Below are 56721 nucleotides of genomic sequence, written 5' to 3'. Positions count from 1 at the left end.
CTATCAGCGAATCGATTTTTAATGACCTTTTTTAGAAAAAACCCGATTGAAAAAGGGAGTTTTACAATGATTTCAATTAAAGGCTTACACAAGCAATTCGATCAATTAGAGGTATTAAAGGGAATCGACCTTGAGGTGGGGAAGGGCAAGGTCGTGGTGGTGATTGGTCCGTCCGGATCGGGGAAAACGACAATGCTCCGCTGCCTGAACGTACTTGAGATGCCCACAAAAGGTATCATTTCCATTGAAGGCAACAGTCTTGATTTTTCAAAAAACGTCCCGAAAAAAAGCATCGCCGCGTTTCGCCGCTTGACTGGAATGGTGTTTCAAAACTATAATCTCTTTCCGCATAAAACGGCTCTTGAAAATGTTATGGAGGGGCCGGTAGTGGTGAAGGGGATGGAGAAATCAAAAGCACGCGAGAAGGCAGCGGCCCTTCTTCAAAAAGTTGGCCTCGGCGATAAAATGGATTACTATCCTTCGCAGTTATCGGGCGGCCAGCAGCAGCGGGTCGGAATTGCCCGGGCTTTGGCGATGGAGCCGGAGGTAATGTTGTTTGATGAGCCGACATCAGCGCTCGACCCTGAGTTAGTAGGCGAGGTGTTAAGGGTCATGAAGGACCTTGCCCAAGAAGGGATGACGATGATTGTCGTTACCCACGAAATGCGTTTTGCCCGCGAGGCAGCAGACGAAGTCATCTTCATGGACGGCGGCGTCGTTGTCGAGCGAAACAAACCTGAAGAAATCTTCACCAACCCGAAAGAAGAACGTACCAGGAAGTTTTTGAATATGATTCAATAAGTGCTTTAGCCGAGGGCTGGGGCACTTTTTGTTGTGCGGTCGGATTGGTCTGTTCTTATTGTCGTATAAACCTAGTTAACTGTCGGATAACTCGCTCTTACTGTCGCATAATCTTGGTTAACTGTCGGATAGCCCGGTCTTACTGTCGTTAAACAGATTCACTGTCGGATAACCCAGTTTTACTGTCGTATAGGCCACTCTTACTGTCGCATAAACCATTTCAACTGTCGCTTAACATTTTTGTGAAAATTTTCATAAAAAATCCCCAAAAAGTGAAACTTTTCCCTTTTTTATCCGTAATATTGACTATACATATGACAGAGGAAAGGGACGGATGCCCTATGCTCAAATGAAAACAAACTTTCCCCATTATGAAGGAAAAGGATGATGCACATGGAACTTTTCGGCTTACCAATAGCCACGATTTATTTGTACGGTCTCATCATTTCTGGAGTATTAACTGTTTTATATGTGTTGTTTGCTGATGTGTTTCATTTTGACACAGGAGACGGCGGCTTGCACTTTCTCAACCCGGTCCTTGTCTTTGCTTTTGTCACGGTCCTGTCTGCAAGCGGTTACCTGTTTGAAAGGCTGTCGGCCCTTCATTACTTACTGATCCTAGGAATATCAGCTGTTATCGCACTTATAGTCGTTACTTTGCTAAATGTTTTTGTTCTTGTACCGTTATCCTCCGCTGAGGAATCGCTTGTCTATAAAGAATCTGATTTAAGAGGCCGGATTGGCACCGTTATTACGCCGATTCCTGCTGATGGCTTTGGCGAGGTTATCATTGAAAATGCCAGCGGCCGGATTGCCAAGCCTGCCACAAGCTTTGAAGGGGAATCCATACCAAACGGTGTGAAAGTGCTCATTGTTCAGGTGAAAAATGGTGTACTTGAAGTAACCATTCACCAGGAACTTGAAAGCTTCTTATAAAAGAGAGAGAAAGAGGAGGTTTACAATATGGAATTTGGATTTGTATGGGTAATTATTGGGATTGTTGCACTTATCTTGATCGCATTAATCGGAGTATTTATTACCAAGTACCGGACGGCCGGGCCGGATGAGGCACTGATTGTAACCGGCAGTTTCCTAGGAAACAAAAATGTCCACGTCGACGAATCGGGTAACAAAATTAAAATCATTCGCGGTGGCGGTACGTTTATTTTACCAGTTTTTCAACAGGCAGAACCGTTAAGCTTGTTATCTAGCAAACTAGAAGTAACGACACCAGAGGTTTATACAGAGCAGGGCGTACCGGTCATGGCTGATGGGGTATCCATCATCAAAATTGGCGGTTCCATCACCGAGATTGCCACAGCCGCTGAACAGTTCCTTGGAAAGCCTAAAGAAGAAAGAGAAAATGAAGCCAAAGAAGTTCTCGAGGGCCATCTTCGTTCCATTCTTGGCTCGATGACAGTCGAAGAAATTTATAAAAACCGTGACAAATTCTCGCAGGAAGTACAGCGTGTCGCATCGCAGGACCTTGCTAAAATGGGTCTAATGATTGTTTCCTTTACGATAAAAGACGTTCGTGATAAAAACGGCTACCTCGATGCCCTTGGTAAGCCGCGGATTGCGCAGGTGAAGCGCGATGCCGATATCGCCACTGCCGAAGCTGATAAAGAAACCCGCATAAAAAAAGCGGAAGCCGATAAGGAAGCGAAGCGTTCTGAACTCGAGCGCGCAACAGAAATCGCCGAAGCTGAAAAAATCAACCAGTTAAAAACTGCGGAATTCCGCCGCGAGCAGGACATCGCCAAGGCCCGCGCCGATATGGCTTACGACCTTGAAAGCGCCAAGGCCAAGCAGGATGTAACCGAGCAGGAAATGCAAGTTAAAATCATTGAAAGACAGAAGCAAATTGAACTCGAGGAAAAAGAAATCCTACGTCGTGAACGTCAATATGATTCTGAAGTGAAAAAGAAAGCCGACGCCGACCGTTATTCGATTGAACAGTCTGCTGCTGCAGAAAAAGCCCGGCAAATTGCTGATGCGGAAGCGAATAAATACCGGATTGAAGCGATGGCGAAAGCGGAGGCGGAGCGCGTGCGTTTAGACGGTCTTGCAAAAGCAGAATCGCAAAAGGCACAGGGTCTTTCTGAAGCCGAAATCATCCGGATGAAAGGTCTTGCCGAAGCGGAGGCGAAGCAAAAAATCGCCGAAGCATTCGAGCAATTCGGCCAGGCTGCGATTCTCGATATGATCATCAAAATGCTTCCAGAATACGCAAAGCAGGTGGCAAGCCCGCTATCCAATATTGAAAAAATTACGGTCGTGGATACAGGCGGCAGTTCCGGCCCAAATAGCGGTGCCAATAAAATCACCGGATATGCTACTAACTTGATGGCCAGCCTGCAGGAGTCATTAAAGGCATCAAGCGGTTTGGATCTGAAAGAGCTGATTGAAAACTACTCCGGCAAATCGAACGTGAAAAGAAGCATTGAGGAATTAACAGACGAAATCAAAAAGAAAGATTAATAGAAAGGGGCTGACCGGCTTAACTTCGGTCGCCCCTTTTTCAATGTGCACCGCATAGCGAAGTCCAGGAGTCGCAGCGGGATTCAACCCAAACACACCGGCTAACTCAGAACTTACCTCCCCTGTTTTTCAATAAAATTGTACATCGCGCCAATCATTCCTGCATCATTTTGATACTTGCAGCGCTCAACCGGTATTTTAATCCGTTTCCACCAAGGGAGCTGGTCAAGTTTATGATTAATTTTACTAATCAATCCTTGTTGGGCGATGACACCACCGCCAATTAAAATCTTTTGCGGGTTTAAGGTTGCGGCTAGATTGAAAATTCCATAACTTATGTGTTGAACCCACTCATCAACTAGTTTTCGTACCGAACTATTTTTCTTGGATTCCAGAAAAACTCTTTCTCCTTCAATATGTTCGTGCTCACTAATACCCTTAAGGTGTTTATAGGCTTTAATTAAGGCATTCGTAGAAGCATTCGTATGCAATATCTCAAAGTTATAATTTCCTGCTCTCGTAATCATAAAGCCAATTTCGCCGCCCCTAAAGCTGTGACCATGTAAAAGGCGCCCGTTTACAAAGATACCGCCGCCAATTCCGGTACCAATGGTCATACAAATAAAGTCGCTGCAATCTTTGGCGTTGCCGCTCACTTTTTCAGCTAAGGCCGCACAATTTCCATCATTTTCAACTTCAACTGGCAGATAAATTCTTTTTTCTAATAGCTTTTTTAGGTTTTGATGATCCAGCGCTGTGACCGCGCCCCCGCTTTCTGAGTAACCTGTATGCGGATTGATAAAGCCCGGTAAGCTAATCGCAACACCGCTCACTTGATGATTTTGGGTATACATATGAATTGTTTCTGCCATTTCTTTTAAAAATAGGTCCAGGTTCGTGCAATTGGTATCGTAGCTGTCCTTTGAAAGAATGGTTCCATCTCCTAACAATAGCCCATGCTTTACTTTTGTCCCGCCAACATCAAAACTGATATATTTTTTAGCTTCAGTCCCATCCATTTCGAAACTAGTATACTCTTTCACCTTTTATCCTCCTATTTGCGATTATCAAGCCCAGAAATTTGACTAATAGTCCCCTCATCCGAAGTAGGCTTCTCGAATTCCTTGTATATTTGTTTTAAAACATTATCTGATAACCGCTTTAAAACTCTGTTTCGTTTTTTACAAGTTTCATAATCAGTATCCACATAGAAAATTTCCAAAGTAAGGCCAAATTCCTTTGCCACCCGTCTCCATCTTTTTCGTCTGTCTCTCGTTCTGTTGGTGGTATCCACGAGCACATCATGTCCGCTTTTCAGCAATGTCCGGACCATGAGTTCAGCGTTTTCCCACACGAGAGGTTCTGCCTCTGCTTTATAAACTTGGCCATGTAAAGCAAGCCTAAGATCATCGAGAGATACGCGCACCCAACCTTGCTTCTGAAGAGTTTTACCGTAGGTTGATTTTCCGCTAAGCGGCATCCCGCACATAATTCCCAGTTTCACTGTTCATCCCCTCCAAAAAAAAATTCCTGCCTGTATTCGAAATGACAGGAACAGACACATCTTCACTTAAGCAGCAAGTTCTCTATTTTATTGAATGCGAATGAGCATACATTTGAAAGGTACAAAAAACTATGTTGAATTAATCGAAATATTCAGCTTGGGTGTGATACAAGCCGTTTCCATCCCATATCAGTTCACATAAGTATAAAAGAAACTTCTAATGTCCACTTAGAAGAATAATGTTCGGTTGTTTATTAACAATCAGGAGAAGGTGAGAAAAAGTTATGGTCAGGAAAGCAATCATTCCTGCTGCAGGGTACGGCACGCGAAATCTTCCTATTACAAAAGTAATACCGAAAGAAATGCTGCCTGTGGGTTTAAAACCAGCTATTCATTATATCGTCGAGGAAGCAGTTCAATCGGGGATTGAACAAGTACTAATCATCACTTCAAATTCAAAAAATGCGATTATGGACTATTTTGATCATTCATTGGAGTTAGAGACCTTGTTAAGAAGCAAAAACAAAGAATATTTGCTTAAACATTTGGAACTACCAAAAGTAGAAATTTTTTATACAAGGCAGTCCTATGCAAGAGGTCTTGGGGACGCGATTCGACTGGGCAAAGAATTTGTGGGAAACGAACCGTTTGGTGTACTTCTTCCGGATGATTTTGTCATTTCCAGCGAAGCCCCTGCTCTTAAACAATTAATTGATCTCTATAAGGAGACAAATAGCAGTGTTATCGGATTAAAACAAGTTCAACAAGAGCAATTAAAAAATTATGGTGTCATTCAATGTTCAAGTAAAACAAATCCAATCGAAATCGAGAATATTGTGGAGAAACCTAAAACAGACCCACCTTCTGATATGGCTGTTATCGGGAGATATATTTTCACTCCAGAGATATTTAAATGTCTGGAGGGAATAAAAGCAGGGGTCGATGGGGAAATTCAGCTGACTGATGCTATTAAAAACTTGCTTGGCACAGAATCCATCTATGGAAAAATCATTTCCGGAGATCGCTACGATATTGGGGTTTTGGATGAATACGTTGAACTAATGAAAATCATGAGCAAAAGATAAAAAAGGGAGAAAAACGGGAGAAAAAGGAGAGCGTTGTCGTTGTTAGAAAATGTATCAATCATTATACCATTCCAAACAGACAATGGGCCAAGGGCGAGGGCTTTTGAATGGATCAAAAAGTACTATGCCAAGGTCATGCCCGAAGCTGAACTATGTTTGGGAATCATCAGTGGAGACATTAATAAAGCGAAAGCCATCAACTTAGCAGCTAAAAAGGCTACAAAAGATATCTTTGTCATAGCAGATGCGGATGTCGTTTATGACCCCTCACTTATTGAGGAAGCCATCAAAGTACTAAAAAAAGCAGCATGGGTTGTTCCTTTTACTGAGATATATAATGTTGAAAAGCAAGGCACTAAAAAATTGCTTCAAACAAAACCAAAATGGCCTATGGATGTAAACTCCGGAGATTGTACAAAAGCAAATTGGCTTTATCAAGGTTTTGCTGGCAAACTCTTTGTCATACCGAGGGCAAACTTTGAAGCAGTCGGTGGTTTTGATGAACGGTTTATTGGCTGGGGAGGGGAGGATGATGCTTTTTCACATTCTGTCCGCACCCTATGCGGGGACATTGTAAATGTTAAAGGAAGAATCTATCATTTATGGCACCCAAGTTCAAGCTATCAAACAAACCCAAATGGAAAGGCGAATGCCAATCTTCTCGGACGCTATCAACTTGCAAGTGGCAACAAGAAGAAAATGGCCGAGATTATTAATGAACGACGGGAAAGGAATAATCCTATTAAAATAGAAAATGTAAATGAATCAACAGCTTCCCCTAAAAGTAAAATCTGTTTTGCCATCCTTGTTCATGAAGACAGAGAGTTAGTTAAGCAGCTAATTGATAATGTTCGCTATTATTGCCCAAGCAGTACCATTGTCTTATACAACGGGGGAGAGGACCCGAAACTATGTGAGGGATTAGGTGTTCCTGTCTGCCCTTCCAGCCATAAATTGAAGCGGGGATGGACGACCATTTATTTTTTGGAAACAATGGAATGGCTCGAGAAACAGGGGATACAGTACGATTATTTTATTAATATTGATTCGGATGCTTTGTTTATCAGAAAAGGCTATGAGGAATTTGTTCAAGAAGAAATGAAAGATACGGATTATATGGCCGTCAAGCTGAGAATTCCAAAAAGCGGCTGGTATATTGGAAAGGAACTAAAGAAAGACATTAATCGTTGGAAAAAATTATTTAATGTCAACCCTTTCTATGGCGTGTTTAATGTGGGCCAAGTGATTTCAAGGCCGCTCGTTCAAGCTTTACTGAAACAGGAACGCCTGGAAAAGCTAAAAAATGCTCTAAACAAAACGATTTCCTTCGGCACAGATGAGGTCCTGTTTGTTAACATGGCAAAGGAGCTTGGCTTCAGAATGAAAAAATATCCAAATGATACGGCCTCAACAATGATCCGCTATCGTCCATACTTTACACTGGACGAAATGATATCTTGCCTGAACAATAACGAAACGGGCGGGCTATGCCACCCGGTAATAAGAGATCATGATGACCCTGTCCGAAAACTAATCCTTCATATGAACAGTGACACTCATACTAAACAATATAAACGCAAGGAGTATCCATGGCACAATAGTAACCCCAATAATTATTCGATTACGATTCCAATCAAAAGTAAATTCGGAAACAACGAGCTTATTGTGAGGTCAGGTTCATCCTTGACCCACTATTGGCAGGACCCGGATGGGGAATGGAAAAAAAGTGAGACATTTGCTACTAACGTTGTCGGAACCCCGATATTTTTTCAAAATAATGCAGGTCAATTTGTAGTAGTCTGTAAATTAAAAAATGGCAGGCTTGGATTTTGGCTCAGGGACAATGAAGCATCCGGCTATCCTTGGTATGGACGGTCTGTTTCCCGGCAGGAGAATATCGATGAGCTGATCATGGGAACACAGCTTCAGAATAACGGCTGTGTCATCGTGTATAAATCCAACAATCAATTTTATTATTGGGAGTTTGATAAAAGTATATGGAAAGACATCTTTCCCAAATAAAAAAATTGGTGCCCCGACATCGGGACACCTTTTTATATTTTAAGAGAGGTATTTTGGGATGAGTAAGAGGCCATGAAGACCAACTACCATTCCGAAGAGGGGATTGCTTCGATAACTTGGGGGTCCGTCGAGAATCCCTTCTTCTTAGATGTCCTTATTTTACCGGGAAAGATTGAAGATGTTATGAAGAACTTATGATGATTTTGTGAAGTTACAAAAATCACAGACCCAAGATGATATATTAATGATATGGGGAGTGATAATAATGAAAATATTATTAGTCGACGATGAACGTAGAATCATAGAAGTTCTCGAAGCTTACCTAGAAAGAGAAGGCTATGAAATTCATAGCGCAGATAATGGAATAGATGCTTTGAAAAAGGCGAAAACCCTTCAGCCTGATTTAATCATATTAGACCTGATGCTTCCCGACATATCAGGTGAAGAGGTTTGCCGGCTTGTCCGCAAGGAATCCGATGTGCCGATTCTGATGCTGACGGCCAAGTCAGCAGAAGACGACCGAATTAACGGCATCGTCATGGGCGCTGACGATTATTTAACGAAACCTTTCAGCCCGCGCGAGGTCGTTGTCCGCGTTCAGGCTATATTAAGGCGCGTCAAAAAGACCGAAAAGGTAGACCGCCTTGAATTTAACAGAAGGAAACTGGCGATAAATTTAGAGAAAAAAGAAGTAACCGTTAACGGACAATATATTACGCTTACCCCCATTGAATACAAGCTGTTAACCAACATGGCGGGCAATCCCGGCCGGGTGTACAGCCGTATGGATTTGCTTGAAAAAATTCAGGATGAAGGCATCTATTATGAAGGATATGAGCGCAGCGTTGATACCCATATCAAAAACCTGCGCAAAAAAATCGAGACCGACTCACGGCAGCCAGAATTCATCATGACTGTTTTTGGTATGGGCTACAAATTTGGAGGGGTCCCCGATGCTGCAAACGCTCCGGTCTAAAATTCTCTTTTACCTGCTTTTGATTTCGATGATCGGTATATTGATCGTCAGCTTTTTTATACAGTACGGTTTTGAAGAGAGTTTTAATAGTTACTTGGACCGGAATCGGGAAAAAAAGATTGATAGGGTGATCACCGAAATTGAAAAGGATTTTCGGCAAAATGGCCATTTTACAAGGGACCCGGTGTTTGCGATGCTGCACGAATATGCGATGGGCGAGCAGCTTTATTTTCAGCTGTATGACCGCTACGGACAAATCCAGATGGACTCCTCCAATATCCGCAGCATGCTAAACAGTCTCGGCCTGACCGAACCGGAGCCAAGCGGTGAGGAATGGCATTCGAAAAATTATACACTCAAGGTCGACAACGCCATTATTGGTAAACTCGTCGCCATTTATCCGGAGGGCTTAATTGATGACGAGAATACATTTATCCAAACTATCCAGTTATACATATATGCCGCCGTATGCTTAACCGTTGTGCTGGCGATTGTCTTCAGTATGCTTTTTTCAAAAAAATTAACCTCTGGTTTGAAAAAGCTCTCGTTTGCGGCCGATGAGTTGCAGCAGCACAACCTCAATATCCGCATCCCATTAAAGGGGCTGCCAACCGAGATCAAGCAGCTGGCCATTTCCTTTAATAATCTGGCGCAATCGCTGGCAAAGGAGGAAATGCTGCGGAAACAGTTTACGGGGGACTTAGCCCATGAGCTCCGAACCCCGCTTGCTACATTAAGAAGTCAGATTGAGGCTTTTCAAGATGGAGTTTGGGAGCCGACACCACAGCGCCTGCAGGCCAGTCACGAGGAGCTGATGCGGTTGGTTAGGCTAGTCAATGAATTGGAAAAATTGCTCGCCGCAGAAAACCCGCAAATGAAGCTCGAAAAAATAGAGCTCGATGCCGGCAGTGTATTGGCGGCATTATGGGAAATGTTTATGCCGATTTTTAAGGAAAAAGGAGTTCAGTTGCATATTGAAGAGCCTGAGCAGGAGGAGATTTTTGAAGCAGACAAGGATCGCCTCATGCAAATTCTCTCTAATGTTCTTAACAATGCTTTGAAGTACACGCCGGAAGGAAAAAATGTGACCATTTCGGTGGCAACGGACCGCGATGGCTACGTCGGCTTTAGGATACAGGATGAAGGTTCCGGCATGGTGGAGGAAGACATCCCGCACATTTTCGAACGTTTCTACCGCGGCGATAAATCCCGGGACCGAAAAACAGGTGGAGCAGGTATCGGACTTTCCGTTGTGAAAGCCTTAATGGACGCTCATAAAGGGATGATCAAGGTGAAAAGCAGGATTGGAAAAGGAACAACTATGACGTTGTGGTTTCCGCGGGAAGATTAGTGTAAAGAAAGGGCCGCATCGGCCCTTTCTTTATGTAAGTAAATCGTTAATATGGTAAACCTTCCCGCTTTCAACAGTTCCACTTAAGACAAGGTCTACTAATGCTCCGGCCACTACATCCGCTTTTAATAAGATATTTTTTTCCTTGAACCCAATGAATTTTTCGAGGTCTTTAAAGGCATCTTGGGATGAAGAGCGAATTGTTTCTTGCATCTGTGTATCCATAACCCCGGGGCTGAAGGCAAAAATTTTATGATTGGTTCCCAGTTCCCTTTGCTCGAGAGCCACTGTTTGCGTAAACATATTTAACCCGGCTTTGGAGCTGCAATATACGCTCCAGCCTTCAATAGGGTGGACAGCAGCCCCCGAAGTCACATTGATGACCTGAATGGTAGTGTTTGTATGCAGGGCTTTATTTAAAAATAGATTGGTAATCAAGATTGGCGCAATTAAATTCACCTTAATGTTTCGAATAGTCGGCGTTTGGTCCAGGCTGCCAACCGTATGGATCGGCTCAATCACACCAGCGTTGTTGAAAAGAAGAATTTCTTCAGGCTCACCTTTAAAGATAAAATGGGCAACTTCCATAAAAACTTCCTGAACTTCTTTATCCAAGGCAAGGTTACAGGAAAAATGTCTATAAATTACGCCTTTTTCAGCAGCAAGTTTTTTTAAATCCTCATTTTCAGTTCGGGACACTGAAATCACGGCCATTTGTTCTTGGAAAAGGCGCTTCGTAATGGCCTCGCCCAATCCTTTCGAAGCACCGGTAACAATCGCATATTTCATGGAAAAATCCCCCTTATTTTTCATTCTTTCATTATTTTATGTTTGTAAAAGCTTTAATTCAAGAAAGAGGTTTCGGGAAAAATAAGTTTTATCAGCGGATCTAAGGGGTCAATCGGCGAATTGAACCGGTTTATCGGCGAATCTAAGCATTCTATCGGCGAATTGAAGGGGGTTATCGGCGAATTAAGAATGTCTATTAGCGAATTGAAGAGTTCTATTAGCGAATTCAGGCCCCCTATTAGCGAATCACAATTTCCCACCCCCATCAGTTAAGCAAGACAAATAAAAAAACGCAGCCCCCCATAAAGAGAAGCTGCAAAAAAACTTAACGTGCAATCGGATAGAACTTTTTCCACTCGTTTAAGAAGGACTGAGTGGAAGAATTGGGATGTTCAAGGACCCGAGGGGTAGGTCCGGATTGCTTCACTTCGCCGCCAACGATAATTGCCAGCCGGTTTGTCAGATAATGAATTTCCATCAAATCGTGACTCACAAACACAGCAGTTGTCCCGGTTGTGGAAATAATCTCCTTGAAATCCTCCATGAGCTTGATTTTCGTGGGAAAATCTAATGCAGAAAATGGCTCATCAAGAAACAGGATTTCCGGCTCGACAATCATCGCTCGCGCCAAATTCACTCTTTGTGCTTCGCCGCCAGATAAATAAAGGGCATTTTTTTTGGCCAAATGGCTAATCCCAAACAACTCCAGCCAATGCGTAACTTTTTCCTTAATGACACTTTTGGGAACCTTTCTTAACGTTAAACCAATGGCAATATTATAAAAAACAGTACCATCTAATAGTAATGACTGCTGCAGGGCAATCGAAAATTTCCGCCGCAACTCAAGAGGAGCGCTGCTAGAGGGAATTGTCTCACCGCGGTAAAGAATTTCACCACCCGAAGGCTTCTCTAAAAAAGCAATCAGCTTCAGCAAAGTGCTTTTCCCCGCACCGTTCGGGCCCATAATCCCCAGAAATTCGCCTCTTTCAATTTGAAATTCAGGAATGTTAAGGATCCTCCGGTTCCCCGCATCATAAGTGATATTTTTCAATTCAATTAACGGTGTCACGAGAAACGCCTCCTTTGCTGCAGAAAAGTTAACGCCGCTGTAATCAACAGGGCAAGGGATAACAGGATAAACGACAAAGCCAATGCGATATCAAAGTTGCCTTTTGAAACCTCCATCACGATGGTGGTCGTTAGGATGCGGGTATCTCCCTGGATATTCCCGCCGACCATCATCGCGGCGCCTACTTCGGCAATGACTCGGCCAAAGCCCGCCATAATTGCAGCCACGATCGCAATTTTTGACTGCTTGACGAGAATCATTAATGTCTGCAGCCTAGTAGCGCCAAGGGCCTTGATCTGTAACAGCATTTTTTCGTTGATTTGCTGGAAAGCCGAACTTGTCAGGCTTGTCACGATCGGTAACGAGACTAGTACCTGGGCCATTACAATGGCGGTCGGCGTATACAACATCCTCATCTCACCCAGCGGACCGGAGCGCCATAAAAACATCGTAATCCAAAGACCGGCGACAACAGGGGGGAGGCCCATTCCCATATTGATAAATAATAATAAAACCCGGCGGCCGCGGAATCGTGACAACCCAAGCAGGATCCCAAGAGGCAAGCCAATCAGGGTGCTAATCAGAATGGCAATCAGACAAACTTTTAGAGTCAGCCATGTAATCGCAAAAACCTCGGGATTACCGGTAAATATCATCTCTATCGCTTTCTTCAGTCCATCGATTAGCAGTTCCATATGTGCCTCCTGGTGCCGGGAAGGCCGTCTAATTAAAGGGCGGCCTTCAGCTAAGTTAAGATTTTATTCTGTATAGCTAATAAATAAAGATTGTCCGTATTCTTTCTTACCAAAGTTTTCAATGACTTCTTGAGTCTTCTTATCTACCATGAATTTAACAAACTTTTCTCCGTCCTTGCTGTTAACCATATTATGTTTTTCAGGGTTAACTTGCATAACATGGTAAATGTTCATTAAATCTTGGCCGCCTTCAACAACGATTTTCAACGTGTCTAAGTTTTTCTCTTGAGCTAACCATGTGGCACGGTCTGTTAATACATAGCCTTTTTTCTCAGCAGCAACCTGAAGGGTTTGTCCCATTCCTTGGCCAGTGGACACGTACCATTCACCTTCTGGCTTGATGGTGTCGGCCTGCCAGATGCTTAGTTCTTTTTTGTGTGTACCAGAGTCGTCACCGCGTGAAATGAAAACACCTTTCGTATCAGCAATCTTTTTGAAAGCTGCTTTAATATCCTGGCCGCTTACACCGGCTGGGTTTTCTTTCGGCCCTACTAAAACAAAATCATTGTACATAACGCGTTTGTAGTTGATGGCATCGCCAGCGTCAACTACCGCTTTTTCAGCTGCAGGGGCGTGAACTAACAGGGCATCTGCTTCACCTTTTGTTCCCATTTCAAGGGCTTGTCCAGTACCAACGGCAATTGTTTTCACTTTTACGTTATTTTCTTTTTCAAACATTGGAATGATAACATCCAGCAGGCCGCTGTCCTGTGTGCTGGTAGTGGTTGCTAAAATCATTTCCGTTGGAGCTGGCTTTTCTGCTGCTTTCTTTTCTTTAGGAGCAGCATTTGTTTTCGTATCCGAATTGCCGCACGCTGATAAAATTAGTAGCATAAAAGCAAATAGAGTAATCAATAAACGATTTTTTCTCATAAAATTAGTTCCTCCGATGTAGTAGTTTGATAGATGATTGTTCCTAAATCTGAAACATCATAACCTTCGAGATTGGTTAAGTTGTTTTTGAAACTGGCTGATTGCAGGAAGCGAATGAGTTCCGCAAGGCTTTGTTTGTTCTCTTCTGTGAAGCGAAAAACAAGGTCGAAATTTTCCTTTGCAACCGGTATAAAATCAAGCCCTAACTGAATGGCAGCGGACTGAATGCCAAACGCGACATCGACAATTCCACGGCTTATGTAGGAGGCGGCAGATAGGTGGTTCCATTCTTCGTTCCCATAGCCAAAAATTTTACTAGGATCGATTCCATAGCTTGATAGTTTAGAATCTAGTAAAAAGCGCGTTCCTGCCCCTTTTTGCCTGTTAATAAAATGCACGTCTTTTCTGGTCAGGTCGTGGAAATCCTGTATCCCTTTTGGATTCCCTTTGGCGACAATGAAGCCCTGCTCACGGGCGGCCAATCTCATCACCAAAAAAGATTCATAAATAAATAATTGATGGATAAATGGCAGATTATATTCTTGTGATGTCGGGTCTAATAGATGGATGGCGGCAATATCAGATTGCCCACGATACAAGAGCATCAACCCTTCCAAACTTCCGATATAGGAAGGCTGGATTTGCAGGTTTAGGGCACTCGCTACCTGTTTGGAAATATGCTCAACCAGAAAGTCGTGGCTACCGGACAAACGTATTGGTGCTGTATGATGGTAAACGGGTGAAGCCTGTTCTGCAGCCGGTTTCTTTGCTGGTGCTTTCATGTTTTCTTTATATCTTTCCAGTTCCGCATGTTCGATTCTCATTTTATTACCGATCTTGAAGGCCTGAAGCTCTCCGCGTTTGATAAGCTCGTAAACGGTGTGCTTGGAAATTTGAAAAATCTGCGCGACCTCATCGGGAGTATAGGCCTTTTCCTCCATAACAATCCCTCCTTTTTCCTTAACGCATAAGTGCAACTACGCCTCATGAACCGTCCTTTGGGGTTCGCCAATCGGCTAGTTTTCTAATATTTTAAAAAAATCATATCATATTGAATGTGACTTTTGTTAAGTTTTGTAAGGTTTTATTAAGTTTTGTTTAGAAATGTCACGAATCGTTCATGGTTATAATCAGAATTCATAATACGTTCACAAACTTCACCTATTGTTCAATAGTGAGCATATGAAGTTTGTTGTACTATTAATAGAAGGAGATTAATTTTTTCAAAAAGGGAAGGGATTTGAATGTCCAAGCTTTTATATATAACCGCCAATCCGAAAGTAGATTCAAAGCTTTCAAAAGGGGCACAGATCGGGGAAGTGTTTCTCGAGGAATTCAAGAAAATACAGCCAGATGTTGAAATTGAGCATATGCACCTTTACAGCATGGATATCCCTGAAATAGACATGGATTTATTATATGGCCGGGCAAAGCTTTCGTTTATGGGGTATACGAAGGACCAGTTGTCTGAAGGCGAGCGGACGAAGCTTGAAAAAATGCATGCGCTAGCCGAGCGATTTATCGCGGCCGATTACTATGTGTTCGTGACGCCAATTTGGAATCTCGGCGCACCGCCGATTTTAAAATCGTTTATGGATTGTATGTTTCTTCACGGAAAAACCTTTACGAACACGGAAAACGGCCCGAAAGGATTGCTGACAGGAAGGAAGGCGCTTCATATTCAAACCCGCGGAGGCATTTATTCAACCGGCCCATTGGTCGAATTTGAAATGGGTGACCGCTATTTAAGAAAGGCCCTTGAATTCCTCGGCTTTGAATTAATGGACACCGTCTATGCTGAAGGGCTGGACCATTATCCAAAACAAATCCCGGAAATCATGGCAGCGGCAAAAGAAAAAGCGGCTGATGCGGCCAGAGAAATGGCGAAAGCAGTTGTTACAATATAAAAAAACACGGCTCGCACCGGATTGCGAGCCGTGTTTTTTAGAATTTCCCCGTAAACTGAAAGAACAGCACAATTAATCCCAGCACCCAAACGTACACCGCAAACGGCTTCAAGGAATGCTTTTTCAAATACCCGATCATCCATCTGACCGCTATATAACCGAAGAACGCAGAAGAGACAATTCCGACGAGTAAGGCAGACAGTGAAATTTCCTCCGCACTGCCGCCAAACAAATCCTTTGTTTGCAGAACAATCGCTCCGGCAATCGCCGGTGTTGATAACAGGAAGGAAAAATAGGCCGCCGTTTCCCGGTCCAGCTTACGCCAAAGCGCCGCCACAATCGTCATTCCCGAACGCGAAATTGCCGGCATAATCGCAACCGCCTGAAATGTGCCGATGATAAAGGCATCCTTATAGCTGATGTCGTCCATTCTCTTATGGCCGTTTTTCGCTGAATCGGCCAGCCACAGGAATAAACCTGTAATTAAAAACTCCCAGCCAATCGTTACTCCAGTTTTAGAAATTTCATCAATATAATCTTTAAAGGCCAGTCCGAAGATTACCGCTGGAATTGTTCCGACAATAAGCAAAAACGTTAATTTACTGAACGGTTTCTTGATGATTTTAATAAATTCATCCTTATAAAAGACAAACACAGCCAGTAATGTTCCCACATGCAACATTGTATCGAGCAATAGGCCCGCTTCCTGCAGCCCGAACAAATTTCTTCCTAAATAAAGATGACCGGTACTGGAAATCGGCAGAAATTCCGTCAGCCCTTGAATAATCCCGAGGATAAGTGCTTCAAGTTTGGTTAACATATATTCCCTCTCAGTTCATATTTTTTTGGCAAAGCCTGTACATTCCATTCATATGCGTATTTTTACTTATTCATGAAAATCATCTGTGTTTTTACAGTTATGAAAAACAAATTATCTCCTAAAAGACAAAATAGGTGCAAAGGTGCTGTATTTACCCATAAAATAAAAGTATAGTAATCCTCGAGAGGAGAATCGGGTTGGAAAATAAACATCTTTATTTTAATACTTCCATTGGGGTCAAAAAGCCGGAAAATTACCGTAATAAAGAGCAGGCCTGTCCATTTTGCGCCAGAGAAGAGCTTACCGACCTGATTGAGGTCGATGGTCCGATTATTCTCTTGAAAAATAAATATCCCGTATTGGAAAATGCCTATCAAACCGTGTTAATTGAAACGGACGATTGTCATGCGGAACTATCCACCTATTCAAAAGAGCATTTACATAGATTGATTAGGTTTGGATTGAAGCATTGGCTGGAGATGGAAGAAAACGGAGGCTTTAAGTCCGTTATTTTTTTCAAAAATCATGGCCCGTTATCTGGAGGCACCCTGGCCCATCCGCATATGCAAATTATTGGACTGAATGATCTTGACTATAAAGAAAAAGTCGAGCCTGAAATGTTTGATGGCATTCTGATTGCTGAAGAAAATGGGGTCCGCTTTACGCTTTCTACTAAGCCGCGTGTTGGTTTTTACGAGTTTAATGTGGAAATGCCGGAGTTCGGCTATCAGGAGCGCTTTTCGGAATATATGCAAATGGCCGCTCATTATATTCTTCATCATTTTCCCTTTAGGGCGACGAGCTATAATATTTTCTTCCATCATCTTGATGGGAAAATTTACGCCAAGGTTGTACCTAGGTTTGTAACGACGCCGCTCTATATTGGCTACGGTCTTCCGCAGGTGCCAAATAATCTGAATTGGATGGCGGACGAACTAAAGCGGATTTATTTTTAGATTATGTAAATTCACCCAAACACAGTTTGAAAGTTGTGATTTGTGTTCATTAAAAATATAATGGAGGAATGTACAAGTTCTTTTTTTAAGGTGGGACTTCTTCGTGACTTCAAAGAACACAACCTCCAAGATTGATTACAGTCTTGTTTTGATAGTTTTATTATTGTTTTTGGCTAGCTGTGTGTCGATATATAGTGCGCAGGCGAGCGGTCAATATAAGGAAAACTTTCTGCTGAAGCAAATTGTCTGGTATGCGGTTGGCGGCGGGATTGTCGCGGCGGTGATGACGCTGGATTCCGATCAGCTCCGCAAATTAACCTGGTATGCATACGGATTCGGGATCTTTCTACTCGGCTTTTTAATTGTCGCCCCAACCAGCATTGCTCCTTTAATCAACGGGGCGAAAAGCTGGTATAAGGTTCCTGGCATGGGATCTTTGCAGCCTTCTGAGTTTGTAAAGATTTTTATCATTTTGGCACTGGCGCGGGTGATTGATGACCATCATCAAAAAAATCAAGTTAAAACGATGCAGACTGACTTTTGGCTGCTGGTGAAGCTTGGTCTTGTGACAATGGTGCCGTTGCTCTTGGTGATGCAGCAGCCTGACTTAGGAACCTCGCTCGTATTTTTGGCCATTTTAGTAGGGATGATCTTTATCTCGGGCATTTCATGGAAACTGCTTGTGCCCATGTTCTCAGCCGGAATTGTGCTTGCATCAACCATTCTCTATTTTGTTTTATGGAAGCCTGATTTGCTGGAAAAATATCTAGGTGTCAAACAGTATCAGTTCGGCCGGATTTATTCATGGCTCGACCCTTATAATTTCCAAAGCTCGGCCGGTTATCAGCTAACCAAATCGTTAATGGCGATTGGCTCTGGGCAAACTGGAGGGAAAGGCTATGGCCACAGGGAAGTATATTTGCCGGAAAGCCATACGGACTTTATTTTCAGTGTTGTCGGCGAGGAATTCGGCTTTATTGGCGCAAGCGTGCTGATTAGTTTATTCTTTTTGCTAATTTACCATATTACAAAGGTCGGAATGGAAACAAAGAATCATTTTTATACCTACATTTGTGTTGGCGTCATCAGCATGATTACCTTCCACGTCTTCCAAAACATCGGCATGACCATCGGCGTCCTGCCAATCACCGGTATTCCGCTCCCGTTCATCAGCTACGGGGGAAGCGCGTTGATGGGGAATATGCTGGGGCTGGGATTGATTTTTTCCATTAGGTATCATTATAAAAAGTATATGTTTTCGACAACGGCATAATTGGTTTGAAAAAGAGCGACTTTGTTTCGCTCTTTTTTTCTGTCGATATGGGGGTTGACGGATAACATTTGGTAATCGGCGGATATCTCCTTGAACTTGGCGGATATCCGGTCAGGTTTGGCGGATAACTTCTACGTTTCGGCGGATATCAGCCCCAATTCGGCGGATAAACCCTCCAAATATGTCCCCAAAGTAGAAAGAGCAGGGCCATGGCAAGCCCTGCTCTTTCAATGTGAATTGTATATGGGAAGTTTTTTTAAAAACTATTTCTTAAGCATGATTTTTTCAAGATCATCTAGCATCAGGTTTGCCGCAATAACCCCGCCGGCAGTGTTCCAAACAGCATCGCTGACCTCATGGGCATTGCCGTTTTTAACAACATTTAAGTTTTTCCAAAGCGGGTCCGTTGTCCATTCCTTAGCTGTATTTAAAGCAGTCTGGTCGCCGTTAGGAGCATAAGTGAAGTAGAAAAGAACGTCCGCGTCCATTTTCGGGATGACTTCTTTGCCAACCTCAACTGCCAGATTTCCAAGTTTATTAGAAGGTGTAAATAGCTCAGCCTGCTGGGCAGCACGCTTAAACCCTAACTCTTTAAAAATCACACCAGAGAAGGAATCTGTATAATAGATTCGGGATTTTCCAGCCATAAAGCGGACGACTGAAACCTCCTGATTTACTTTGTCACCGAGTTTTTCCTTTAATGATGCAACTTTATTATCGAAATCACTTAACACCTTGTTGCCTTTTTCTCCTTGATTGACAGCTTTTGCATATAATTTAAAGTTTTCCTTCCAATCTCCCCGCAGCGTTTCAGAAAAAACGGTTGGGGCAATCGCACTAAGCTGATTGTATACTGCTTCCTGACGCATCTTGGTACCGATAATTAAGTCCGGCTTCAGTGCAACGATTTTTTCCACATTAACTTCGCTCTCAGTTCCGACAACTTCTACGCCATTCATGTCTTTTTTAATATGATCATACCATGGGTCGCCCAGCCAGGATTGAACAGCGCCGACTGGTTTAATGCCTAAAGCTAATAATGCTTCAGTTCCTTCGTTTGTCAAAACCACCACGCGTTTAGGTGTGCCCTTAATTGTGGCAGAGCCCATCGCATGTTCAACTGTATACGATTTTTCGGTTGTAGTTCCATTTTCCTTCTTCTCTGTTGATTTTTCTGTATTCCCGCCGCCGCAAGCCGCCAATAAGAAAACAGCCATGACGGAAAAGAGGGTTAGAAATGATTTTAATGCTTTCATCTAGGTATGTATCCTCCTTGTCTAATTGTGAATGATAATCATTTTCATTTATAACTTAATCATAATGTGCCTGCCGTACAGCTGTCAACAGTTTTATTGAAAATGATTTTCAAAATCAATGACAATTTCATGAAGGCTGGCAGCATCATAATTGAAAACGGTTATCAATTTAATTGACAATCATTATCAATTAGCGATAGACTAAAGTAGTGAGAGGATTTGACTAAGGATAAAGAGAGAAAGGTTTTTTAACATGCTTTTAAAAAGTTCCTCCTTAAAATGGGCCGGCTTTTTGGCGGCTATTATTCTAATGCTGTTACTTATGTGTGCCAGTGTCATCTTCGGATATACAGACACGAATTTGCAAATGGCGATTGACGCTTTTACAAACAATAATGGCTCAAATGAGCATATCATCATTCAAACGGTCCGGCTGCCGAGGGCACTGATTGCTTCCGTAGTGGGAGCAAGCCTCGCTATTGCCGGGGTGTTAATGCAAACCTTAACGAAAAATCCGTTGGCATCACCCGGGATTTTTGGGATTAATGCGGGGGCAGGATTCGCTGTAGTAGTCGCGATTACCTTATTTTCTATTGATAGTACACAAGGATTTAGTGCGTTAGCCTTCTTTGGAGCAGCGGTAGCGGCCATCAGCGTTTATGTCATTGGCTCCGTAGGACGCGGCGGCTTAACACCAATGAAACTCACATTAGCGGGTGCGGCCATGGCGGCTATGTTCTCGTCTTTTACGCAAGGTTTGCTCGTTTTGAACGAAGCCCTCTTGGATCAGGTGCTGTTTTGGCTCGCTGGCTCGGTCTCCGGCCGAAAGCTGGAAACGCTTGTTTCAGTCTTGCCATACATAGGAGCAGGCTGGCTTGGCTCCCTCCTGATTTCTGGAAAAATGAATATCCTTGCTATGGGGGAAGACGTAGCGAAAGGGCTTGGGTTAAATACCGGGTTCATTAAAATCGGCATTGGGGGGCTTGTCATTTTATTGGCTGGCGGATCCGTGGCTGTGGCCGGACCGATTGGTTTTGTGGGAATTGTCGTGCCGCATCTCACGAGGTCGATTGTTGGCATTGACCATCGCTGGGTCATTCCAATGGCCGGGGTTTTAGGTGCCATATTACTATTGGCAGCCGATATTGCTGCCCGATATTTATTAATGCCGTCAGAGGTCCCTGTCGGAGTGATGACTGCCATCATTGGAACTCCGTTCTTCATATACATTGCAAGAAAGGGGTTCAATGCATGATGAGCAAATATAAAAATTTCCGTCTGTTTAATGGCAGGTTCTCCGTTTTAATGGACCGAAAAGCTGGAATTACTTTTACCATCCTGCTGATCATCACGTTTGCGGTTTTTGTCCTGAGTACGGGATCCGGAGAAATGAAAATTAATCCTCTGACAGTTTTAAAGGTTTTATTTGGCTCCGGGTCGGATATGGAGACGCTGGTAATCACCTCCTTCCGCCTGCCCCGCATTATTGTCGCCCTCATTGTTGGCATGTGTTTAGCAACAGCTGGGGGTATTTTGCAAGGGATGATCCGCAATCCGCTGGCATCTCCTGATGTGTTGGGAATTACCGGCGGGGCGGCGGTTGCTGTTGTCGGCTTTTTAGCGATATTTAGCGACAAAAACCACTCGCTGACCGTCAGTATTGCTTGGCTCCCGCTAGCCGCTTTTATTGGCGCTGGGGTTGTAGCATTTTTAGTTTATTTCCTTGCTTGGAAAAATGGAGTTTCACCGATTAGGCTTGTGTTAATTGGAATCGGAATTTCCACCCTTATGCAGGCATTAACAACCCTTTTGATGGTGATGGGTCCCATTTATCAGGCGAGTCAGGCGAATATTTGGATTACCGGAACCGTTTACGGCTCCAATTGGAGAAACGTCGCCATTCTTGCCCCGTGGGCAGTGATTTTTTTGATTATTGCCTTTGTGGCAGCGCGGACGCTAAATATCCAAGAGCTTGGCGATGACGTAGCGACTGGCTTGGGTGAAAAGGTACAGAAGCACCGCTTTCTATTATTAATGATTAGTACGGCATTAATCGGAGGTTCCGTGGCATTTGCCGGCGGCATTGGCTTTGTCGGGCTAATGGCACCGCATATGGCGCGCAGACTTGTCGGGTCGTCCTTTGGTGCGTTGCTTCCGGTTTCAGCTTTGCTTGGCGGAATCCTTGTGATGCTGGCGGACCTGATCGGCCGGACGATGTTTTCACCGTTGGAGGTGCCTGCAGGAGTATTTACAGCAGGAATCGGTGCCCCTTACTTTATTTACTTACTTTTTAAAACTAGAAATATCTAAATCTTGCTGAAGGAGCTGGCTTTAAATGACAAGTTGGATTGAAACAAAGGAGTTGTCCATATCCTACGGAGAAACTCTCATCATAAAGGAATTAGATTTAAAAATTCCTAAGGGTGAAATTACTGTCTTTATAGGTGCAAATGGATGCGGAAAATCGACTCTGCTTCGTTCAATTGCCCGTCTTCTAAAGCCGAAAAGCGGCTCTGTTCTTCTTGATGGTAAAGCAATCTCCAAGTTATCGACAAAGGAGATTGCAAAAAAAATGGCGATTTTGCCACAGTCACCGACTGCACCTGAAGGCTTAACTGTCCTGCAGCTTGTTAAGCAGGGACGCTATCCACACCAAACTTGGCTGCGGCAGTGGTCGGAAGATGATGAGAAAAAGGTAAACGATGCCCTAAAAGCAACACGGCTAGAGGATTTAAAGGACAGACCGGTGGATTCCCTTTCCGGCGGCCAAAGGCAACGGGCCTGGATTGCCATGACCCTGGCTCAGGATACGGAAATTATTTTACTTGATGAGCCGACAACATATTTGGATATGACCCACCAAATCGAGATTCTTGATTTGCTTTATGAATTAAATGAGAAGAAAAAACGGACGGTGGTCATGGTGCTGCACGACCTAAATCTTGCCTGCCGTTATGCCCATAATATTGTCGCCATCAAGAATCAAAACGTCTACGCCCAGGGAAAGCCGGAGCATGTAATCAACTGCAGCCTGGTGAAAAACGTATTTGATATGGACTGCGAGGTAACAATGGACCCGCTGTTCGGGACTCCACTATGCATTCCATATGGCAAAGGCAGATGTATATTAGATAAGGCGGCTGCTGCCAATGGTTAAACTGCTGACAGATGAAGAAATTGCTGTACTAAGTAAATACAGGCTTAAAGCTGCTTTGAAAGATTCCTTTGAAACAGCTCATTTACTTGATGAAGCCTTCTTAAAAAATTTTATGGCGGACCTTTCTGATGCGATTGGTGCTCCCTCGGAAAAAATAGCTACCTCGATTTTTATCAAAAGATATGCCTTTTTAGCGGTAATTTCGCTTTATGCGATGACCGCCTGGAATAAAAAAATCAATGTTTCGTTAGATAAAGTGAGGATGGAGTCAGCATCTAAATTGGAAAACTGGCTCCCGGCCTTCTCTCTCAAGGATTTTACGGCTGACGATTGGGATACCAGGGAAGCACGTTCTGAATGGCGGAAAGGTGTGGTCAAAGAGCTTTTTGCAAAAAATATTTACCCGCTGATAACACTGTTTGAAAAAACATTTGGTATTTCGAAATTGATTCTGTGGGAAAATATTGCTGTTTATATATTTTGGTTGTACGAATCACAATTAAAAGAACATAAAAATGCAGTAGAGGATTTTTCGTTCTTAATTTTTGAAGCAGAAGGGTCTTTATTTGGCCGCTATAAGCTGAACCCACTGCAAAAATATTACGTTGAAAAAATCTATTTGGATGAGCAGGCAGAGGAGGTACGTATCAGAAAAACGTGCTGCTTTACATACCAGCTTGAGGGCAGCAGCAAACGCTGCAAAACTTGCCCGTGCAGTCTAAATGTCAAGAATGGAAGGTGTCAGGAAGATGGAGAAGGATTTTGCTCAGCAGTTCGAGGCCTTGCTTGAGAAATATAGTGAGCTGTTGGTTGGGGAAACTGATGGAGAGACAAAAGAAAAAGTTAAGGCTTGGGCGCTTTACTCGCATATCGCCAAGTCGATGCCAGCGTTAATCGGCCACTGGAGTGCGCTTTATCCGGAAGCGCGCGCGGAGATGAAAGAGATCATTAATGAAATTAAGGTCTTAAATGAACAGCATCGGCAGTCTACGCAGAAGTAATTTTTCGATTCGCCGATAGAATTGCCGGATTCGCCGATAGAAGCTTGAAATTCGCCGATAGAAGTCAAGAATTCGCCGATAGAATCGATAAATTCGCCGATAGACAACTCGGAATGCGAATTTTCACCAAAAAAGGTGCTCCCAGGAGCACCTTTTTTCTAACAATTATCGTTTAAATTGACTATTCTGGCTGTTTTGCTTGTCCACTCCGCTTGCTTCGCGGCCCGGTCCGGCATTTCCTTGCACACTCGCTGCGCTGACGCCTGCCTTAGACGGATTTTTCTTCATTTTCGCCATCGTTTATCACCTCAAAACATAGGTTGCCCAGCCCCCAAAATATATATCGTAGTGAGAAGAAGAATCATTATTCAAAAAAATTTCAATTTTCCACGTTTACCGATTGCACAATTTTTTGAAATATCTTATAGTAATTAGTAGTAAAACTCATTCAGGTGTTTGAAATTTTTTTTACCCAAAAAATGAATGAGGATTCATTCAAAGTTTGAAGGGGGAGACAATGTTGAACCAATTAATCAAAAAAGCAGCCGTTTTAGGATCCGGAGTTATGGGTTCAGGTATTGCGGCACATCTAGCTAATATCGGCATTCCAACACTATTATTGGATATCGTGCCACGTGAATTGACAAAAGAAGAATCAGCCAAAGGACTTACATTAGAAGATAAACAGGTACGTAACCGCATCGCAGCCACAAACATACAAAAATTACTTAAGCAAAAGCCAGCACCACTTTCAGCCAAGAAGAATATCGCGCTGATCGAAGCAGGTAATCTTGAAGATGACCTAGAGAAACTGAAAGATGTTGACTGGGTGATCGAAGTAGTTGTTGAAAACCTCAATGTTAAGAAGCAAGTTTTTGAAAAAGTTGACCAATACCGCAAACCAGGCAGCATCATTAGCTCCAATACTTCTGGTATCTCTGTTGAAGCGATGGTGGAAGGCCGTTCAGAGGATTTCCAAAAGCACTTCCTTGGAACACACTTTTTCAACCCGCCGCGCTACCTGAAATTATTAGAGATCATCCCTACACAGTATACTGACACAGAAGTGCTTTCATTCATGAAAACATTTGGCGAGGATGTCTTAGGTAAAGGTGTCGTTGTAGCGAAGGATACACCAAACTTTATCGCCAACCGCATCGGAACTTACGGCCTGCTCGTCACTGTCCGCGAAATGTTAAAGGGCGGGTACAGTGTCGGTGAAGTTGATTCCCTCACTGGTCCACTAATTGGCCGTGCAAAAAGTGCTACCTTCCGAACTCTTGATGTAGTTGGACTAGACACTTTCTATCACGTTGCTGGAAACGTGTACGAAAAAGTCGAAGGTCACGAGAAGGAAGTTTTTGAAGTACCTGCTTTCCTAAAGCAAATGATTGAAAACGGCTGGTTAGGAAGCAAGTCTGGGCAAGGTTTCTTCAAGAAACAAGGTAAAGAAATTCTTGAACTGGATCCACATACACTTGAATACGGTCCACGCAAAAAACTGTCCACCCCTTCCATGGAGTTGGCGAAACAGGAGAAAGGCACTGGCAACAAATTGAAAGCGCTTGTTTACGCAAATGACCGTGCCGGACAATTTTTATGGAATACCAACTCTCAAAACTTAGTTTATTCCGCTAAGCTTTTAGGGGAAATCGCAGACAATATCGTTTCTATCGACCGTGCCATGAAATGGGGCTTCGGCTGGGAGCACGGACCGTTCGAAGCATGGGATGCCATCGGTGTTGAAAAATCGGTAGCAAAGATGAAGGAACAAGGCATGGAAGTCCCTTCGTGGGTAACCGAAATGCTCGAAAAAGGCTTTACTTCCTTCTATAAAGAAGAAAATAACGAGCTTTACTACTACGATAAAGGTGAATACAAGCTTGTTGAGTTCAATCCAAAAGCGATTGATCTTAAGAAAATTAAGAAACAAAAAGGCGTTATTAAGAAAAACAGCGGCGCAAGCCTAATCGATATCGGTGATGGAGTAGCACTCTTAGAGTTCCATTCTCCAAACAATGCACTTGGCATGGACACGATTCAAATGATCAACTTTGCTGTAGATGAAGTGGAGAAAAACTACAAGGGCCTTGTTATTGGCAACCAGGGCAAGAACTTCTGCGTAGGTGCTAACCTGGCAATGATGCTGATGGAAGCGCAGGATGACAACTATTGGGAGCTTGACATGGTAGTTCGTCAGCTGCACAAAGCATTATTAAAAGTAAAATACAGCGCCAAACCGGTTGTCGCTGCGCCATTTGGCATGACACTTGGCGGCGGTGCTGAGGTTTGCCTGCCATCTGCACATATTCAAGCTTCTGCTGAAACGTATATGGGTCTTGTTGAAGTCGGTGTCGGCCTGCTGCCTGGCGGAGGCGGAAACAAAGAGCTTTACATTAAGCACTTGGAAAACATTCCAAACGGCGTACAATTTGACCTGCAGCAGGTTGCCAATAAAGTTTTTGAAGCAATTGCCACTGCGAAGGTTTCTACTTCTGGTGAAGAAGCACGCGAAAACAACTTCTTAAGCAAAGCCGACGGCATCAGCGTCAACGGCGACCATCTTTTATACGATGCGAAGCAGGCTGTTCTTGCACTACATGAGAAAGGCTACAAAGCACGCGTAAAGAAAAAGGTTCCGGTTGTCGGTGAAACAGGCTATGCAACACTTTTACTTGGTGCGGAAGCGATGAAGCTTTCCGGCTACATTTCTGAGCATGATTTAAAAATTGCCAAGAAAGTTGCTTACGTCATTGCCGGCGGTAAAGTACCATATGGTACCGAAGTCGACGAGGAATATCTATTAGACCTTGAAAGAGAAGCTTTCTTAAGCTTAATCAAAGAACCTAAAACACAGCAGCGCATGCAGCACATGCTTGTGAAAGGGAAGCCGTTAAGAAACTAGAAAACGAGCTCTAAGCATAAAAAATTATGTGACAGCCAGGGGCCCTCGTGCCCTTGGCAGCCATATAGATTCGTATATTCCAAGATTGGAAGAAAGAGAGGGAACTTGCATGAGAGAAGCGGTAATCGTTGCCGGAGCAAGAACACCGGTCGGCAAATCGAAAAAAGGAACGCTTGCCCAGGTTCGTCCTGATGATTTGGGGGCATTAGTCGTTAAAGAAACATTAAAGCGTGCCGGAAATTATGATGGAAATATCGATGATTTAGTCATTGGCTGCGCGACACCTGAAGCAGAGCAAGGCATGAACGTGGCAAGAAACATTGGGGCATTGGCAGGACTTCCGCACACGGTTCCAGCCATTACTGTCAATCGTTTCTGTTCATCCGGTTTGCAGGCAGTTGCATATGCAGCACAGTCCATCATGCTTGGGCACACTGACACAGCGATCGCCGGCGGCGTGGAATCAATGAGCTTGCTGCCAATGGGCGGACACGTGATCCGGCCAAACGCAAAATTAGTCGAAAGCGCACCGGAATATTACATGGGAATGGGTCATACAGCTGAAGAGGTAGCGAAAAAATATGGCATTTCACGTGAAGAGCAGGATGCTTTTGCAGTGAGAAGCCATCAACGAGCTTTCAAAGCCATCCAGGAAGGCAAATTTGTTGATGAAATCGTTCCAGTTGATGTTACTTTCCGCTCTGTCGGCAAAGACAATAAACTGGTTGAAAAAACAATCAAGTTTTCTGTCGATGAAGGTGTTCGTCCGGAAACGAATCTTGAAACACTTGCAAAGCTTCGTCCTGCATTCTCGGTAACAGGTTCAGTAACTGCCGGTAATGCATCACAAACAAGTGATGGTGCGGCTGCAGTAATGATTATGGACCGTGAAAAAGCAGAAGCGCTTGGCCTTAAGCCATTAGCAAGATTCCGCTCCTTCGCTGTCGGTGGCGTTCCGCCGGAAATCATGGGTGTCGGTCCTGTTGTTGCCGTTCCAAAGGCACTTAAGCTCGCTGGCCTTGAGGTTTCCGATATCAACCTGTTTGAATTAAACGAAGCCTTTGCTTCCCAGTCCATCCAGGTCATCCGCGAGCTTGGCCTTGATGAAGAAAAAGTGAACGTAAACGGCGGTGCGATTGCATTAGGCCACCCGCTTGGCTGTACAGGTGCAAAATTAACTTTAACGCTAATCAATGAACTTAGACGCAGACAGGAACAATTCGGTGTCGTTACCATGTGTATCGGCGGCGGAATGGGTGCTGCAGGCGTATTCGAATTACTTTAATTTATTTGGCGGCGGCCCTGCCCTCGAGCGAGTCGCCCCCACCCTGCCAATTTAAAATTAGGAGGAATTTTCGATGACTGAAACTAAAAAAATCGTTAAAGGCGGAGCCTTTTTAATTGAAGATCTTACTTATGATCAAATCTTTACCCCGGAAGATTTTACGGAAGAGCATTTAATGATTGCCAAGACAGCTGAAGACTTTGTGGAAAAAGAAGTTCATCCTGTTCTTGAGCGTCTTGAAAACCATGAATTTGATATTACTGTCAAGCTTTTAAAGGAAGCTGGCGAACTAGGTCTATTAGCTGCTGACGTTCCTGAAGAGTACGAAGGTTTAGGCTTGGACAAAATCACTTCATCTTTAATTACTGAAAAAATGGCCGGCGGCGGCGGTTTCGCGCTTTCCCACGGTGCACACGTAGGTATCGGTTCACTGCCAATCGTTTTATTCGGTAACGAAGACCAAAAGAAACGTTATTTACCAGCTCTTGCATCTGGTGAAAAACTTGCCGCTTACGCACTAACTGAGCCAGGTTCAGGTTCTGACGCTCTAGGCGCAAGAACGACTGCCAAATTAAATGCAGAAGGCACTCACTATATTCTAAACGGCGAAAAGCAATGGATCACCAACGCCGGCTTCGCAGATGTATTTGTTGTTTACGCTAAAATTGACGGTGAAAAGTTCTCAGCATTTATCGTAGACCGTAGCTTCCCTGGCGTTTCTACCGGCGCTGAAGAAAAGAAAATGGGGATCAAGAGCTCATCCACTCGTACCCTTATTTTAGAAGATGTCCCAGTTCCAGTTGAAAACCTATTAGGCGAAATCGGCAAAGGCCATGTTATCGCGTTCAACATCTTAAATATCGGTCGTTACAAGCTTGCAATTGGTGCTGTGGGCGGTTCCAAGAAAGCATTTGAAATGACTGTAAAATATGCAAACGGCCGTCAGCAATTCAAAACACCAATTTCTCAATTTAATTTAACAAAAGAAAAGTTCGGAACATTGGCTTCTGAAATTTATGCTGCTGAAAGCTCCGTATGGCGTACAATCGGCCTATATGAAGAAAACCAAGGCAAGCTTTCCGATGAAGAAACTAAAGATATTAAGAAACTTGCGGATTCTATCGCTGAATATGCAATTGAGTGTTCATTAAACAAATTCTTCGGCAGTGAAGTGCTTGCCCATGTGGTTGATGAAGGTGTACAAATCCATGGCGGTTACGGCTTCATGCAGGAGTACCCAATTGAAAGAGCATACCGTGACGCCCGTATCCAGCGTATTTTCGAAGGAACAAACGAAATCAACCGTCTTCTTGTTCCAGGAACGCTTGTGAAAAAAGCGATCAAAGGCGAGCTTCCATTATTCCAAAAAGCAATGGCCCTTCAAGAAGAATTAATGATGTTAATGCCTGAAGAGCCAGGCGATGAGCCATTAGCACAGGAAAAATATCTAGTAAAGCAAGCTAAGAAGCTTGCGCTAGTTGCCGCTGGTTTATCAGCTCAAAAATTTGGCAAGGCCCTTGAAAAAGAGCAAGAAATCCTTGCAAATATCGCTGATATCATTTCAGACGTATATTCAATGGAATCTGTTGTGTTACGTACTGAAAAAGCAATTGCCAAAGACGGTGCAGAAAAGAACCAGCAGAAGCTTCTTTACACTCAAATCTTCTGCCAAGAAGCGTTCAACCGTATCGAAGCTGTTGCCAAAGAAACACTTGTGGCTGTTGAACAAGGCGACATGCTGCGCATGATGCTTTCGACACTAAGAAAGCTGACTCGCCACACTCCAATCAACGTAATTGCGAAAAAACGCGAAGCTGCCGATGTCATCATCGAAGCAGAACGTTATTTAGTTTAATATCTTGTACCGGGTCCCTTTTGTTCATGTAGGGGCCCCTTTTTTATTTTAGAATTTTTTCGAAACTTGGCAGGATTTTCACGAAATTAGTCGAATTGTTTGGTTGGATATTTTTTATTTTGAAAATAGTTATGGTAATATTCAATTATGACTGAATTTTAGTAAAAGGCGGTGAAAGGATGTCTTTGACTTTTTACTGGTATCCGAAGTGCGGAACATGTCGAAACGCAAAAAAGTGGCTTGACCAGCATGAAGTTAATTACGAGCCTGTACATATCGTGGAAAACCCTCCATCCCGTGAGGAAATTCGAGATTTTTATCAAAAAAGCGGCTTGGAATTAAAGAAGTTTTTCAACACTAGCGGAATGAAATATCGTGAATTAGGCGTTAAAGACAAATTAAAGACCGCTTCCGAAGATGAACTGTTAGACTTGCTTGCGTCTGATGGCATGTTGCTGAAACGCCCGATTTTAACAGACGGTGAACATGTCACTGTCGGCTTTAAAGAAGATGAGTTTGAGAAAGTATGGACGAAATAGTCCATCATTAAAATGGCAATCGATTTATTTCGATGATAGATATTATTAGCAAAATCATGGAGGGATTTAGACAATGAGTACACCAAAAGAATTGCGTTATACTGAAGAACATGAATGGGTAAAAAACGAAGGCAGCCTCGTGCGTATTGGAATCACCGACTTTGCACAGCATGAATTAGGAGACATCGTTTTCGTTGAACTTCCTGAAGTCGGCGATGAAATCAATGCCGGCGAACCATTCGGCAGCGTTGAGTCTGTTAAGACGGTTTCCGAACTTTATTCTCCGGTAAGCGGCAAGGTTGTTGAAATTAACGAAGACCTGAACGATAACCCTGAATATGTGAACGAATCTCCATATGAAAAAGCATGGATGATCGTGGTTGAAGTCTCAAATAGCGGCGAGCTGGATGAACTGCTGACTGCTGAGCAATACGAAGAAATGATTAAAGAAGATTAATTTTTTGAGCAAAAAAGCGCCCATTGCGGGTGCTTTTTCTTTTTATTACCACTTTTTCTTCTGCGTTAATGGGGAAACTATAAATAAAATTATATGGCAGGTGGAAAAAATGACATTGAATCAACATAAGATAGACGTAACAGACCGGGTAGTGGGCAAGCTCAAAAATGGAGAATTAGAGCTGTTTTTGGAAAATCAGTCAATCGGCATATGTAAGCTTCCAGAGAATGTTCAAATGAAGCTTGAACATCATTTTGAAGCCGAAGGCCAAAAAATATATCAGCATGTCACCACAACAGAGGGCCGGGATGCCAAGTATACTGACTGTGATGATGGTGGATGGTGCTGAGAAATGAAAAGATTCCATCATCTTTTAAGCAAATTCCTATTTTAAAAATACTAATGATGGTATAGTTGACATACAAAGATGTGTACACGTATTAGTAATTCCGGAATATGTTAACAGTAAACCACTTCATATCAGGTGATGGATGATGAATGATTCGTATGTTGACAAAGTTCTTATTGTGGAAGGAAAGTCGGACAAAAACAAGGTCAAGAATATTTTAAAAGAGCCCGTCGAAATAATTTGTACAAACGGGACCATTAGCCACACAAAGTTGGATGAGTGGATTGATATTCTTGAGGACAAAGATGTCTACATTCTTGTTGACGCCGACGCTGCAGGTGAAAAGCTGCGCAAGCTTTTTAAAAGAGAATTTCCAAATGCAGAGCATTTATATATAGACCGAATGTACCGCGAAGTGGCAACCGCCCCAGAGCACCACTTAGCAACGGTTTTGCTGGGGGCAAACATTGACGTGCATAAAGAGTTTTTAGAGATGGGCTGAAGTTACTGATGTTAGAATGGAATCGAGATGAATTTTCCGCGTTTTGGGAGAGTGGCGAGCGCGGCGTAGTTTACTTTTATACACCCATGTGCGGGACCTGCCAAGTGGCCGGGAAAATGCTAGTTGTCGCGGAGGCAGCACTTGGGGATGTTAGTATTGGAAAAATGAACCTAAACTACTACCCCGATTTGGCTCAGTCTTTTGCGATTGAGAGTGTGCCGTGTTTATTGTTTGTGGAAGGTGGGCGTGTTGCAGAGACGCTTTATGCATTTCATTCGGTTCCGTATTTGTTGGAGAAAATAAAAGGGTATTTGAGAGGATGAGCAGACGCCGGGTGGGGCGTCTGTTTTTTTATAAAGCTATAGTATATGGGTAAATTTGGTGAAAATGATCTTATAAATCATAAGACCAGATTCGTTAGTTGGAGAGAGAGAAATGATTTTATAAAGGATTCATAAGACCAGATTCGCTGGTGAGAGAGAATGGAATTGTCTTATAAAGGGTTCATAAGACCGGATTCGTTAGTTGGAGAGAGAGAAATGGTCTTATAAAGGATTCATAAGACAGATTCGCTGGTGAGAGAGAATGGAAATGGTCTTATAAAGGATTCATAAGACCAGATTCTCTGGTGAGAGAGTGTGGATCTGGTCTTATAAAGGATTCATAAGACCAGATTCGCTGGTGAGAGAGAATGGAAATGGTCTTATAAAGGATTCATAAGACCAGATTAGTAGGCCAAAGAGGGTGGAAATGGTCTTATAAAGGGTTCATAAGACCAAACTCACCGATCAGAGAGGGTGGAAATGGTCTTATAAAGGGTTCAAAAGACCAAACTCACCGGTCAGAGAGGGTGGAAATGGTCTTATAAAGGGTTCATAAGACCGAATTCACCGGTCTGAGAGGGTGGGATAATCTATAAAAGATTCATAAGCGCCCTAAAGTAAAAATTTGTAATAAAAACAAAAAAGTAATACGATTAACCACATAATTACTTTTGAAGAAATGGATCGAATTCACACCAAGTTATTCGTAATAAGAATATTTCACTTTCCCTCTAGTGGTAAAATGCTTCTGTAAAATCCTTCTAATTTTCCTTTTGTCAATCTTCTTCCCGCACCACTCAAACACCAAATTCGTACTAATCTTCCTTTCAGGAAAAAGTAATCGTAACTCCCTCACACACCGCAGCACCGCAGACTCTAGTTTCTCCTCACACCCACACGCATTACAAACCATTTTCCTCTCCCCAACAGAAACCGAAAATGAATTGCAGTTCGAACAATATGGACCCTTTATCAGCTCCTCATATCTATAAGCGGGCTTTGTAGCATTTGGATAATCACCTTGATCCAAAGAAATTAACAGGTCTGCCAGTCTCTCATGGCCACCATTCAGGTTTGATGGGATATTTTCTAATTTTCTTATGAAGCGATTGAGTTGTGTTGAGAGAATAACATGATTGTTTTGAGGAGCATTGTATAGGGTAAATGTGGGGCTAATATGAACCACGTAGGATTCAACCGGCAGATTAAATCTGTACTCTTCGAGAAGCTGCCGCAGCTTGGACTCTGCCTTCAACAATTGAAGGATAGGGTCGTCAATTTCGGTATCATTTTTACAAAAACGGTCGGGATCAGATTTATAAATATAGTCTCCTTCAAAATTTTTAACATCAATCAGGTAAATTGTTTTTTGAAAAATAATAATCGTATCGATTTGAAAGTATTTTCCTTTCAATTTAAAGAGCAAGTCATTTAATACGATGCAGTTATTCTTCAATCCTTCAGAAATAGCATCAAACATCAATTCTCCTTGATAGCCTTTTTCAAGAGTGTAATACTTTCTCCTGTCTGTATCAGCAAGTGCCATACGCGGGTTTAAGGCCCGTAACATAAGCAACTCCTTTGGTACTCCGCGCGATTTTTTTGGTATAGGCATAGTCCACATCCTCTCAAATAATTAAAAATACCCATATCCAATTTTACTCCAACTTACTGAAACGCAAATTAGAATGTATGAATATTTTGTTAACATTACCAGAATCTTGCATAGTCCGACATATTTCTCGGGAAATGTTAATATTTCCCCACCTGTTCGAAGATAATGTCGAGCAATTCATAAAGGAATAGGCGAATCGCTGCTGAATAGTAATTGGTATAGACGAGGATTTCGGAGTGATTAAAATGATAGAAGAGGTTAATAGCTTTTTAAAAACATTCAAAGACCAAGGACATATTCTTCCGCTAATTCAGCACGCAGAACTAAGGATTAACCTAAGCACCACCGAACAGCAATCGTTTCAACTGGTTATTAAAAACGGGGAAATATTCGCCCTCTATGACTCACACCCGGATCAGGCAAATTGCCAAATCCACGGCGGCCCGCAAGAACTAAAGCAACTTCTGGAAGGGCAAGAAAGATTAAGGGTACTGCAACGGATTGGCGCCCTGAACGTAAAAGGGGCACTAAGGACCATATTACTACTGGAATCACTATTTTATTTAACTAAAGCCCAGACAAATCTTGCCGAAATAATTTAATCAAAGGTATTGACTCGGAATTAAAGTTCAGGTATTATTTTTTTAGAATATTCAAGCAACGAACAGCAAACTAAATATACATTCTTATCAGGAGCGGCGGAGGGACTGGCCCGTTGAAGCCCGGCAACCGGTGGACCACACGGTGCTAAATCCAGCAGAGCAAACGGGCTCTGAAAGATAAGAAGAGCGGAGAACCCCCATCTTCTTATAGGAAGCATGGGTTTTATTTTTATATTGGGAGGGAATAAGAACTATGTCAGAAAAACAAAAGAAGTTAAGGTTTGAAACACTAAGTGTTCACGGTGGTCTCTCACCAGACCCTGTAACAGGAGCACGGGCGCTACCTATCTATCAAAATAACGCCTACCAATTCAAAAGCACAGAGCATGCCGCCAACCTATTCGCCTTAGCGGAACCTGGGTACATATACACAAGGATTCACAATCCAACCACAACTGTTTTCGAAGAAAGAGTATCGCTCCTAGAAGGCGGCGTTGGCGCACTGGCAGTGGCAAGCGGTATGTCTGCCATCACATTGGCCATCTTAAACATTGCCGAAGCGGGTGATGAGATTGTTGCTGCATCCAATCTATATGGCGGAACGTATAATCTATTTGCAGTGACCCTGCCTAAATATGGGATTAATGTGAAGTTTGTCGACCCTGAGAATCCGGAAAACTTCCGTGCCGTCATAACGGAAAAAACAAAAGCTGTTTTCGCTGAAACGATCGGCAACCCAAGCTTAAGAATCCTTGATATTGAAAAGGTAGCCAATATTGCTCATGAAGCAGGGGTTCCTCTTATCGTGGACAACACCTTTGCAACACCATACCTATGCCGTCCAATTGAGCATGGCGCTGATATCGTCGTTCACTCCGCAACCAAGTGGATATTAGGTAATGGAACAACTACAGGGGGCATTATTGTCGACGGAGGCAAGTTCGATTGGAATTCACCGAAATTCCCTGGCTTTACAACGCCAGACTCCAGCTATCATGATCTTGTCTATGCTGAGGCGCTTGGACCGGTTGCTTATATTATTAAAGCACGCGTACAGCTTCTCCGGGACTTGGGGCCGGCACTAAGCCCGCAAAGCTCATTCCAGTTTGTTCTTGGGTTAGAAACGCTTCATGTACGGATGAAAGAGCATGTCGCCAACACCAAAAAGGTAGTGGAATACTTGAATAATCATCCTGCGGTTGAATGGGTTTCTTATCCGGGACATCCATCACATCCTGATTACGAATTGGCGCAAAAATATTTACCTAAGGGCGCTGGTTCGATGGTTGTATTTGGTATTAAAGGCGGAAGAGAAGCCGGTGCGAAATTAATCGATGCAATCACCCTATGGGCGCACGTGGCCAATGTCGGCGATGCCAAGAGCTTAATTATCCACCCTGCAAGCACCACACATCAGCAGCTGGATTCGGAAGGATTAAAGTCAGCCGGTGTTTCCGAGGACTTGATCCGTCTTTCCATTGGAATCGAAAATGTTGAGGACTTAGTGGAAGATTTAGAGGACGCAATCGAAGCTGCAACAGGCTTAACATCTTTAAAAGCAAATGCCTAAATTTTCCTTATATAGTTTTTTGAAAATGTAGAATTTTGTCGTTGACACTACTATCTAACCGTGATACTATTACTTTCATAATAATAGTATTAATGCATGTATAATTAAATATAGGATAGCTTTTGCTCTTATCAAGAGAGGTGGAGGGATGTGCCCTATGAAGCCCGGCAACCGTCAATTTTATTGAAATGGTGCCAATTCACACAAAGCCTGCGGCTTTGAAAGATGGGAGAAAGGATTCATTTGATAATGATGCCTTTCTGCCTTTGCGGAGAGGCTTTTTATTTTACTAAAATAGAATTCTTTCATGAAAATTATCAAATCCTATAATAAGGACAAGAAGTAGGTGATTCAATGATTTCCATTAAAAATGTACGAAAGATTTTTTCTACCAAGCAGGGACAGTTAAAAGCTGTTGATGAAGTAAACCTGGATATAAAAGAAGGAGAAATCTTTGGTGTGATTGGATATAGCGGGGCTGGTAAAAGTACCTTAATCCGCATGTTAAATGGCCTTGAGCTGCCTACGGGTGGAACTGTCAACGTGGCTGGCCGGGAGATTTCAAAAATAAAAGGTGCAGAGCTTAGAAAAGCCCGTCAGGAAATCAGCATGATTTTCCAGCACTTCAATCTACTTTGGTCAAGAACAGTCAGCGAAAATATCGCTTTTCCATTAGAGATTGCCGGAGTGAGCGCGCCGGAAAGGAAAAAACGAGTTGAAGAGTTGATCAAATTAGTTGGCCTTGAAGGCAGAGGTGACGCCTACCCTTCACAGTTGAGCGGCGGGCAGAAGCAGCGGGTCGGGATTGCCCGGGCCCTTGCCAATAACCCAAAGGTGCTGTTATGTGACGAGGCAACATCAGCGCTCGACCCACAAACAACAGACTCTATTCTCGACCTTTTAGTGAATATCAATAAACAATTCGGCTTAACGATTGTGCTGATTACTCACGAAATGCACGTCATCCGGAAAATCTGTCATCGAGTAGCGGTCATGGAAAGCGGGAGGATTGTCGAGCTTGGTCCGGTGCTTGATGTATTTAAAAACCCTCAGCAGCCGATTACGAAACGGTTTGTCCAGCAGGTAACCGAACCGGAAAAAACAAAGGAAACAGCAGAGCATTTGCTAGAGCGCTATCCTCATGGAAAGGTCATTCAACTATCGTTTCTTGGGGAAGCAACAGAACAGCCATTAATCACACGTGTGATTCGTGATTTTGATGTCGTAGTAAATATTCTCCAAGGGAATATTTCTCATACGCAAAACGGGTCTTATGGAACATTATTTATTCATTTGGATGGCCAAGCTAATGAAATTCAGAAAGCCATCGATTATATTCACTCGCAGCAAGTGGGCGTGGAGGTGATCAGTAATGGCTGACTTTATGGAATTAGTTAAGTGGGATGAGCTGTTACTGGCAACACGTGAAACGATCTATATGACCGCCATCTCGGTCCTTGCGACATTTGTTTTGGGCTTGTTACTAGGCCTGCTGCTATTTCTAACGAGTAAAGGAAACATATGGCAAAGCCGCGGAGTAAACATTATTATTGCTGGCTTTGTAAATATTTTTAGATCCATTCCCTTTATTATCTTAATTGTTTTATTAATCCCTTTTACTAAAGTTCTCGTTGGGACAATGCTCGGTGCCAATGCTGCACTCCCGGCACTGATTATTGGAGCAGCACCGTTTTATGCTCGAATGGTGGAAATCGCCCTTAGGGAGATTGATAAAGGTGTGATTGAAGCATCCCAATCAATGGGGGCAACACATGGACATATTATTTTTAAGGTATTAATACCAGAATCCTTGCCAGCATTAATTTCTGGGATTACCGTTACGGCGATTTCACTTGTTGGCTTTACTGCAATGGCTGGGGTCATTGGAGCTGGTGGACTTGGCCATTTTGCCTATTTAGAAGGCTTTCAACGCAACAGGCCAATGGTTACATTAGTGGCAACAATTGCTATTTTAATCTTAGTTTTTATTATCCAATTTATTGGAGATTATTTTACAAAGAGAACAGATAAACGTTAACAGGAGGAGTAAAAAATGAAAAAAGTTCTGGGTTTGATCTTCATTGCGTTTACCGTATTTGCCTTAGCGGCCTGCGGAGGTGCAAAAAATGATTCAGCAGATAAAGATGGGAACAAAAAATTAGTTGTTGGTGCAACTGCTGTACCACACGCAGAAGTACTTGAAGCTGCAAAGCCAATATTGAAGAAAAAAGGTATTGATTTAGAAATTCAAGTTTTCCAAGACTATATTCTGCCAAACGTAGCACTAAAGGATAAAGAAATAGATGCAAACTATTTCCAAACACCTGGGTATTTAGATCTGCAAATGAAAGAAAATAAAGATTTTGATTTTGTCAGTGTGGGCGGGGTTCATAAAGAACCAATCGGCATTTACTCAAAAAAGTATAAAAGTCTAAAAGATCTTCCAAATGGTGCAACCATTATTATGAGTGATTCTTTAAGCGACCACGGCCGTATCCTGCCGATTTTTGAAAAGGCTGGATTAATCAAGCTTAAAGAAGGCGTTGGTGCAAACGCAAGAATAGATGATATCGTTGAAAATCCAAAGAACCTGAAGTTCCCTAAATTAATTGAAGCAAAATTATTAGCATCTTCCTTTGAAAACGGTGAAGGTGATGCGGTTGCCATTAATACTAACTATGCATTAGAAGGCGGCATTGATATTGGAAAATATGGTATTGCCTTTGAAGGCAGTGACGTGGTTCCAGCCAACCTTGTAGTAGTTCGTTCAGAAGACAAAGACCGTAAAGAAATCAAAACACTTGTAGAGGTTCTTCAATCGAAAGAAATTCAAGATTTTATTAAGGATAAATACAAAGGTGCTGTTATCGCGGCAACCGAGTAATTATTAAATATGCAGCAATATTGCAGAAAAGTCAGTGAGGATTCACTGGCTTTTCTGCATTCATTACATGAAAGCTCATTAAGTAGTAAAAAATAGATGCCATAACCACCCATGGCATTTTAGCAAAAAATAAGGTATCATTTTATTCGGGCTTGTATTACATAAAAAGTCTTTATCTGAATTTTCATTAAAAACTTCCTGCTATTCTCATTTAGCATGTTCTTAGTGAAAATACATGCTAGTTATTACTATTAAAAAGTTGCTAACAAATTTCATTTGTTATAAGATTGTAATGAGAATAAAGTGAGAATGAATGTGGAAGATCTTAAAAAATCTGTCTGCAAAGATACAATACATTTTCGGAGGTATGAATATGGCTGGATCAACTTTAACAATCAAAGATCTGCACGTAGCAATTGATGGGAAAGAAATTTTAAAGGGTGTCAACCTTGAAATAAAAGGCGGAGAAATTCACGCCATTATGGGTCCTAACGGAACTGGTAAATCTACATTATCTTCTGCTATCATGGGTCACCCTAAATATGAAGTAACAAGCGGCAGCATTACGCTTGATGGGCAAGATGTTTTAGAAATGGAAGTAGATGAGCGCGCTCGTGCTGGACTATTTTTAGCCATGCAATACCCAAGCGAAATTAACGGTGTAACGAATGCTGACTTCTTGCGTTCGGCGATTAACGCCCGTCTTGGCGAAGGCAACGAAATTTCTTTAATGAAATTCATTCGTAAAATGGATAAGCAAATGGAATACCTTGAAATGGATCTAGATATGGCGCAGCGTTACCTTAATGAAGGCTTCTCCGGCGGTGAGAAAAAGCGCAATGAAATCCTGCAATTAATGATGTTGGAGCCAAAGATTGCGATTCTCGATGAAATCGACTCCGGACTTGATATCGATGCCTTAAAGGTAGTATCGAAAGGTGTCAACGAAATGCGCGGTGAGAATTTCGGCTGCTTAATTATTACTCACTATCAACGTCTGTTAAACTATATCACTCCTGACCATGTGCATGTGATGATGCAAGGCCGTGTTGTAAAATCCGGCGGGCCAGAGCTTGCACAGCGCTTAGAAGCAGAAGGATATGACTGGATCAAGCAAGAGCTTGGTATTGAAGATGAAACAGTTGAGCAAGAAGCTTAAAAGCTTTTGTTAGGAGGGTTAGCAATGACAACAGAAATAACATTACCGTTTGATAAGGGTTTTGTGAGCTCTTTTTCAAAAGAAAAGAGCGAGCCTGCTTGGTTTGAAGAGCTTCGACTGAAGGCACTTGAGCATTTTCACGAACTGCCAATGCCTCGGCCAGATAAAACAAAAATAGATAAATGGAATTTTACACAGTTTGAGCAGCATACAGTTAAAAGTGCTCCATATACATCTTTGGCAGAATTGCCAGAAGAGGTTAAAGCATTAGTTGATTTGGATGCGGCAAAACAAAATTTATATATTCAGCGCAACCAAACGCCAGCCTTTATTTCTCTTTCAGAAGACCTAAAGGCAAAGGGTGTTGTGTTTACCGATATTTTTACTGCTGCTAGAGAGCACGGCGATTTATTGAAAAAATATTATATGACACAGGCGATCAATGCTGATGAGCACCGTTTGACTGCTCTTCATGCTGCATTTGTCAATGGCGGTGCTTTCCTGTATGTTCCGAAGAACATCGAAATTGCGGAACCGATTCAAGCAGTTTTCGTTCATGACAATGCGGAAGCAAACCTGTTTAACCATGTTCTTGTCGTCGCAGAAGATAACAGCTCTTTAACATATGTGGAAAACTATATTTCCACAGTGGAAGAGTCCAATACCTTGGCAAACATCCTGACAGAGGTAATTGCCAATACAAATGCAAAGGTGCAATACGGTGCTGTCGATACTTTGGCAAAAGGCATCACAACCTATGTGAACCGCCGCGGTGTCACCGGCCGCGATTCCCGAATCGAGTGGTCGCTTGGCATGATGAATGAAGGCAATACCATTTCTGAAAATACTACCAATCTCCTTGGTGACGGTTCTAATGGCGATACGAAAACCGTTGTGGTCGGACGGGGTGCGCAGACCCAAAACTTTACAACAAAGGTTGTTCATTTTGGCAGACATACAATAGGAAATATCTTGAATCATGGCGTTGTTAAGGATAGCGCTACTTCTATCTTCAACGGAATTGGCAAAATTGAACACGGCGCCTCTAAATCTGACGCTGAGCAAACATCGCGCGTGTTAATGCTTAGTGAAAAAGCTCGCGGCGATGCGAATCCAATTTTATTAATCGATGAAGATGATGTTATGGCTGGCCACGCTGCTTCTGTAGGACGCGTTGACCCAGTGCAATTATATTATTTGATGAGCCGCGGTATTCCGAAGAAGGAAGCGGAACGTTTAGTCATTCATGGCTTCCTTGCACCGGTGGTAAATCAGCTTCCAATTGAGAAAGTAAAACAGCAATTAGTGGAAGTTATTGAAAGGAAAGTAAGATAATGAATATCCAGGATATTCGCAAACTGTTTCCTATTTTAGACCAGGAAGTTAACGGCAAGCCATTAGTTTATCTGGATAGCTCTGCGACATCGCAGAAGCCCGTCCAAGTTATTGAAACACTTGACAGATACTACCGCGAGTACAATTCAAATGTCCACCGCGGTGTGCATACATTAGGTACAAAAGCAACAGATGCTTACGAAGGTGCCCGTGAAAAGGTCCGTAAGTTCATCAATGCTAAATCCATTCAAGAAGTTATTTTTACAAGAGGAACGACGACCTCCCTTAACACGGTGGCGGCAAGCTACGGCGCCGCCAACCTGAAGGAAGGCGACGAAATCGTCATTACCTATATGGAGCACCACAGCAATATCATCCCATGGCAGCAGGTAGCTAAACGGACTGGTGCTCAGCTGAAATACATTCCTCTCCAAGAGGATGGAACGATTTCATTAGATGATGTTCGCTCGACGATCACACCAAACACAAAAATTGTGTCGGTGATGCAGGTATCAAACGTGCTTGGCGTCATCAATCCTGTTAAAGAAATCGCCAAGATTGCCCATGAAAATGGCGCTATTATGGTAGTTGACGGTGCACAAAGTGCTCCGCATATGAAAATTGATGTTCAAGATTTAGATTGTGATTTCCTTGCTTTTTCCGGCCATAAGATGTGCGGACCAACCGGGATTGGTGTCCTTTACGGGAAAAAGCATCTGCTTGAAAAAATGGAGCCGGTTGAATTCGGCGGTGAAATGATTGATTTCGTGGAATTATATGAATCAACCTGGAAAGAGCTGCCGTGGAAGTTCGAGGGCGGAACACCTATTATTGCTGGTGCCATTGGTCTTGGTGCGGCGATTGACTTTTTAAATGAAGTCGGTTTAGACAATATTGTCGAGCATGAACATAAGCTTGCAGCCTATGCGCTGGAAAAAATGTCAACTGTTGAAGGCATCACGATTTATGGACCGCATGATCCGGCTAAACGCGCTGGTCTAGTGACTTTCAATTTAAGTGATGTTCACCCGCATGATGTAGCGACGGTTCTGGATGCGGAAGGAATCGCTGTCCGCGCCGGCCATCACTGCGCCCAGCCGTTGATGAGATGGCTTAAGGCATCGGCAACAGCTCGTGCCAGCTTTTACCTATACAACACAGAAGAAGATATTGATAAACTCGTAGAAGGGCTTGTCAAAACGAAGGAGTATTTCAGCGATGTCTTCTAACTTAGATGCACTTTACCGAAGAGTAATCATGGACCATTACAAAAACCCGCGCAACCGCGGAGTTTTGGAGGATGGAAGCCATACGATCAATATGAATAACCCGACCTGCGGTGACCGGATTCAATTAACGTTGAAGGTGGAGGACGGCATTGTTGTTGATGCCAAGCAGGAAGGGGAAGGCTGTTCGATTTCCATGTCATCTGCATCGATGATGACGCAGGCCATTAAAGGTCAGAAAATCGAAGACGCATTAAAGCTGTCAAAGATTTTTTCGGATATGATGCAAGGCAAAGAAGTGGATGATGATATCGATTTAGGCGATATCGAAGCACTTCAAGGGGTTGCCAAGTTTCCAGCCAGAATTAAATGCGCAACATTGGCTTGGAAGGCAATGGAAAAAAGCTTGAAAGAAGAGAATCAAGATTAAAACGGTTCTGAAAGTATCCGGCCTCTTGCCTGGAGCTTTCACCTCTCGTAAAAAAAGGAGGAATACTTGCGATGGCGAAGAAAATGCCGGAGATCGGCGAGTATAAATATGGTTTTGCCGATAAAGACGTTTCCATATTCCGATCAAAACGTGGTTTAACACGTGAGATTGTTGAAGAGATTTCAAAAATGAAGGGTGAACCTCAGTGGATGCTTGACTTCCGCTTGAAATCACTTGAAATATTTTACAGTAAACCAATGCCGCAATGGGGCGGTGATTTAAACTCATTGAATTTCGATGAAATTACCTACTATGTAAAACCATCGGAGAAATCAGAAAAGTCATGGGATGAAGTACCGGAAGAAATTAAAGCGACATTTGACAAACTTGGAATTCCTGAAGCCGAGCAAAAGTATCTTGCAGGGGTTTCTGCGCAATATGAATCCGAGGTTGTTTACCATAACATGAAGGAAGACCTTGAGGCATTAGGAATCATCTTTAAAGATACCGATTCTGCATTAAGGGAAAACGAAGATATTTTCCGCAAACACTGGGCAACGGTTATTCCGCCAACTGATAACAAATTTTCCGCATTAAACTCAGCTGTTTGGTCCGGCGGCTCGTTCATTTATGTACCACCAGGTGTTAAGGTGGATACACCATTACAGGCTTATTTCCGCATTAACTCTGAGAACATGGGTCAGTTTGAAAGAACGCTGATCATTGTTGATGAAGGTGCATCTGTCCACTATGTTGAAGGCTGTACAGCACCTGTTTATACAACTAACTCCCTGCACAGTGCAGTTGTAGAAATCATCGTAAAAAAAGGCGGCTACTGCCGTTATACAACGATTCAAAACTGGGCAAACAACGTCTACAACCTTGTAACAAAGCGGACTGTCTGCGAAGAAAATGCGACAATGGAATGGATTGACGGTAACATCGGTTCTAAATTAACGATGAAATATCCTGCTGTTATTTTAAAAGGCGAAGGCGCCCGCGGTATGACCTTATCGATTGCGATTGCTGGGAAAGGCCAAGTGCAGGATACTGGTTCTAAGATGATTCACTTAGCACCAAATACTTCTTCAACGATCGTATCTAAGTCGATTTCTAAGCATGGCGGAAGTGTAAACTATCGCGGCATGGTCCATTTTGGCCGTAAAGCAGACGGCGCTCGCTCTAATATCGAATGCGATACGTTGATCATGGATAATCAATCTACTTCAGACACGATTCCATACAACGAAGTGTTAAATAACAACATCTCACTTGAGCACGAAGCAAAGGTTTCTAAGGTTTCTGAAGAGCAATTATTCTACTTGATGAGCCGAGGTATCTCCGAGCAGGAAGCTACTGAAATGATCGTTATGGGCTTCATCGAGCCATTTACAAAGGAACTTCCAATGGAATATGCCGTTGAGATGAACCGCTTGATCAAATTCGAGATGGAAGGCTCAATCGGTTAATATCTTTGAAAAATTAAACCCGCTTGCTGGGATAGGCAGGCGGGTTTTTGCATTGGGAATGGGGTTACTCTAGGATGGCGGCGGAATACTCTCGGATGGGGGCAGGATACTCTTGGATAAGGGTGGATTACTCTCGGATGGGGACGGAATACTCTCAGAAAGGATGCTTACTGTCGTATAGGTCCTTCCAACTGTCGGATAAGCCGGCCAACTGTCATATAAGGCGCGCTAACTATCGTCCAACTATTCCCAACTAAAAAGGTTATGCTATTATAAAAAGCGGAGGTGAATCCATTGATATATATCGGTCTGACAGGCTGGGGCGACCACGACAGTTTGTATACAGGTCCAATCACGCCCAGAGACAAATTAAAGGAATACGCAGGCCATTTTCCAATCGTGGAAGTGGACACCGCTTTTTATGCGATACAGCCCCAAAGGAACACCTTGAAATGGGTCAATGAAACGCCGCCTCAATTTCAATTTATCGTCAAAGCCTATCAAGGCATGACAGGCCACAATCAAGGTGATATACCATTTGAAAATAAACAAGCAATGTTTCAAGCATTTATAGAATCATTGGACCCTTATATTGAGAAAAATAAACTTGCCATGGTTTTATTTCAATTTCCGCCGTGGTTTGATTGCAAACGGGAAAATGTCGATTATTTAAGATGGTGCAAACAGCAAATGGTAGAAATCCCGTGTGCACTCGAATTTAGGCATCAATCCTGGTTTGCGCCGCAATACCACAAACAGACACTAGAGTTTATGAAACAGGAAAATTGGATCCACAGCATATGTGATGAACCGCAATCCGGGGAGGGTTCCGTTCCAACGGTTCTTGTATCCACAAACCCACATAAGGTTCTTGTCAGATTCCACGGCCGCAATGTCCATGGCTGGCAAAAGAAAAACGCCGAGAATTGGCGGGATGTCCGCTACCTTTACCGCTATAACGAGCAGGAGCTTAATGAATGGGCCGAACGCATCCACAAGCTTGCCGAGGGATGCGACAATGTGTACCTCCTGTTTAACAACAATTCCGGCGGCGACGCAGCAGATAACGCTAAACAGATGATGGACATATTAAATATTGAATATGAGGGATTGGCTCCAAGACAGCTGGACTTATTTTAAAAGCAGACATAGAAAGAAAGTGAAGCAATGGAATGGATTATTCTTCTTGTCATCGTCGGGGTTCGGCTAATCTATGAAGGAATAACAGGGTAGGTAGATGCAAATGGAAAGAATACATATATACCATACGAACGACATCCACAGCCACTTGGAAAATTGGCCGCGCATCGAGCAATTTTTGAAGCAGCAAAGGAAGCAGCACCAAGACCAAGACGAGGTTTTCCTATTTGATATTGGCGATTTCATTGACCGCTGGCATCCGTTGACAGAGGCGACCATGGGTAAAGCGAGTATTGACCTCTTAAACGAATGCCAATATACTGCAGTCACAATTGGCAATAACGAAGGAATCAACCTGCCGCACAACGAGCTCGATCAGCTTTATGATGATGCACAATTTGATGTGCTGGCAGCAAATCTTTTTCAAAAAAATAACCAGCAGCCAGGCTGGGTGAAGCCCTATCAAATTTATCGAACCAAATCGGGTACTCGCCTTGGCGTCATCGGCCTAACGGCTAACTTCGCGCGTCTCTACGAATTACTTGGCTGGAATCTGACCGAGCCGATTAATGAGCTTAAAAAATGGATCATAGCCGTAAAGGAACAATCGGACATGGTTATTCTGCTTTCCCACCTCGGCCTTCGTGATGATGAACGAATCGCAGCAGAATTTCCTGAGATTGACGTGATTCTGGGTGCTCATACTCATCATTTTTTGGAAAATGGAAAGCTTGTAGACAATACGCTTTTGGCGGCCGCCGGAAAATTTGGCTATTATGTGGGCCAGGTTACGATTACGTTGGACAGCCAGAAAACCATTCAAGACAAACAAGCCATTCTTTATGATACAAAGGAGCTTCCGGCCGCTCAAAATGAGGCTCAGATAGCAGAGGCCTTCCTAGATAAAGGGAAAAAGCTGCTTAATGGAAGAGTCACGACTCTAACGAAGCCATTCTTAAGCAATCCGTTTAAAGAAACAGAATTCTCGCATTTCCTATGCAAAGCTTTACGGGATTGGTGCCATACAGATTGTGCGATGATCAATGCTGGCCTTCTTCTTGGGCCGTTATCCGGCGATGTGACAGAATTTGACCTTTTAAACATCTGCCCGCACCCGATTAATCCATGTGTTGTCGAGGTTAACGGCGAAGAATTAAAAGATATATTAATTGAAACGATGGATGAAAGCCTTCATCAAAGGCAAATTAAAGGGCTTGGTTTTAGAGGAAACATGCTGGGAATCTTTGTTTATGACGGAATCACGTTTCATTCCGGAGAAATTTTTATTAATGGAGAAAAGCTGGAGCCGCAAAAAATCTATACACTTGCACTACCGGATATGTTTACGTTTGGGCATTTTTTTAAAGGAGTTCTGCCTCATAAGGATAAGCAATATTTTCTGCCGGAATTTTTGCGCGATATCCTGAAATGGAAACTAAAGACCCAGTCTTAATCCTGGGACACACGCTTTTTCCTTTTCCTACATAATGTGATAGTAGGGAAAGGAGTGTGGAATCCTGATGATTGATCTTTCACCAATTGAAATTGACGGCCATACGTTCCTGGCGGTCTCCGTTTTACTTCCGAAAACGACCTTGCTTGCTGTGACAAGCGATAAAGGATATATAATGTGCGGTGCGTTGGATGTCGGCTTATTAAATGATAAACTAAAGGACCGTAACATTATCGCAGGAAGAGCTGTCGGAGTAAGAACGATTGACCAGCTGTTGAACGCGCCGCTGGAATCCGTCACAATTGGCGCGGAGGAATTAGGAATCTCAAAAGGTATGATCGGTAAAGACGCCTTGCTGAAAATGATATAAAAGTCTGCTATCGTAGCAGGCTTTTTACCATTTATTTATTGGGCTAGTTCACCCCTTTTTCGCATACACATACGATGAAGGGGTGATTTTTGTTGGCAAAATTTCGCATGTACCGGCGGCGAAGAGGTCCGTTGCCTTTCCGATATGTCATGCTTTTAACTTTTGTCTTTTTCCTGTTGACATCAGCAATCAGTGTATTGCTTGTGAACAAAGGGATTGAACCTACCTTAATGAGATATGCCGAATCAGAAACCCGGAATATAGCTTCACTTGTGATAAATAGAGCTATTACGAAAAGGACCACCAATGTCGGAGAAAATAATCAAGTCGTGCAAATCATCCCAGGCAGCGATGGGGAGAAACAAAACTTTCAGTTAAATACGGATTTAATTAACAGGGTATTGGCTGAAACAACGGCACAAATTCAAAAGAATTTGAAGGCGGCAAAACAAGGTAATCTTGCCCAGCTGGAACAGATTACAGATGTGGAAATTGAAACAGAGAACACGAAGGATGAGAATTCGATCACCTGGTATGTCCCATTAGGGCAGGCAACCAATATTGCGCTGCTCGGGAACCTCGGTCCGAAAATACCTGTCAAATTTCAAGCCATTGGCGAAGTGGAACCGGATGTGCATATCCAAACGAAAGAAATGGGGATCAATAATACATGGGTGGAAGTCTCGATTGAGATAGAGGTCTCCGTTCAAATTATTACTCCATTTGCTACGAAAATTACGAAATTGAAGCAAAGTATTCCAGTTGGAAGTGCTCTTGTCGAGGGAACAGTTCCGCAGTTCTATAACGGCGGAGGAGGCATGATTCCATCCATTCAGGTTCCCGAGAAAAAGCAGGATACCAAAAAATCAGGAAATTAACAAAAGGACTATCCATTATGGACAGTCCTTATTTTTTGCGTACATTCATCCGTTCAATGCGTTTCCACTTTGCCAAATACGGATAGGGGTCAAATGACCATTCGGTAATCCCATTATCTTTATACATGCCATAATGGAGATGCGGCGGGAATTTCCCTGATGTGCCTGGAGGGCCGTAGCCGGAGCTTCCTACTCCGCCAATTACCATCCCGGGTTCAACAATTTGCCCGACCTTTAAGTCTTTGGCAAATCCGCTGAGATGGGCAAAGTAATGATATGTGTTATTGATATCCCGAATGCCTATTCTCCAACCGCCAAATTTATTCCAGCCCTTCATTTCCACAATCCCGTAACAAGTAGCCCTTACCGGTACACCATAGCCGGCAAAAATGTCAGTCCCCTCATGAATTCTTCGTCCGCCCCAGCCCCGGGCATCTCCCCAGGTGCTGCGATAGCTGTGATTGCTTCTTAAAGGAACTGGGAAAACATTTGTATCCAAATTCAGCCGTCCAAAATGACGGTACATTTTGGCATAGCTGACGATGCTGCCAACCGATCGATCCCGGTGGTAATAATCCCATAAACCGATTTTAATATTATCTTCATCTACTCCATAAGAAAGCAGATAATGAGCAAAGGAATACAATACATCTTCATCATTTTTAAGGCTGGCATTTCCATCTCCATCCCCATCAACTCCGACTCCATTAAAAAACTGGATAATTGCAGGATTCTCTTCGGATGGATTAGGGTTAGTCAGCCCGGCCCATTGTTCAGGGCGAAAATAAATGCCAATCAGGCTCTCTGGTTTTGGCAAATCGCGGCGTGCCAAGCGGACATTTCGTTCATATTGGTCAACCGCAGCTAAATAATACCAAGGAATTTGGGTGATGGTTTCAACCTTCTTATAAAGCTTCATTCGTTCTTGGTATGGATTGGCTTCCGCAGCTTTTGCCTCTATACTTGAGGTAAATAACAATAGGAAAGCTGCTATTATCAGCACAGCCCGCATAGGAATTCTCCCTTCCCATTTATAGTTCAAGGTTAGTTTATGGATTCTAGAACATTTCATTATGGTCAATAATTGGAAATCGGGAAAATCATTGCGGCAGATGCTGACTTCTTGTCGTTGTCGACCCAAGTATGTTAAAGTGACAACAGGAGTGTTTAAACATAGTCGGGGGTGCATGATGAGCAAGAAAGAGGAAGTCCTGAGAAAACCTGATTGGTTAAAAATAAAGCTTAATACAAATGAATCATATACAGGATTAAAGAAATTGATGCGGGAAAAGAATCTTCACACCGTTTGTGAAGAGGCGCGCTGTCCAAATATTCACGAATGCTGGGCAGTACGGCGAACGGCTACCTTTATGATTCTCGGTGATACCTGTACCAGGGCCTGCCGTTTCTGTGCTGTAAAAACGGGTCTGCCGACAGAATTGGATTGGCAGGAGCCGGAAAGAGTCGCTGATTCCGTTCAGCTTATGAACCTGAAACATGTCGTCGTAACCGCAGTTGCCAGAGATGATTTAAAGGATGGCGGTGCTGCTGTTTTTGCGGAAACCGTTCGGGCCATCCGCCGGAAAAACCCGTTTACAAGCATCGAGGTTCTGCCGTCTGATATGGGTGGAAAAGAAGAAAACCTGCGGACATTGATGGATGCGAAGCCAGATATTTTAAACCATAATATTGAAACGGTCAGACGCCTGACACCGAGAGTCAGAGCGCGTGCAAAATATGATCGTTCCCTAGAATTCCTGCGCCGAGCAAAGGAAATGAACCCAAGTATTCCTACAAAATCAAGCTTAATGATTGGCCTTGGCGAAACAAAAGAAGAAATTATTGAGGTTATGGATGATTTGCGGGCAAATCATGTTGATATTATGACGATCGGCCAGTATTTGCAACCGACCAAAAGCCACCTAAAGGTTATAAAATACTATAGCCCCGATGAGTTTAATGAATTACGTGACATTGCCATAAGTAAAGGGTTCAGCCATTGCGAAGCGGGACCGCTTGTTCGTTCTTCTTATCACGCTGATGAACAAGTAAATGCTGCTGCAAAGCATAAGCAATTACTTGGCGAACAAAGTACGCAGGAGGCCAAATAACTTGAATTTAAAAAAGAGTTCAGCCCTTAGTTTAATTCGGGTCTGAACTCTTTTTATTAGCGTTTGTGGTTATAATCCATATCGTCCTTTGTCAGACCGTTTTCATCTTCACTATCGTTCATTCTCATCCCTTGTGGGGATTTTTTCATTTGTTTGATTACATAATTTACCTGATCACGTGATTTACTGCTGAGGGAATCCAAATTAGCCAAGTTTTGGATATCTCGGATATGGACCTTATTATCACTGACATATACATGGTAATACCTTGGGACTACAGATAACGCTGTTTTCTTCACCTGGTCTGCCGTTAAATTTCGGTCCTTCGAATCGGTACGGTACGCCACTAAAACTTCTCTGTCCGTTACCAATGTAGCCACATCATGAACGTTTGGATTATTGGCGCTTAAGCGGCTGATGACATGAGCTACCTGTTCACGGTCTAGAGCCGTGTAACCATCATTTGTGTTATTATCGTTCATCAGGGGACTTTTCTGATGACGTACAAAGCCATAGTCATTGCTGGTGTTGCGGATATCCTTGCTTGCACCTTCACGGTAGAGCTCGTGACGTTTATTGTTCACATTGATGGTATTGCCAGACTCTTCATATACGTCGTTTTTACCCATGTCCTTTGTGCAGCCTGTCATTGCTGTCAGTGCACATAATCCAATGATTATGCTTAATTTTTTCAACATTAACACCTCCTTTTATTAGATTTTCCAAAGCACTCATTTTTTTTCTTAGTAATTGATGGTGAATCGGTTATAATGGGATAAAGATAGCTGGCAAAATTTGAGGTGAAAACCATGATTCTTATTAATAACACTACTTACGAACTTGTACAGGAATTTCGGAATGGTTTTAATGAGGAAGCCCTAAAGGCTAGATATAGTGACATCTTATCCAGATATGATTATATTGTGGGGGACTGGGGCTATGGCCAGCTCCGATTAAAAGGCTTCTTTGAGGACCAAAATCAAAAAGCAACCTTTGATACAAAAATCAGCACTTTAAGCGAGTATCTTTATGAATACTGCAATTTTGGGTGTGCTTATTTTGTGTTAAAAAAGGTTAAAAAATAAACGAAGGGGCGATTTAATCCCCTTCGTTTATTTTTTAAGCTTCGTTATTGTTATACGGGGCCTGTTCATCGGTTTCTTTATCATCATGTGGAGGATGCGCTCCCGGGTATTCTCTTGGCAAATCCTGATGCAGGGCCTTAAACTCATAGTTAAATGCACTGTACCGGCGCTGCCCCTCTTTCCACGAGGTACTCTTCAGTTCGACAGGGTCTTCTTTACGAATCGGCGACCCTAAAGGGCCATCGGGAAATTCTTCCGCAGTCAGATAGTTCCGCTGTACTTCCACATTCGAGAAATCCCCGTATTTATCGGAATCCTTTTCAGCCATGTTCCTCACTCCTTTTTCTTTTATTATTTCATCCTGAGTGAAAAACATGAGTCAACCTTTAGATAATCTCCTGTAAGAAGGATTTTAGCTCTTCTGCCTCTGCTTCATTAATATTAAAAGCATATTCTAAATATCCTTCCTCCTCGAGATCATCATGCCCAATGATGGCAAATCGATTTCCTTGCATATTCATTACTAGGGATTTGCCGTAGTGCCGGTCCGTTTTTACGACTGCTAAATCATAACGCTGATTTTCCCCGACAAAGCTGACAAACCTTGTTTTGGTATTTTCGGTATCATCATATAAGAAAAAACGCTCGCTCATTTCATATCTCCTTTTAAAAAATACTCTCACATTATCTATAGTAACAAATTCCTGCAGTGGATGGGAGAAGGATTAAATTTCCCAACCATTTGTTTAGGAATATTTTTCTTCAAAAAATACGGATAATGTAAAAATATGTTATAATATAACTAAATCTGTAAGCTAAACTGGTTGTGAGGGATGAATGTATGGCTCGTCGCATCATGAATATGCTATTAGGGGTAATGGAATGGGGGAAGATTTTGCTTCCTGCTGGTTCCTTGCGCTTTTATCCGCCTCAATTTATATTGCGCAACCCTGTATTAGAGGGTGTAACAGCCGCCTTTCAATCAGGCTTGGAGGCAGCAGTTTTTGTTTTTCACCTGCAAAATATGAATGAATTGTCGGTTTTAAAAGGCAAATCACAGCAAGGTTATTTCATGAAGCAGTTAAAAAAGTATTTTCGCCATGCTGTCCAAGAGGAACTGAAAGAAGATGAGATCATCGCGCTGCATGACTTTTATGGCGATGTGGTGACCTTGATTATGAAGGTGGATGTTGATAAAAACACTTTGTCTGATATGGATCATGTCATAAACGGATTGCTTTATTATGTTGAGGGAAGTCTGCAAAAACATTATCCTTCACAGCAAATTCACTTTGAAACCGGATATATGTTTATTGACAAGAAACATTACTCCATTTCTGATTCCATCCAAAAAGCCCATCGACAGGCCATTGCGATGGCTGAAAAAAGACTGGCAGTAAAATATGATGATATAGATTATATGATCAATCAAATTATTACTAGTAAAAATATCCGTCTCCTGGCCCAGCCCATTATTGATGTGGCAACAAATGAAATACGTGCATGGGAGCTTTTGACACGGGGGCCTAAAGGTACGGCAGTAGAAAATCCTTTGCCGTTATTCTCGGTTGCAAGGCAGACAGGGACATTATATGCACTCGAAATGCTGGTATTGGAAAAAGCGTTTGAACAAATTAAGACAGCAAAATGCAGACAGGATATTTTTATCAATTGTACTCCGTTAACCCTTGGAAATATTCGTTTCACAAGGGATATAAAGAATTTATTGCAAAGATTCACTAGTATATCACCAAAACAAATAACAATAGAAATTACAGAAAACGATTCAATCGAAGGTTTAAAGAATTTCATTTATAATATAAAAATGTTACGATTAATGGGGTTTCGAATTGCCATTGATGATACAGGCGCGGGATACTCCAATTTAAGTACCATTAGTGAAATTATGCCGGATATTATAAAAATTGACCGATCTCTTATTCAAAATATCGATAAAAATTCGCTTAAGGAATCGATGTTAAAGGGGATTCTCCTAGTCGCGCGGGAGGCCGGTTCACTGGTTGTCGCGGAGGGAATCGAAAATGAGGATGAGGCATCTGTCCTCTCAAGAAACAAGGTCGATTTGGCACAAGGCTATTTTTACGCTCCGCCTACTGTACTAAACATGGAAATGGCAACTTAGAACAGAAAATAGAAGGAAGTGGAGTTCATGTACTTTGTTGACCGGGATAAAATTGAAACGACATTAGTTTATTTGGAAACACAGATCACTCATTTCTCTACCCAGCAGGTATGGTCGACCCCCATTGAAAAGGCGGCATTAGAAAGGCTTACGCACATGATGCTCGAGTCGGTATTGGATGTCGGTAATGCCATGATTGACGGCTTTATCATGCGTGATCCAGGAAGCTATGAAGACATTATAGATATTTTAATGGATGAAAAGGTCGTTACTGAAGAAACAGGAAGCAGCCTGAAAGCTCTAATCAGTTTTCGGAAAAAACTGGTGCAGTTTTATACGGAAATTGACCATAGTGAATTAACCCGGGAATTTTCAAATCATCTTCCTGCACTGACTATTTTTTCAGTGAATGTACGGGATTATCTTACGAATGAATTGGGACCAGTTTCAGCATTTAAAAACTAAGACCGCAATCGGTCTTTTTCTTTTTAAAGAGGAGGACAAGATCAACTAAGGAGTGGGATGATTGAAGAAATATAAAGGATATTTAATTGATTTAGATGGAACGATGTACAAAGGCACGGAGAGGATAGAAGCGGCTTCTGATTTTATTAAGAACCTTCAGAAAAAGGAAATACCCTATTTATTTGTGACAAATAATTCTACCCGGACCCCGGCACAGGTGGCGGAAAAATTAAACAGCTTTGATATTCCAACTACGGAAGATAGGGTCTTTACGACAAGTCAGGCAACCGCCAATTATATCGAGGAACTGAAAAAGGATGCCTCTGTCTATGTTATTGGTGAAGAAGGGATTCGCACAGCACTTGAGGAAAAGGACTTTCGGTTTGCCGGGGAAGATGCCGATGTTGTCGTAGTGGGCCTTGACCGCTCGATTGATTATGAAAAGCTGACAATTGCCTGTCTGGCTGTCCGAAACGGAGCCATATTTATTTCGACAAATGGCGATATCGCCCTGCCCACTGAAAGAGGGTTAGTACCGGGCAATGGCTCGATAACATCGGTTATAGCAGTATCAACGCAAACAAAGCCGATTTTTATCGGAAAGCCGGAAGCTATTATTATGGAACAGGCGTTAAAGGTTTTAGGTGTGGCCAAAGAAGATACGCTGATGGTGGGCGATAATTATGATACTGATATTTTAGCGGGAATAAATGCAGGGATCGACACTTTGCTCGTTCATACGGGCGTCACCACGAAGGAACTATTAAAAGGATATACTATTCATCCTACATATACAATCGATACACTGGACCACTGGGAACCATAAAAGGATGGCTGAAATAGCCATCCTTTATCTGTTAATAAGAAAATATAAACTTTCTGTCGAAAGCTTTATACTTTCTTAACGCATAAGTGCAACTACGCCTCTGTCTTCGCCCTTAGGGACTCGTCAATCGGCGAGTTTTCTTTATTTTTAATCTTATTCGCAATTGGCTGCAGCGTGTGCCAGTCTGCTTGAGGCGGCAGCGGCAATGGCGCCAACGATATCATCTAAAAAGGTATGGCATTGGCCAGTTGATTTATCATTTAAATGTGCCAAAATACCAGGCTTTTGCTTATCGATATAGCCGTAATTAGTAAAGCCGATTGAACCGTACACATTCACGATCGAAAAAGCCAAAATCTCATCCACCCCGTAAAGACTTTCGTCTGTTGCGATAATTGATTGCAGCGGCTCCTCAAGCATCCCTTTTTCAGCTAAGACATCAAGCTGGATTCCGGTAATAATGGCATTTTGGACTTCCCTTTTAGTAAGTACTTTTTCCACGTTCGCAATACAGTCTTCCATTTGCAGGTTTTTATGATATTTTTCCTGGAGATAAAAAACCAAATTGGCAATATCTTGGATTTCTACCCCTCTTTCTTTCAATAACCTGCGAGCCGTTTCCTGAACAACATTTGTCTTTTTTTGTTCTGCCATCCCTTATATCACCTTTTCTGTAAATTTTTCTATAATTGCTCTATTAACTTATGATATGCAATTATCCTTTCAAGAATCAAATAAAATAACTTTATGAATTGTTATTACTAAAAGGAAGACAACAAGTTTTCTTGGCTTTACTCATATATATGACGTAGAGGTGAAAAGAAGAAGGGGTGGAGAGATGCTGCGAAAAATGCTGGAGGATCAATATGGAATCAAGGCTGAGGAACAGGTTAAAATAGATGCTTTTGATGCGCTAAGAGGAAATGGCTTGCTATATTTGATTGTAAGTCCTGGGGGCAGAGAGGAGGAGGATATGAAGGAACTGGCAAGCATTGCTGAACATATGCGCCAAACAGGTGACAAAAATGTCCCTGCATTCATGCAGACTAAGGATGGCAACTATATTACAAACTGGGAACAAAATAAATACTGCGTATTAGTAAACCGGCAGACGGACCAGCAGCAGCGAATATCCAAATTGGGGCGGAAACTGGCAAAATTTCATGAGCGGGGCAGAAGGGTGCCTTTTCAGATTCAGCGGTCGAGCAGAGTTGGACAATGGAAGGGGATTTGGGAAAAACGGCTGGAACAGATGGAAAAAGTGTGGAGTGGACTGCTTTTTCAAACACCCGAGGATGAATTTGAAAAATTGTTTATTGAGTCATTTCCGTATTACATGGGATTAACAGAGAATGCGATCCAATATTTAGTGGATACGGAAATTGATGATTCCCCCTTGGAAACAGACAGCGGGACAGTTTGCTATGAACGTTTCACGAAAAAAACGTGGGGCGGGCAATATATGATCAGAAATCCATTTGAATGGGTATTCGACCACCGCAGCCGTGATTTGGCTGAGTGGACAAGGGAACAATATTTTCATAATATCCAGACATATGATATGGAATTAAAACAGTTTTACGATGAATATCAGGGGATATCCCCATTGTCCTCTTTTTCATGGCGGCTTTTATATGCCCGCTTAATTTTTCCGCTCCATTACTTCGAG

60 protein-coding genes and 2 riboswitches (1 of these 62 only partly in view) are annotated in these 56721 nt (G+C 42.7%); of the genes, 44 read left to right on the top strand and 16 right to left on the bottom strand.

What is annotated here, in order from left to right; genetic code table 11:
* The first annotated feature begins 66 nt into the window (after positions 1 to 66).
* From V5M37_RS24540 to V5M37_RS24530, 3 genes are all read left to right on the top strand, one after another.
* On the top strand, positions 67 to 801 hold the full coding sequence (locus V5M37_RS24540) for an amino acid ABC transporter ATP-binding protein (protein WP_423799516.1): 735 nt from the start codon (positions 67 to 69) through the stop codon (positions 799 to 801).
* Between the two features lie 393 nt (positions 802 to 1194).
* Entirely contained in the window at positions 1195 to 1737 is a 543-nt protein-coding gene (locus tag V5M37_RS24535) for an NfeD family protein (RefSeq protein WP_423802681.1), read from the top strand.
* Between the two features lie 27 nt (positions 1738 to 1764).
* A complete protein-coding gene (locus tag V5M37_RS24530) occupies positions 1765 to 3282 on the top strand; it encodes an SPFH domain-containing protein (RefSeq protein ID WP_423799515.1) in 1518 nt (505 codons plus the stop codon).
* 113 nt (positions 3283 to 3395) lie between these two features.
* On the opposite strand, the gene V5M37_RS24525 is transcribed toward V5M37_RS24530, so the two are convergent.
* Positions 3396 to 4325 carry an ROK family protein gene (locus V5M37_RS24525; protein ID WP_423799514.1) on the bottom strand — a complete coding sequence of 310 codons (930 nt, stop codon included), beginning with the start codon at positions 4323 to 4325 and terminating at the stop codon, positions 3396 to 3398.
* Between the two features lie 11 nt (positions 4326 to 4336).
* Complete coding sequence (locus V5M37_RS24520) at positions 4337 to 4786, bottom strand: AAA family ATPase (protein WP_213144294.1); 450 nt, start codon at positions 4784 to 4786, stop codon at positions 4337 to 4339.
* A 284-nt stretch (positions 4787 to 5070) separates the two neighbouring features.
* Between V5M37_RS24520 and V5M37_RS24515 the strand changes: the two genes are divergently transcribed.
* The 5 genes from V5M37_RS24515 to V5M37_RS24495 all read left to right on the top strand — a co-directional run bounded on the left by V5M37_RS24515 (position 5071) and on the right by V5M37_RS24495 (position 10220).
* On the top strand, positions 5071 to 5871 hold the full coding sequence (locus tag V5M37_RS24515) for a UTP--glucose-1-phosphate uridylyltransferase (protein WP_423799513.1): 801 nt from the start codon (positions 5071 to 5073) through the stop codon (positions 5869 to 5871).
* A gap of 39 nt (positions 5872 to 5910) precedes the next feature.
* Complete coding sequence (locus V5M37_RS24510) at positions 5911 to 7893, top strand: galactosyltransferase-related protein (protein ID WP_423799512.1); 1983 nt, start codon at positions 5911 to 5913, stop codon at positions 7891 to 7893.
* Positions 7894 to 7965: 72 nt separating this feature from the next.
* Entirely contained in the window at positions 7966 to 8091 is a 126-nt protein-coding gene (locus V5M37_RS24505) for a hypothetical protein (RefSeq protein ID WP_423799511.1), read from the top strand.
* A gap of 67 nt (positions 8092 to 8158) precedes the next feature.
* Positions 8159 to 8869: a response regulator transcription factor gene (locus V5M37_RS24500; RefSeq protein ID WP_423799510.1), complete on the top strand. Its 711-nt coding sequence runs from the start codon at positions 8159 to 8161 to the stop codon at positions 8867 to 8869.
* The gene (locus V5M37_RS24495) at positions 8847 to 10220 is read left to right on the top strand and encodes an ATP-binding protein (protein WP_423799509.1); all 1374 of its coding nucleotides are present in this window, start codon (positions 8847 to 8849) and stop codon (positions 10218 to 10220) included. Before V5M37_RS24500 ends, V5M37_RS24495 begins: the two co-directional genes overlap by 23 nt.
* 30 nt (positions 10221 to 10250) lie before the next feature.
* Here the strand turns inward: V5M37_RS24495 and V5M37_RS24490 are convergent, their stop codons facing one another.
* The 5 genes from V5M37_RS24490 to V5M37_RS24470 all read right to left on the bottom strand — a co-directional run bounded on the left by V5M37_RS24490 (position 10251) and on the right by V5M37_RS24470 (position 14647).
* Positions 10251 to 11009, bottom strand: coding sequence for a (S)-benzoin forming benzil reductase (locus V5M37_RS24490; RefSeq protein ID WP_423799508.1), 759 nt, complete (start codon positions 11007 to 11009; stop codon positions 10251 to 10253).
* A gap of 325 nt (positions 11010 to 11334) precedes the next feature.
* Positions 11335 to 12078 carry an ABC transporter ATP-binding protein gene (locus V5M37_RS24485; protein ID WP_423799507.1) on the bottom strand — a complete coding sequence of 248 codons (744 nt, stop codon included), beginning with the start codon at positions 12076 to 12078 and terminating at the stop codon, positions 11335 to 11337.
* Positions 12075 to 12773 (bottom strand): ABC transporter permease, encoded by a 699-nt coding sequence (locus V5M37_RS24480; protein ID WP_423799506.1) that lies wholly within the window; start codon positions 12771 to 12773, stop codon positions 12075 to 12077. Before V5M37_RS24480 ends, V5M37_RS24485 begins: the two co-directional genes overlap by 4 nt.
* Positions 12774 to 12836: 63 nt before the next feature.
* On the bottom strand, positions 12837 to 13706 hold the full coding sequence (locus tag V5M37_RS24475; protein WP_423799505.1) for a substrate-binding domain-containing protein: 870 nt from the start codon (positions 13704 to 13706) through the stop codon (positions 12837 to 12839).
* On the bottom strand, positions 13703 to 14647 hold the full coding sequence (locus V5M37_RS24470) for a substrate-binding domain-containing protein (protein WP_423799504.1): 945 nt from the start codon (positions 14645 to 14647) through the stop codon (positions 13703 to 13705). Before V5M37_RS24470 ends, V5M37_RS24475 begins: the two co-directional genes overlap by 4 nt.
* A gap of 303 nt (positions 14648 to 14950) precedes the next feature.
* Here V5M37_RS24470 and V5M37_RS24465 point away from each other — a divergent pair, with 303 nt between their 5' ends.
* Positions 14951 to 15613, top strand: coding sequence for an FMN-dependent NADH-azoreductase (locus V5M37_RS24465; protein WP_423799503.1), 663 nt, complete (start codon positions 14951 to 14953; stop codon positions 15611 to 15613).
* Between the two features lie 37 nt (positions 15614 to 15650).
* On the opposite strand, the gene V5M37_RS24460 is transcribed toward V5M37_RS24465, so the two are convergent.
* Entirely contained in the window at positions 15651 to 16433 is a 783-nt protein-coding gene (locus V5M37_RS24460) for an undecaprenyl-diphosphate phosphatase (protein WP_423799502.1), read from the bottom strand.
* Between the two features lie 197 nt (positions 16434 to 16630).
* On the opposite strand from V5M37_RS24460, the gene V5M37_RS24455 reads away from it, so the two are divergent.
* Positions 16631 to 17389 (top strand): DUF4931 domain-containing protein, encoded by a 759-nt coding sequence (locus V5M37_RS24455; protein WP_423799501.1) that lies wholly within the window; start codon positions 16631 to 16633, stop codon positions 17387 to 17389.
* Between the two features lie 103 nt (positions 17390 to 17492).
* Positions 17493 to 18662 carry a rod shape-determining protein RodA gene (rodA, locus tag V5M37_RS24450; protein WP_423799500.1) on the top strand — a complete coding sequence of 390 codons (1170 nt, stop codon included), beginning with the start codon at positions 17493 to 17495 and terminating at the stop codon, positions 18660 to 18662.
* Positions 18663 to 18925: 263 nt separating this feature from the next.
* Here rodA and V5M37_RS24445 read toward each other — a convergent pair whose 3' ends face one another.
* Entirely contained in the window at positions 18926 to 19918 is a 993-nt protein-coding gene (locus V5M37_RS24445; RefSeq protein ID WP_423799499.1) for an ABC transporter substrate-binding protein, read from the bottom strand.
* A 253-nt stretch (positions 19919 to 20171) separates the two neighbouring features.
* Here V5M37_RS24445 and V5M37_RS24440 point away from each other — a divergent pair, with 253 nt between their 5' ends.
* From V5M37_RS24440 to V5M37_RS24420, 5 genes are read left to right on the top strand one after another with little or no spacing between them, the layout of a single operon-like run.
* A complete protein-coding gene (locus tag V5M37_RS24440) occupies positions 20172 to 21173 on the top strand; it encodes a FecCD family ABC transporter permease (protein ID WP_423799498.1) in 1002 nt (333 codons plus the stop codon).
* Positions 21173 to 22228, top strand: coding sequence for a FecCD family ABC transporter permease (locus tag V5M37_RS24435; RefSeq protein WP_423799497.1), 1056 nt, complete (start codon positions 21173 to 21175; stop codon positions 22226 to 22228). Before V5M37_RS24440 ends, V5M37_RS24435 begins: the two co-directional genes overlap by 1 nt.
* Before the next feature lie 25 nt (positions 22229 to 22253).
* The gene (locus V5M37_RS24430) at positions 22254 to 23075 is read left to right on the top strand and encodes an ABC transporter ATP-binding protein (RefSeq protein WP_423799496.1); all 822 of its coding nucleotides are present in this window, start codon (positions 22254 to 22256) and stop codon (positions 23073 to 23075) included.
* Positions 23068 to 23865: an IucA/IucC family C-terminal-domain containing protein gene (locus V5M37_RS24425; protein ID WP_423799495.1), complete on the top strand. Its 798-nt coding sequence runs from the start codon at positions 23068 to 23070 to the stop codon at positions 23863 to 23865. The genes V5M37_RS24430 and V5M37_RS24425 overlap by 8 nt, the downstream gene beginning before the upstream one ends.
* Entirely contained in the window at positions 23825 to 24076 is a 252-nt protein-coding gene (locus V5M37_RS24420; RefSeq protein WP_378582858.1) for a DUF2573 family protein, read from the top strand. Before V5M37_RS24425 ends, V5M37_RS24420 begins: the two co-directional genes overlap by 41 nt.
* A 165-nt stretch (positions 24077 to 24241) precedes the next feature.
* Here the strand turns inward: V5M37_RS24420 and V5M37_RS24415 are convergent, their stop codons facing one another.
* Positions 24242 to 24373, bottom strand: coding sequence for a YuzL family protein (locus V5M37_RS24415; protein WP_213117818.1), 132 nt, complete (start codon positions 24371 to 24373; stop codon positions 24242 to 24244).
* Positions 24374 to 24596: 223 nt separating this feature from the next.
* On the opposite strand from V5M37_RS24415, the gene V5M37_RS24410 reads away from it, so the two are divergent.
* The 8 genes from V5M37_RS24410 to V5M37_RS24375 all read left to right on the top strand — a co-directional run bounded on the left by V5M37_RS24410 (position 24597) and on the right by V5M37_RS24375 (position 32291).
* On the top strand, positions 24597 to 26981 hold the full coding sequence (locus tag V5M37_RS24410; protein ID WP_423799494.1) for a 3-hydroxyacyl-CoA dehydrogenase/enoyl-CoA hydratase family protein: 2385 nt from the start codon (positions 24597 to 24599) through the stop codon (positions 26979 to 26981).
* Positions 26982 to 27090: 109 nt separating this feature from the next.
* Positions 27091 to 28266 (top strand): acetyl-CoA C-acetyltransferase, encoded by a 1176-nt coding sequence (locus V5M37_RS24405; protein WP_423799493.1) that lies wholly within the window; start codon positions 27091 to 27093, stop codon positions 28264 to 28266.
* 73 nt (positions 28267 to 28339) lie between these two features.
* Positions 28340 to 30121 carry an acyl-CoA dehydrogenase family protein gene (locus V5M37_RS24400; protein WP_423799492.1) on the top strand — a complete coding sequence of 594 codons (1782 nt, stop codon included), beginning with the start codon at positions 28340 to 28342 and terminating at the stop codon, positions 30119 to 30121.
* A 179-nt stretch (positions 30122 to 30300) separates the two neighbouring features.
* A complete protein-coding gene (locus V5M37_RS24395; protein WP_217032103.1) occupies positions 30301 to 30660 on the top strand; it encodes an arsenate reductase family protein in 360 nt (119 codons plus the stop codon).
* A gap of 73 nt (positions 30661 to 30733) precedes the next feature.
* Positions 30734 to 31117, top strand: a complete 384-nt coding sequence (gene gcvH / locus V5M37_RS24390; protein WP_423799491.1) for a glycine cleavage system protein GcvH — start codon at positions 30734 to 30736, stop codon at positions 31115 to 31117.
* Positions 31118 to 31226: 109 nt separating this feature from the next.
* Positions 31227 to 31466, top strand: coding sequence for a YusG family protein (locus V5M37_RS24385; RefSeq protein WP_423799490.1), 240 nt, complete (start codon positions 31227 to 31229; stop codon positions 31464 to 31466).
* Positions 31467 to 31611: 145 nt separating this feature from the next.
* Positions 31612 to 31968 (top strand): toprim domain-containing protein, encoded by a 357-nt coding sequence (locus V5M37_RS24380; protein WP_213117825.1) that lies wholly within the window; start codon positions 31612 to 31614, stop codon positions 31966 to 31968.
* An 8-nt stretch (positions 31969 to 31976) separates the two neighbouring features.
* A complete protein-coding gene (locus V5M37_RS24375) occupies positions 31977 to 32291 on the top strand; it encodes a thioredoxin family protein (RefSeq protein ID WP_423799489.1) in 315 nt (104 codons plus the stop codon).
* Positions 32292 to 32991: 700 nt separating this feature from the next.
* Here the strand turns inward: V5M37_RS24375 and V5M37_RS24370 are convergent.
* Complete coding sequence (locus V5M37_RS24370) at positions 32992 to 33906, bottom strand: nuclease-related domain-containing protein (protein ID WP_423799488.1); 915 nt, start codon at positions 33904 to 33906, stop codon at positions 32992 to 32994.
* Positions 33907 to 34151: 245 nt separating this feature from the next.
* Here V5M37_RS24370 and V5M37_RS24365 point away from each other — a divergent pair, with 245 nt between their 5' ends.
* From V5M37_RS24365 to yunB, 14 genes are all read left to right on the top strand, one after another.
* Positions 34152 to 34508, top strand: coding sequence for an SCP2 sterol-binding domain-containing protein (locus V5M37_RS24365; RefSeq protein ID WP_423799487.1), 357 nt, complete (start codon positions 34152 to 34154; stop codon positions 34506 to 34508).
* Between the two features lie 81 nt (positions 34509 to 34589).
* Positions 34590 to 34692, top strand: a riboswitch (SAM riboswitch).
* Positions 34693 to 34761: 69 nt separating this feature from the next.
* Positions 34762 to 36078, top strand: coding sequence for an O-acetylhomoserine aminocarboxypropyltransferase/cysteine synthase family protein (locus V5M37_RS24360; protein WP_423799486.1), 1317 nt, complete (start codon positions 34762 to 34764; stop codon positions 36076 to 36078).
* Positions 36079 to 36203: 125 nt separating this feature from the next.
* A riboswitch (SAM riboswitch) is annotated at positions 36204 to 36310 on the top strand.
* 122 nt (positions 36311 to 36432) lie between these two features.
* A complete protein-coding gene (locus tag V5M37_RS24355) occupies positions 36433 to 37458 on the top strand; it encodes a methionine ABC transporter ATP-binding protein (protein ID WP_423799485.1) in 1026 nt (341 codons plus the stop codon).
* Positions 37451 to 38116, top strand: a complete 666-nt coding sequence (locus V5M37_RS24350) for a methionine ABC transporter permease (RefSeq protein WP_423799484.1) — start codon at positions 37451 to 37453, stop codon at positions 38114 to 38116. Before V5M37_RS24355 ends, V5M37_RS24350 begins: the two co-directional genes overlap by 8 nt.
* Positions 38117 to 38131: 15 nt before the next feature.
* Positions 38132 to 38962, top strand: a complete 831-nt coding sequence (locus V5M37_RS24345) for a MetQ/NlpA family ABC transporter substrate-binding protein (protein ID WP_217032090.1) — start codon at positions 38132 to 38134, stop codon at positions 38960 to 38962.
* A gap of 373 nt (positions 38963 to 39335) precedes the next feature.
* Positions 39336 to 40121, top strand: a complete 786-nt coding sequence (gene sufC / locus V5M37_RS24340; RefSeq protein WP_423799483.1) for a Fe-S cluster assembly ATPase SufC — start codon at positions 39336 to 39338, stop codon at positions 40119 to 40121.
* Positions 40122 to 40145: 24 nt separating this feature from the next.
* Positions 40146 to 41456, top strand: coding sequence for a Fe-S cluster assembly protein SufD (gene sufD, locus V5M37_RS24335; protein WP_423799482.1), 1311 nt, complete (start codon positions 40146 to 40148; stop codon positions 41454 to 41456).
* Positions 41456 to 42685: a cysteine desulfurase gene (locus V5M37_RS24330; protein ID WP_423799481.1), complete on the top strand. Its 1230-nt coding sequence runs from the start codon at positions 41456 to 41458 to the stop codon at positions 42683 to 42685. The genes sufD and V5M37_RS24330 overlap by 1 nt, the downstream gene beginning before the upstream one ends.
* Positions 42675 to 43112 carry a Fe-S cluster assembly sulfur transfer protein SufU gene (gene sufU, locus V5M37_RS24325; protein ID WP_423799480.1) on the top strand — a complete coding sequence of 146 codons (438 nt, stop codon included), beginning with the start codon at positions 42675 to 42677 and terminating at the stop codon, positions 43110 to 43112. The genes V5M37_RS24330 and sufU overlap by 11 nt, the downstream gene beginning before the upstream one ends.
* A 71-nt stretch (positions 43113 to 43183) precedes the next feature.
* On the top strand, positions 43184 to 44581 hold the full coding sequence (sufB, locus tag V5M37_RS24320) for a Fe-S cluster assembly protein SufB (RefSeq protein ID WP_423799479.1): 1398 nt from the start codon (positions 43184 to 43186) through the stop codon (positions 44579 to 44581).
* A gap of 294 nt (positions 44582 to 44875) precedes the next feature.
* The gene (locus V5M37_RS24315; protein ID WP_423799478.1) at positions 44876 to 45721 is read left to right on the top strand and encodes a DUF72 domain-containing protein; all 846 of its coding nucleotides are present in this window, start codon (positions 44876 to 44878) and stop codon (positions 45719 to 45721) included.
* A gap of 103 nt (positions 45722 to 45824) precedes the next feature.
* Positions 45825 to 47174 (top strand): bifunctional metallophosphatase/5'-nucleotidase, encoded by a 1350-nt coding sequence (locus V5M37_RS24310; RefSeq protein WP_423799477.1) that lies wholly within the window; start codon positions 45825 to 45827, stop codon positions 47172 to 47174.
* 67 nt (positions 47175 to 47241) lie between these two features.
* Positions 47242 to 47544, top strand: a complete 303-nt coding sequence (locus V5M37_RS24305; protein ID WP_378582819.1) for a YunC family protein — start codon at positions 47242 to 47244, stop codon at positions 47542 to 47544.
* A gap of 92 nt (positions 47545 to 47636) precedes the next feature.
* Entirely contained in the window at positions 47637 to 48422 is a 786-nt protein-coding gene (gene yunB, locus V5M37_RS24300) for a sporulation protein YunB (RefSeq protein ID WP_213144336.1), read from the top strand.
* A 28-nt stretch (positions 48423 to 48450) separates the two neighbouring features.
* On the opposite strand, the gene V5M37_RS24295 is transcribed toward yunB, so the two are convergent.
* Positions 48451 to 49434: a M23 family metallopeptidase gene (locus tag V5M37_RS24295; RefSeq protein ID WP_423799476.1), complete on the bottom strand. Its 984-nt coding sequence runs from the start codon at positions 49432 to 49434 to the stop codon at positions 48451 to 48453.
* Positions 49435 to 49612: 178 nt separating this feature from the next.
* Between V5M37_RS24295 and lipA the strand changes: the two genes are divergently transcribed.
* Positions 49613 to 50533, top strand: coding sequence for a lipoyl synthase (gene lipA, locus V5M37_RS24290; protein ID WP_423799475.1), 921 nt, complete (start codon positions 49613 to 49615; stop codon positions 50531 to 50533).
* A gap of 56 nt (positions 50534 to 50589) precedes the next feature.
* Here lipA and V5M37_RS24285 read toward each other — a convergent pair whose 3' ends face one another.
* Positions 50590 to 51228, bottom strand: coding sequence for a YhcN/YlaJ family sporulation lipoprotein (locus V5M37_RS24285; protein WP_423799474.1), 639 nt, complete (start codon positions 51226 to 51228; stop codon positions 50590 to 50592).
* A gap of 114 nt (positions 51229 to 51342) precedes the next feature.
* Between V5M37_RS24285 and V5M37_RS24280 the strand changes: the two genes are divergently transcribed.
* Positions 51343 to 51618: a YutD family protein gene (locus tag V5M37_RS24280; RefSeq protein WP_213144339.1), complete on the top strand. Its 276-nt coding sequence runs from the start codon at positions 51343 to 51345 to the stop codon at positions 51616 to 51618.
* A 34-nt stretch (positions 51619 to 51652) separates the two neighbouring features.
* Here V5M37_RS24280 and V5M37_RS24275 read toward each other — a convergent pair whose 3' ends face one another.
* A complete protein-coding gene (locus V5M37_RS24275) occupies positions 51653 to 51946 on the bottom strand; it encodes a cytosolic protein (protein ID WP_423799473.1) in 294 nt (97 codons plus the stop codon).
* 58 nt (positions 51947 to 52004) lie between these two features.
* A complete protein-coding gene (locus V5M37_RS24270; RefSeq protein WP_213144341.1) occupies positions 52005 to 52271 on the bottom strand; it encodes a DUF3055 domain-containing protein in 267 nt (88 codons plus the stop codon).
* 188 nt (positions 52272 to 52459) lie between these two features.
* Between V5M37_RS24270 and V5M37_RS24265 the strand changes: the two genes are divergently transcribed.
* The 3 genes from V5M37_RS24265 to V5M37_RS24255 all read left to right on the top strand — a co-directional run bounded on the left by V5M37_RS24265 (position 52460) and on the right by V5M37_RS24255 (position 55052).
* Positions 52460 to 53761 carry an EAL domain-containing protein gene (locus V5M37_RS24265; protein WP_423799472.1) on the top strand — a complete coding sequence of 434 codons (1302 nt, stop codon included), beginning with the start codon at positions 52460 to 52462 and terminating at the stop codon, positions 53759 to 53761.
* Between the two features lie 27 nt (positions 53762 to 53788).
* Positions 53789 to 54226, top strand: coding sequence for a DUF86 domain-containing protein (locus tag V5M37_RS24260; RefSeq protein WP_213144343.1), 438 nt, complete (start codon positions 53789 to 53791; stop codon positions 54224 to 54226).
* A 61-nt stretch (positions 54227 to 54287) separates the two neighbouring features.
* Positions 54288 to 55052 (top strand): TIGR01457 family HAD-type hydrolase, encoded by a 765-nt coding sequence (locus tag V5M37_RS24255; RefSeq protein WP_423799471.1) that lies wholly within the window; start codon positions 54288 to 54290, stop codon positions 55050 to 55052.
* Between the two features lie 153 nt (positions 55053 to 55205).
* Here the strand turns inward: V5M37_RS24255 and V5M37_RS24250 are convergent, their stop codons facing one another.
* On the bottom strand, positions 55206 to 55706 hold the full coding sequence (locus V5M37_RS24250; RefSeq protein ID WP_423799470.1) for a phosphatidylglycerophosphatase A family protein: 501 nt from the start codon (positions 55704 to 55706) through the stop codon (positions 55206 to 55208).
* 184 nt (positions 55707 to 55890) lie between these two features.
* On the opposite strand from V5M37_RS24250, the gene yutH reads away from it, so the two are divergent.
* On the top strand, positions 55891 to 56721 hold the 5' portion of the coding sequence (gene yutH, locus V5M37_RS24245; RefSeq protein WP_423799469.1) for a spore coat putative kinase YutH. It continues 180 nt past the right edge of the window; only the first 831 of its 1011 coding nucleotides appear in the window; it begins with the start codon at positions 55891 to 55893; its stop codon lies beyond the right edge, outside the window.

The organism is Neobacillus sp. SAB-20_R2A (assembly GCF_049568635.1).
Lineage (GTDB): Bacteria > Bacillota > Bacilli > Bacillales > Cytobacillaceae > Neobacillus > Neobacillus citreus.
The sequence above is the reverse complement of the archived record's forward strand: the minus strand, read 5'-3'. Positions and strand labels throughout refer to the sequence as shown.

What these genes read in the sequence shown, in the direction of transcription:
- gcvH (WP_423799491.1), top strand. Translation starts at nt 30,734, where the DNA reads ATGAGTACACCAAAAGAATTGCGTTATACTGAAGAACATGAATGGGTA.
- V5M37_RS24275 (WP_423799473.1), bottom strand. Translation starts at nt 51,946, where the DNA reads ATGGCTGAAAAGGATTCCGATAAATACGGGGATTTCTCGAATGTGGAA.
- V5M37_RS24460 (WP_423799502.1), bottom strand. Translation starts at nt 16,433, where the DNA reads ATGTTAACCAAACTTGAAGCACTTATCCTCGGGATTATTCAAGGGCTG.
- V5M37_RS24500 (WP_423799510.1), top strand. Translation starts at nt 8,159, where the DNA reads ATGAAAATATTATTAGTCGACGATGAACGTAGAATCATAGAAGTTCTC.
- V5M37_RS24470 (WP_423799504.1), bottom strand. Translation starts at nt 14,647, where the DNA reads ATGGAGGAAAAGGCCTATACTCCCGATGAGGTCGCGCAGATTTTTCAA.
- V5M37_RS24435 (WP_423799497.1), top strand. Translation starts at nt 21,173, where the DNA reads ATGAGCAAATATAAAAATTTCCGTCTGTTTAATGGCAGGTTCTCCGTT.
- sufB (WP_423799479.1), top strand. Translation starts at nt 43,184, where the DNA reads ATGGCGAAGAAAATGCCGGAGATCGGCGAGTATAAATATGGTTTTGCC.
- V5M37_RS24265 (WP_423799472.1), top strand. Translation starts at nt 52,460, where the DNA reads ATGGCTCGTCGCATCATGAATATGCTATTAGGGGTAATGGAATGGGGG.
- V5M37_RS24270 (WP_213144341.1), bottom strand. Translation starts at nt 52,271, where the DNA reads ATGAGCGAGCGTTTTTTCTTATATGATGATACCGAAAATACCAAAACA.
- V5M37_RS24280 (WP_213144339.1), top strand. Translation starts at nt 51,343, where the DNA reads ATGATTCTTATTAATAACACTACTTACGAACTTGTACAGGAATTTCGG.
- V5M37_RS24530 (WP_423799515.1), top strand. Translation starts at nt 1,765, where the DNA reads ATGGAATTTGGATTTGTATGGGTAATTATTGGGATTGTTGCACTTATC.
- V5M37_RS24505 (WP_423799511.1), top strand. Translation starts at nt 7,966, where the DNA reads ATGAAGACCAACTACCATTCCGAAGAGGGGATTGCTTCGATAACTTGG.
- V5M37_RS24360 (WP_423799486.1), top strand. Translation starts at nt 34,762, where the DNA reads ATGTCAGAAAAACAAAAGAAGTTAAGGTTTGAAACACTAAGTGTTCAC.
- V5M37_RS24375 (WP_423799489.1), top strand. Translation starts at nt 31,977, where the DNA reads ATGTTAGAATGGAATCGAGATGAATTTTCCGCGTTTTGGGAGAGTGGC.
- V5M37_RS24480 (WP_423799506.1), bottom strand. Translation starts at nt 12,773, where the DNA reads ATGGAACTGCTAATCGATGGACTGAAGAAAGCGATAGAGATGATATTT.
- V5M37_RS24310 (WP_423799477.1), top strand. Translation starts at nt 45,825, where the DNA reads ATGGAAAGAATACATATATACCATACGAACGACATCCACAGCCACTTG.
- V5M37_RS24490 (WP_423799508.1), bottom strand. Translation starts at nt 11,009, where the DNA reads ATGAAATATGCGATTGTTACCGGTGCTTCGAAAGGATTGGGCGAGGCC.
- V5M37_RS24365 (WP_423799487.1), top strand. Translation starts at nt 34,152, where the DNA reads ATGATAGAAGAGGTTAATAGCTTTTTAAAAACATTCAAAGACCAAGGA.
- sufD (WP_423799482.1), top strand. Translation starts at nt 40,146, where the DNA reads ATGACAACAGAAATAACATTACCGTTTGATAAGGGTTTTGTGAGCTCT.
- V5M37_RS24350 (WP_423799484.1), top strand. Translation starts at nt 37,451, where the DNA reads ATGGCTGACTTTATGGAATTAGTTAAGTGGGATGAGCTGTTACTGGCA.
- V5M37_RS24380 (WP_213117825.1), top strand. Translation starts at nt 31,612, where the DNA reads ATGAATGATTCGTATGTTGACAAAGTTCTTATTGTGGAAGGAAAGTCG.
- V5M37_RS24395 (WP_217032103.1), top strand. Translation starts at nt 30,301, where the DNA reads ATGTCTTTGACTTTTTACTGGTATCCGAAGTGCGGAACATGTCGAAAC.
- V5M37_RS24535 (WP_423802681.1), top strand. Translation starts at nt 1,195, where the DNA reads ATGGAACTTTTCGGCTTACCAATAGCCACGATTTATTTGTACGGTCTC.
- V5M37_RS24355 (WP_423799485.1), top strand. Translation starts at nt 36,433, where the DNA reads ATGATTTCCATTAAAAATGTACGAAAGATTTTTTCTACCAAGCAGGGA.
- V5M37_RS24420 (WP_378582858.1), top strand. Translation starts at nt 23,825, where the DNA reads ATGGAGAAGGATTTTGCTCAGCAGTTCGAGGCCTTGCTTGAGAAATAT.
- V5M37_RS24430 (WP_423799496.1), top strand. Translation starts at nt 22,254, where the DNA reads ATGACAAGTTGGATTGAAACAAAGGAGTTGTCCATATCCTACGGAGAA.
- V5M37_RS24475 (WP_423799505.1), bottom strand. Translation starts at nt 13,706, where the DNA reads ATGAGAAAAAATCGTTTATTGATTACTCTATTTGCTTTTATGCTACTA.
- V5M37_RS24495 (WP_423799509.1), top strand. Translation starts at nt 8,847, where the DNA reads ATGCTGCAAACGCTCCGGTCTAAAATTCTCTTTTACCTGCTTTTGATT.
- V5M37_RS24425 (WP_423799495.1), top strand. Translation starts at nt 23,068, where the DNA reads ATGGTTAAACTGCTGACAGATGAAGAAATTGCTGTACTAAGTAAATAC.
- V5M37_RS24305 (WP_378582819.1), top strand. Translation starts at nt 47,242, where the DNA reads ATGATTGATCTTTCACCAATTGAAATTGACGGCCATACGTTCCTGGCG.
- V5M37_RS24540 (WP_423799516.1), top strand. Translation starts at nt 67, where the DNA reads ATGATTTCAATTAAAGGCTTACACAAGCAATTCGATCAATTAGAGGTA.
- V5M37_RS24260 (WP_213144343.1), top strand. Translation starts at nt 53,789, where the DNA reads ATGTACTTTGTTGACCGGGATAAAATTGAAACGACATTAGTTTATTTG.
- V5M37_RS24415 (WP_213117818.1), bottom strand. Translation starts at nt 24,373, where the DNA reads ATGGCGAAAATGAAGAAAAATCCGTCTAAGGCAGGCGTCAGCGCAGCG.
- V5M37_RS24250 (WP_423799470.1), bottom strand. Translation starts at nt 55,706, where the DNA reads ATGGCAGAACAAAAAAAGACAAATGTTGTTCAGGAAACGGCTCGCAGG.
- V5M37_RS24440 (WP_423799498.1), top strand. Translation starts at nt 20,172, where the DNA reads ATGCTTTTAAAAAGTTCCTCCTTAAAATGGGCCGGCTTTTTGGCGGCT.
- V5M37_RS24345 (WP_217032090.1), top strand. Translation starts at nt 38,132, where the DNA reads ATGAAAAAAGTTCTGGGTTTGATCTTCATTGCGTTTACCGTATTTGCC.
- V5M37_RS24400 (WP_423799492.1), top strand. Translation starts at nt 28,340, where the DNA reads ATGACTGAAACTAAAAAAATCGTTAAAGGCGGAGCCTTTTTAATTGAA.
- lipA (WP_423799475.1), top strand. Translation starts at nt 49,613, where the DNA reads ATGAGCAAGAAAGAGGAAGTCCTGAGAAAACCTGATTGGTTAAAAATA.
- sufU (WP_423799480.1), top strand. Translation starts at nt 42,675, where the DNA reads ATGTCTTCTAACTTAGATGCACTTTACCGAAGAGTAATCATGGACCAT.
- V5M37_RS24445 (WP_423799499.1), bottom strand. Translation starts at nt 19,918, where the DNA reads ATGAAAGCATTAAAATCATTTCTAACCCTCTTTTCCGTCATGGCTGTT.
- V5M37_RS24465 (WP_423799503.1), top strand. Translation starts at nt 14,951, where the DNA reads ATGTCCAAGCTTTTATATATAACCGCCAATCCGAAAGTAGATTCAAAG.
- V5M37_RS24330 (WP_423799481.1), top strand. Translation starts at nt 41,456, where the DNA reads ATGAATATCCAGGATATTCGCAAACTGTTTCCTATTTTAGACCAGGAA.
- V5M37_RS24515 (WP_423799513.1), top strand. Translation starts at nt 5,071, where the DNA reads ATGGTCAGGAAAGCAATCATTCCTGCTGCAGGGTACGGCACGCGAAAT.
- V5M37_RS24295 (WP_423799476.1), bottom strand. Translation starts at nt 49,434, where the DNA reads ATGCGGGCTGTGCTGATAATAGCAGCTTTCCTATTGTTATTTACCTCA.
- V5M37_RS24370 (WP_423799488.1), bottom strand. Translation starts at nt 33,906, where the DNA reads ATGCCTATACCAAAAAAATCGCGCGGAGTACCAAAGGAGTTGCTTATG.
- sufC (WP_423799483.1), top strand. Translation starts at nt 39,336, where the DNA reads ATGGCTGGATCAACTTTAACAATCAAAGATCTGCACGTAGCAATTGAT.
- V5M37_RS24385 (WP_423799490.1), top strand. Translation starts at nt 31,227, where the DNA reads ATGACATTGAATCAACATAAGATAGACGTAACAGACCGGGTAGTGGGC.
- V5M37_RS24405 (WP_423799493.1), top strand. Translation starts at nt 27,091, where the DNA reads ATGAGAGAAGCGGTAATCGTTGCCGGAGCAAGAACACCGGTCGGCAAA.